The sequence below is a fragment of the Pseudoduganella sp. R-32 genome, assembly GCF_049913245.1.
Lineage (GTDB): Bacteria > Pseudomonadota > Gammaproteobacteria > Burkholderiales > Burkholderiaceae_D > Rugamonas.
On sequence record NZ_CP183987.1, the window covers coordinates 5,321,261 to 5,378,493 of the forward strand.

At 63.2% G+C, this 57,233-nt stretch carries 52 protein-coding genes (2 of these 52 running past the window's edge); 12 read left to right on the forward strand and 40 right to left on the reverse strand.

Translation table 11 applies throughout. The features are described 5' to 3' along the window. From ACN9MU_RS24290 to ACN9MU_RS24310, 5 genes are all read right to left on the reverse strand, one after another. Positions 1-1,187 carry the 5' portion of a filamentous hemagglutinin N-terminal domain-containing protein gene (locus ACN9MU_RS24290; protein WP_426336227.1) on the reverse strand. The gene continues 3,535 nt to the left of window position 1, outside the view, so the window shows 1,187 of its 4,722 coding nt (coding positions 1-1,187); its start codon is at positions 1,185-1,187; its stop codon lies off the left edge, out of view. A gap of 10 nt (positions 1,188-1,197) precedes the next feature. Continuing rightward, entirely contained in the window at positions 1,198-2,778 is a 1,581-nt protein-coding gene (locus tag ACN9MU_RS24295; RefSeq protein WP_426318813.1) for a ShlB/FhaC/HecB family hemolysin secretion/activation protein, read from the reverse strand. A gap of 135 nt (positions 2,779-2,913) precedes the next feature. After that, positions 2,914-3,531: a hypothetical protein gene (locus tag ACN9MU_RS24300; protein WP_426163356.1), complete on the reverse strand. Its 618-nt coding sequence runs from the start codon at positions 3,529-3,531 to the stop codon at positions 2,914-2,916. A 127-nt stretch (positions 3,532-3,658) separates the two neighbouring features. Further along, positions 3,659-5,914 (reverse strand): CHASE2 domain-containing protein, encoded by a 2,256-nt coding sequence (locus ACN9MU_RS24305; protein ID WP_426337660.1) that lies wholly within the window; start codon positions 5,912-5,914, stop codon positions 3,659-3,661. Continuing rightward, complete coding sequence (locus tag ACN9MU_RS24310; RefSeq protein WP_426318814.1) at positions 5,914-7,518, reverse strand: GAF and HD-GYP domain-containing protein; 1,605 nt, start codon at positions 7,516-7,518, stop codon at positions 5,914-5,916. The genes ACN9MU_RS24305 and ACN9MU_RS24310 overlap by 1 nt, the downstream gene beginning before the upstream one ends. A gap of 101 nt (positions 7,519-7,619) precedes the next feature. On the opposite strand from ACN9MU_RS24310, the gene ACN9MU_RS24315 reads away from it, so the two are divergent. Genes ACN9MU_RS24315 through ACN9MU_RS24325 form a run of 3 tightly spaced genes read left to right on the forward strand, consistent with a single transcriptional unit; the run spans position 7,620 to position 11,228 of the window. After that, positions 7,620-8,465 (forward strand): MBL fold metallo-hydrolase, encoded by an 846-nt coding sequence (locus tag ACN9MU_RS24315; RefSeq protein WP_426163360.1) that lies wholly within the window; start codon positions 7,620-7,622, stop codon positions 8,463-8,465. 10 nt (positions 8,466-8,475) lie between these two features. Continuing rightward, positions 8,476-10,839 carry a GspE/PulE family protein gene (locus ACN9MU_RS24320; protein WP_426318815.1) on the forward strand — a complete coding sequence of 788 codons (2,364 nt, stop codon included), beginning with the start codon at positions 8,476-8,478 and terminating at the stop codon, positions 10,837-10,839. Next, on the forward strand, positions 10,836-11,228 hold the full coding sequence (locus ACN9MU_RS24325) for a VOC family protein (RefSeq protein ID WP_426318816.1): 393 nt from the start codon (positions 10,836-10,838) through the stop codon (positions 11,226-11,228). The genes ACN9MU_RS24320 and ACN9MU_RS24325 overlap by 4 nt, the downstream gene beginning before the upstream one ends. On the opposite strand, the gene ACN9MU_RS24330 is transcribed toward ACN9MU_RS24325, so the two are convergent. The 10 genes from ACN9MU_RS24330 to ACN9MU_RS24375 all read right to left on the reverse strand — a co-directional run bounded on the left by ACN9MU_RS24330 (position 11,225) and on the right by ACN9MU_RS24375 (position 17,858). Further along, positions 11,225-11,827, reverse strand: coding sequence for a GNAT family N-acetyltransferase (locus ACN9MU_RS24330; RefSeq protein WP_426318817.1), 603 nt, complete (start codon positions 11,825-11,827; stop codon positions 11,225-11,227). The two genes, ACN9MU_RS24325 and ACN9MU_RS24330, sit on opposite strands and share 4 nt — an antisense overlap. Then, positions 11,815-12,375 carry a helix-turn-helix domain-containing protein gene (locus ACN9MU_RS24335; protein ID WP_426163369.1) on the reverse strand — a complete coding sequence of 187 codons (561 nt, stop codon included), beginning with the start codon at positions 12,373-12,375 and terminating at the stop codon, positions 11,815-11,817. The genes ACN9MU_RS24330 and ACN9MU_RS24335 overlap by 13 nt, the downstream gene beginning before the upstream one ends. Positions 12,376-12,446: 71 nt before the next feature. Further along, entirely contained in the window at positions 12,447-13,457 is a 1,011-nt protein-coding gene (locus tag ACN9MU_RS24340; RefSeq protein WP_426163371.1) for an anion permease, read from the reverse strand. A gap of 16 nt (positions 13,458-13,473) precedes the next feature. Next, positions 13,474-14,100, reverse strand: coding sequence for a DUF47 domain-containing protein (locus ACN9MU_RS24345; RefSeq protein ID WP_426163373.1), 627 nt, complete (start codon positions 14,098-14,100; stop codon positions 13,474-13,476). Positions 14,101-14,166: 66 nt separating this feature from the next. Beyond that, complete coding sequence (locus tag ACN9MU_RS24350; protein WP_130312785.1) at positions 14,167-15,558, reverse strand: replicative DNA helicase; 1,392 nt, start codon at positions 15,556-15,558, stop codon at positions 14,167-14,169. Between the two features lie 96 nt (positions 15,559-15,654). Beyond that, positions 15,655-16,107: a 50S ribosomal protein L9 gene (gene rplI / locus ACN9MU_RS24355; protein WP_055931250.1), complete on the reverse strand. Its 453-nt coding sequence runs from the start codon at positions 16,105-16,107 to the stop codon at positions 15,655-15,657. Between the two features lie 34 nt (positions 16,108-16,141). Continuing rightward, positions 16,142-16,432, reverse strand: coding sequence for a 30S ribosomal protein S18 (gene rpsR, locus ACN9MU_RS24360; RefSeq protein WP_057259638.1), 291 nt, complete (start codon positions 16,430-16,432; stop codon positions 16,142-16,144). Between the two features lie 31 nt (positions 16,433-16,463). After that, the gene (priB, locus tag ACN9MU_RS24365; RefSeq protein WP_028104934.1) at positions 16,464-16,757 is read right to left on the reverse strand and encodes a primosomal replication protein N; all 294 of its coding nucleotides are present in this window, start codon (positions 16,755-16,757) and stop codon (positions 16,464-16,466) included. 18 nt (positions 16,758-16,775) lie between these two features. Next, entirely contained in the window at positions 16,776-17,156 is a 381-nt protein-coding gene (gene rpsF / locus ACN9MU_RS24370; protein WP_090438998.1) for a 30S ribosomal protein S6, read from the reverse strand. A 240-nt stretch (positions 17,157-17,396) separates the two neighbouring features. Beyond that, on the reverse strand, positions 17,397-17,858 hold the full coding sequence (locus ACN9MU_RS24375) for a hypothetical protein (protein WP_426163379.1): 462 nt from the start codon (positions 17,856-17,858) through the stop codon (positions 17,397-17,399). Between the two features lie 130 nt (positions 17,859-17,988). Between ACN9MU_RS24375 and lexA the strand changes: the two genes are divergently transcribed. The 3 genes from lexA (at position 17,989) to ACN9MU_RS24390 (ending at position 21,480) form a co-directional block, all read left to right on the forward strand. Beyond that, on the forward strand, positions 17,989-18,678 hold the full coding sequence (gene lexA / locus ACN9MU_RS24380; RefSeq protein WP_426163381.1) for a transcriptional repressor LexA: 690 nt from the start codon (positions 17,989-17,991) through the stop codon (positions 18,676-18,678). 204 nt (positions 18,679-18,882) lie between these two features. After that, positions 18,883-19,911, forward strand: a complete 1,029-nt coding sequence (locus ACN9MU_RS24385) for an alpha/beta fold hydrolase (RefSeq protein ID WP_426163383.1) — start codon at positions 18,883-18,885, stop codon at positions 19,909-19,911. Between the two features lie 105 nt (positions 19,912-20,016). Further along, positions 20,017-21,480, forward strand: coding sequence for a hypothetical protein (locus tag ACN9MU_RS24390; protein ID WP_426343575.1), 1,464 nt, complete (start codon positions 20,017-20,019; stop codon positions 21,478-21,480). A gap of 104 nt (positions 21,481-21,584) precedes the next feature. Here ACN9MU_RS24390 and ACN9MU_RS24395 read toward each other — a convergent pair whose 3' ends face one another. The 18 genes from ACN9MU_RS24395 to ACN9MU_RS24480 form a co-directional block, all read right to left on the reverse strand. Further along, positions 21,585-22,814 carry a cystathionine gamma-synthase family protein gene (locus ACN9MU_RS24395; protein WP_426343576.1) on the reverse strand — a complete coding sequence of 410 codons (1,230 nt, stop codon included), beginning with the start codon at positions 22,812-22,814 and terminating at the stop codon, positions 21,585-21,587. Then, the gene (purF, locus tag ACN9MU_RS24400) at positions 22,814-24,340 is read right to left on the reverse strand and encodes an amidophosphoribosyltransferase (RefSeq protein WP_426163389.1); all 1,527 of its coding nucleotides are present in this window, start codon (positions 24,338-24,340) and stop codon (positions 22,814-22,816) included. Before purF ends, ACN9MU_RS24395 begins: the two co-directional genes overlap by 1 nt. A 39-nt stretch (positions 24,341-24,379) precedes the next feature. Further along, positions 24,380-24,868 (reverse strand): CvpA family protein, encoded by a 489-nt coding sequence (locus ACN9MU_RS24405; RefSeq protein WP_426336230.1) that lies wholly within the window; start codon positions 24,866-24,868, stop codon positions 24,380-24,382. Positions 24,869-24,892: 24 nt separating this feature from the next. After that, positions 24,893-25,837: an SPOR domain-containing protein gene (locus ACN9MU_RS24410; protein WP_426163393.1), complete on the reverse strand. Its 945-nt coding sequence runs from the start codon at positions 25,835-25,837 to the stop codon at positions 24,893-24,895. Positions 25,838-25,848: 11 nt separating this feature from the next. Beyond that, a complete protein-coding gene (gene folC, locus ACN9MU_RS24415; RefSeq protein WP_426318823.1) occupies positions 25,849-27,138 on the reverse strand; it encodes a bifunctional tetrahydrofolate synthase/dihydrofolate synthase in 1,290 nt (429 codons plus the stop codon). A gap of 78 nt (positions 27,139-27,216) precedes the next feature. Beyond that, on the reverse strand, positions 27,217-28,089 hold the full coding sequence (gene accD / locus ACN9MU_RS24420) for an acetyl-CoA carboxylase, carboxyltransferase subunit beta (RefSeq protein WP_090439030.1): 873 nt from the start codon (positions 28,087-28,089) through the stop codon (positions 27,217-27,219). A gap of 89 nt (positions 28,090-28,178) precedes the next feature. After that, positions 28,179-28,982: a tryptophan synthase subunit alpha gene (gene trpA, locus ACN9MU_RS24425; protein ID WP_426163398.1), complete on the reverse strand. Its 804-nt coding sequence runs from the start codon at positions 28,980-28,982 to the stop codon at positions 28,179-28,181. A 114-nt stretch (positions 28,983-29,096) separates the two neighbouring features. Beyond that, complete coding sequence (gene trpB / locus ACN9MU_RS24430; RefSeq protein WP_426163401.1) at positions 29,097-30,338, reverse strand: tryptophan synthase subunit beta; 1,242 nt, start codon at positions 30,336-30,338, stop codon at positions 29,097-29,099. After that, on the reverse strand, positions 30,322-31,014 hold the full coding sequence (locus tag ACN9MU_RS24435; protein WP_426318824.1) for a phosphoribosylanthranilate isomerase: 693 nt from the start codon (positions 31,012-31,014) through the stop codon (positions 30,322-30,324). Before ACN9MU_RS24435 ends, trpB begins: the two co-directional genes overlap by 17 nt. Positions 31,015-31,026: 12 nt before the next feature. Continuing rightward, entirely contained in the window at positions 31,027-31,830 is an 804-nt protein-coding gene (truA, locus tag ACN9MU_RS24440) for a tRNA pseudouridine(38-40) synthase TruA (RefSeq protein WP_426163405.1), read from the reverse strand. 58 nt (positions 31,831-31,888) lie between these two features. Further along, positions 31,889-34,816, reverse strand: a complete 2,928-nt coding sequence (locus ACN9MU_RS24445; protein ID WP_426343577.1) for a FimV/HubP family polar landmark protein — start codon at positions 34,814-34,816, stop codon at positions 31,889-31,891. A gap of 249 nt (positions 34,817-35,065) precedes the next feature. Further along, positions 35,066-36,193 carry an aspartate-semialdehyde dehydrogenase gene (gene asd / locus ACN9MU_RS24450; protein WP_426163411.1) on the reverse strand — a complete coding sequence of 376 codons (1,128 nt, stop codon included), beginning with the start codon at positions 36,191-36,193 and terminating at the stop codon, positions 35,066-35,068. 86 nt (positions 36,194-36,279) lie between these two features. Further along, the gene (leuB, locus tag ACN9MU_RS24455; RefSeq protein ID WP_426318826.1) at positions 36,280-37,347 is read right to left on the reverse strand and encodes a 3-isopropylmalate dehydrogenase; all 1,068 of its coding nucleotides are present in this window, start codon (positions 37,345-37,347) and stop codon (positions 36,280-36,282) included. A 14-nt stretch (positions 37,348-37,361) separates the two neighbouring features. After that, positions 37,362-38,009 (reverse strand): 3-isopropylmalate dehydratase small subunit, encoded by a 648-nt coding sequence (gene leuD / locus ACN9MU_RS24460; protein WP_426163415.1) that lies wholly within the window; start codon positions 38,007-38,009, stop codon positions 37,362-37,364. A gap of 60 nt (positions 38,010-38,069) precedes the next feature. After that, the gene (locus ACN9MU_RS24465; RefSeq protein WP_057259662.1) at positions 38,070-38,198 is read right to left on the reverse strand and encodes an entericidin A/B family lipoprotein; all 129 of its coding nucleotides are present in this window, start codon (positions 38,196-38,198) and stop codon (positions 38,070-38,072) included. Between the two features lie 23 nt (positions 38,199-38,221). After that, positions 38,222-39,625: a 3-isopropylmalate dehydratase large subunit gene (gene leuC / locus ACN9MU_RS24470; RefSeq protein ID WP_426172286.1), complete on the reverse strand. Its 1,404-nt coding sequence runs from the start codon at positions 39,623-39,625 to the stop codon at positions 38,222-38,224. Positions 39,626-39,805: 180 nt separating this feature from the next. Continuing rightward, positions 39,806-41,680, reverse strand: coding sequence for a chemotaxis protein CheA (locus ACN9MU_RS24475; RefSeq protein ID WP_426163418.1), 1,875 nt, complete (start codon positions 41,678-41,680; stop codon positions 39,806-39,808). Continuing rightward, entirely contained in the window at positions 41,680-42,519 is an 840-nt protein-coding gene (locus tag ACN9MU_RS24480) for a protein phosphatase CheZ (RefSeq protein ID WP_426343578.1), read from the reverse strand. Before ACN9MU_RS24480 ends, ACN9MU_RS24475 begins: the two co-directional genes overlap by 1 nt. A 336-nt stretch (positions 42,520-42,855) precedes the next feature. On the opposite strand from ACN9MU_RS24480, the gene ACN9MU_RS24485 reads away from it, so the two are divergent. The 6 genes from ACN9MU_RS24485 to ACN9MU_RS24510 all read left to right on the forward strand — a co-directional run bounded on the left by ACN9MU_RS24485 (position 42,856) and on the right by ACN9MU_RS24510 (position 46,963). Further along, positions 42,856-43,323 carry a universal stress protein gene (locus ACN9MU_RS24485; RefSeq protein WP_426163423.1) on the forward strand — a complete coding sequence of 156 codons (468 nt, stop codon included), beginning with the start codon at positions 42,856-42,858 and terminating at the stop codon, positions 43,321-43,323. A gap of 75 nt (positions 43,324-43,398) precedes the next feature. Further along, positions 43,399-44,043 (forward strand): response regulator transcription factor, encoded by a 645-nt coding sequence (locus ACN9MU_RS24490; protein WP_130310986.1) that lies wholly within the window; start codon positions 43,399-43,401, stop codon positions 44,041-44,043. A 136-nt stretch (positions 44,044-44,179) separates the two neighbouring features. Next, positions 44,180-44,992, forward strand: a complete 813-nt coding sequence (locus ACN9MU_RS24495) for a Crp/Fnr family transcriptional regulator (RefSeq protein ID WP_426163427.1) — start codon at positions 44,180-44,182, stop codon at positions 44,990-44,992. A 129-nt stretch (positions 44,993-45,121) separates the two neighbouring features. Further along, entirely contained in the window at positions 45,122-45,316 is a 195-nt protein-coding gene (gene hemP, locus ACN9MU_RS24500) for a hemin uptake protein HemP (RefSeq protein WP_426163429.1), read from the forward strand. A gap of 73 nt (positions 45,317-45,389) precedes the next feature. Further along, the gene (locus ACN9MU_RS24505) at positions 45,390-45,719 is read left to right on the forward strand and encodes a hypothetical protein (protein WP_426336235.1); all 330 of its coding nucleotides are present in this window, start codon (positions 45,390-45,392) and stop codon (positions 45,717-45,719) included. An 8-nt stretch (positions 45,720-45,727) separates the two neighbouring features. Next, positions 45,728-46,963, forward strand: a complete 1,236-nt coding sequence (locus ACN9MU_RS24510) for a DUF2325 domain-containing protein (protein ID WP_426343579.1) — start codon at positions 45,728-45,730, stop codon at positions 46,961-46,963. Positions 46,964-47,102: 139 nt separating this feature from the next. On the opposite strand, the gene ACN9MU_RS24515 is transcribed toward ACN9MU_RS24510, so the two are convergent. From ACN9MU_RS24515 to ACN9MU_RS24545, 7 genes are all read right to left on the reverse strand, one after another. Then, on the reverse strand, positions 47,103-49,871 hold the full coding sequence (locus ACN9MU_RS24515; RefSeq protein WP_426163438.1) for a TonB-dependent receptor: 2,769 nt from the start codon (positions 49,869-49,871) through the stop codon (positions 47,103-47,105). Between the two features lie 391 nt (positions 49,872-50,262). Next, positions 50,263-53,010 (reverse strand): TonB-dependent receptor domain-containing protein, encoded by a 2,748-nt coding sequence (locus ACN9MU_RS24520; RefSeq protein ID WP_426163440.1) that lies wholly within the window; start codon positions 53,008-53,010, stop codon positions 50,263-50,265. Between the two features lie 208 nt (positions 53,011-53,218). Next, positions 53,219-54,586 carry a sulfite reductase subunit alpha gene (locus ACN9MU_RS24525; protein WP_426343580.1) on the reverse strand — a complete coding sequence of 456 codons (1,368 nt, stop codon included), beginning with the start codon at positions 54,584-54,586 and terminating at the stop codon, positions 53,219-53,221. Then, the gene (locus ACN9MU_RS24530; RefSeq protein WP_426343581.1) at positions 54,583-55,623 is read right to left on the reverse strand and encodes an FAD:protein FMN transferase; all 1,041 of its coding nucleotides are present in this window, start codon (positions 55,621-55,623) and stop codon (positions 54,583-54,585) included. The genes ACN9MU_RS24525 and ACN9MU_RS24530 overlap by 4 nt, the downstream gene beginning before the upstream one ends. A gap of 4 nt (positions 55,624-55,627) precedes the next feature. Beyond that, positions 55,628-56,455: a DUF4198 domain-containing protein gene (locus ACN9MU_RS24535; protein WP_426343582.1), complete on the reverse strand. Its 828-nt coding sequence runs from the start codon at positions 56,453-56,455 to the stop codon at positions 55,628-55,630. Positions 56,456-56,464: 9 nt separating this feature from the next. After that, positions 56,465-56,980 (reverse strand): DUF2271 domain-containing protein, encoded by a 516-nt coding sequence (locus tag ACN9MU_RS24540; protein WP_426318832.1) that lies wholly within the window; start codon positions 56,978-56,980, stop codon positions 56,465-56,467. Positions 56,981-56,990: 10 nt separating this feature from the next. After that, positions 56,991-57,233, reverse strand: the end of a protein-coding gene (locus ACN9MU_RS24545) for a PepSY-associated TM helix domain-containing protein (RefSeq protein ID WP_426318833.1). Its footprint extends 393 nt past the window's final position; only the last 243 of its 636 coding nucleotides appear in the window; its start codon lies off the right edge, out of view; it ends in the stop codon at positions 56,991-56,993.

Sequence of the window (57,233 nt, forward strand, 5' to 3'; positions counted from 1 at the left end):
CCAAGCCGCCCCTGCACGGCGCCGGCGTCGACACGCAGGCCGCCCAGCTCCAGCTGGCGCGCCGATGTTTCCACCAGCCCGCCGTCGCCGCCTTGCCTGCCGCCGCGGGCGGAAATGCTGCCATGCACGCGCGCGGTCTCGTCGGCCCAGACCACCACCTTGCCGCCCCTTCCGCTGCTGCCGGCGTCGGCCGCCAGCACCGCATCCCTGCCCACGTAGACCTGGCGTGCATTCGGCACCTGCGGGTTGGCGCCACGGTAATCACCGCCGACCAGCACGCTGCCGCCGCCTTCCTCGCCGCTGGCATCGACCCGCGCATCGCCCGTCAGGCCGACTTGCTGCCCCAGTATGGCAATTTCGCCGCCGCGCGCCGTGGTGCGGCTGCCGCCTTCCAGCATCGTGCTGCCGCTGGCGCGCAGCAGCACCTGGCCCTGCGCGCCACGCACGGCGCTGTCGGCGCTGACGGTGCCGCGCTGCTTGACCAGCGCGCCGAAGATGCCGACACGGCCACCTTGCGCCACCAACTGGCCCAGGTTCAGCGCCTGGTCGGCAGGCGCCGATACCACCACCTGCAGCGCCGGGTTGGCGCTATCCACCAGTTGCACGCTATGGCCAGCGGCCAGCATGACCGCCCCTCCCGGCGACTGGATGATGCCGCTGTTCTCCACCTGCGGCGCCACCAGGTAGACCTGCCCACCATGCGGCGTGGCGATCTGGCCCTGGTTCTCCACCTTGCCGGCGCCCGCAGCACCCGTGAAACGCATGCGCCCGGCAAGGAAATCAGCATCGGACAAGGCCAGGCTCGACGCCACCAGCCCTTGCACGTCGATGCGCGCGCCCTGCCCGAACAACACGCCGTTCGGGTTGAGCAGGTAGACCTGGCCGTTCGACTGCAGACTGCCCAGGATGCGGCTGGGATCCTGTCCGCTGATCCGGTTCAGCACCTTGCTATCGGCGCCCTGCTGCAGGAAACGCGTCACCTCGTCGGCGCCGATCGAGAAGCTTTGCCAGTTGATGATGGTGTTCGGCGCATTGGCCACGGTGAAGACATTGCCCTGCTGGCTGAAGCTGGCTTGGCCCGCCACCACCCTGGGCGCCACTGGATTGGCTTGCGCGCTGCCGAAACAGGCGGCAATCGCCAGGCCCAGCAGCTTGCGCTGCAACGTGCTGTGCTTGCTGTGCTTCATGATGATGTCCTCAATAAGCAAGACCGATGCGCAGGTGCAGCCTGCTGCTGCCGTCGCGCCCGGTGGGGCCGCCTTGTACCACATGGCCATAATCGAGTTGCAGGTTGGCCTGGCTGCCCAGCAGCAGGCGCAGGCCGAGCCCCGTGCTGGCCACGCTGGCTGACGTCAGCTCGCCCGGCAACGCATCGTTGCGCCGCACGTGGGCACGGTCGTGGAAGGCCAGCAACCGGCATTGCCAGCGCTCGCCGCACAAGTTGGGTGTGTACAGTTCCAGGTTGACGCCTGCCCCCTTGTCGTTGGCAATTTCGCGCTCGGGCAGGCCGCGCACCGAAGCCGCGCCCCCGGCGCCGAATTGTTCGCCCGGCACCAGGGCGTCAGCGCTGTACTGGCCATTGAAGATGGCACGCCATTGCCAGTCCTGCGGCAGCAGGCGGCTGACGCTGGCGCCCAGCCGCACGATGGTGTAATCGTCGGGCGCCCCGGCGCGTGCCCGGTTGAAGTCGTCCTGGCCGCCGCGCTTGCCGCCTGGCACATTGCGCAGCAGGGTCAGCGACAGGCCGCTGTCGCCCTGCGCTGAACTCCAGTTGCCCAGGTAGCCAACGCTGAGCGGGCGCACAGTCACGTCGTTGCCCAGCTCCTGTCCCAGCAGCACCACGCTGTTGCGGAAGGCCTTCGACTCGGCACCGAACAATAGCCGCCCTTCGTAACCGGGCCTGCGCGCCAGGTAGCGGCTGTAGCGCAGGCCGAACACCGTGCCCTGCCCGCTTACCGCCACATTGAAGGCGCCCACGCCCACGGTGCCCGAGTCGACATTCGAATAGCTGGCGTACAGGTCCAGCGTATCGCCCAGCTGATACAGCGGAATGTGGTAGCCCAGGCCATAGACCTTGACCCGCCCCGGCTCTTCCGCCGAAGTGGTGTACTGCAGGCTGGCCACATGGTCGAGCCCGAATAGGTTGGCATGCTGCAGCCCCACGCCGATGCGCGCGCGGCCGGTCTGCTCCGTACCGCTATTGTCGGCATTCAGCAAAACCTTCCATGGCCGCTCGTCGGCGACTTCCAGCATGGCGTCCACTTCGTCATCGCGCCCCCCGCTTTGCAGCTTCATGGTGACCTGGCGCGCCGGATGCTCGTTGGCCAGCTTCAATGCCGCCGAGATCGCCTCCATATCCGGTACCTGGCCTTCGCGCAACGGCGGCAGCGCACGCCGCACATTGGCCTCGTCGACATAACGCTGGCCGTGCACCCGGACCTGGCCGATGCGCGTCTGAACCACGTCCAGCCGCACCACGCCGCGCGCCAGTTCCTGCTCGGGCAGCGTAACCGCGACCAGCGCGTAACCGGCAGCATGGTAGGCGGCAGTCAGGGCTTCCAGCGCCTGTTGCACATCGCCGAAATCGCGCCCGCGGCCGGTGAATGGCGCCAGCACGCGCGCCACCTGCTCCGGCGGCAGCAGTGTATTGCCGCGCACATCGTACCGCTCGATATCGAATCGAACGATGCCGGGGTCGGGGACAGGATCAGGCGCGGGAGCAGAAGAAGCCGCAGTGCAAAGGGTGACAGCAAACAGGAACGCGAGGCGTCGTTTCATATTTTCTGTTCAGGGTAAAGGTGGGCAGCAGCCATTGTCGCGCGTTGCGGCGCGAAAATCGCTGCTTGCAAATGGCGAGGAAGTCGGAACGCGGGGGACTGATGTTTTTTCGCAAATGGACAGGCTGGCGCCAGCTCACCATGCATAGCCGTAGCGCAGCGTCACGCGGCTGCGCGCATCGTCAGGCATGATGTCGGAACGCACCACCCGCCCCAGGTCCAGCTGCATGCTGGAATGCCTGTCCAGTTTCATGCGTACGCCGATGCCGGCGCTGCCCACGTTGCGGCTGCGCAGCTGGCCGTTCGACGCCCGGTTGTAGCGCAGCGCATTGCGGTCGTAATACAGCAGTGCGCGGCAATGGCGTCCGGCGCCCAGGCACAGGTCCGGGGAATACAGTTCGACATTGCTGCCCAGGCCGCCATCGCGGATGGTGTCCCGGTTTGCCATCAGGCGCAGCGCGGTCATCGGCGCCGGCGCCAGGCTGTCCAGCAGCGCGACGTCGCCGGGGCTGTACTGGGTGTTGACGCTGGCTCGCACCAGGAAGTCGCGCGGCAGCGCCTGGGTCAGCGAAGCAGCCAGGCGCATGGTCGGCATGCTGCCAGGCAGGCCGGGCAAATTCGACTGCGGATAGCTGGTGGCGGAGAAATCAAAGGCAGGCGCGTTGCGGTCGCGGTCGCGTTCGGTGCTGGGCGGTGCGGCCAGCGCACCGGTGCAGGCGGCCAGGGCCAGGATCGACACAAGGCAAGGCTTCATGATGGTTCTCCCGGCATGCAATTGCCTGGCAAACGAGCAACTCTTGTTACCTTCAGTTTAGGACATAAAGGCCTTAACCACAGCCTCATTGTACGCCTGGCGGTGCGCACGCACAGTTGAGTGTTGCTTATTTGCTGTCGAAATTTGTGACGCCATCCCAGCCTGGTCCGGGCGGCTGCAAGCGGTAGTGCGCGATGCGTTCAAGGTAGAGGGAATACAAGGTGGCATGCGGGGCTGCCGCAGCCAGCGGCGCCAGCGCGTCGTGGGCCGCCTGCCACTGCTGGGCGCGCACCAGGGCCAGCACTTCATGCCAACGTTCCAGTTCGGCGCGCACCGCGGCGCCCTGCCCGCCTTCCAGCCCGAGCGGCTCGAAGATGGCCACAGGCTCCAGCTTGCCCTTCACCCGCACCAGGTCCAGTTCGCGCCAGGCGAATCCGGGCGCCGCCGCACGCGTTGCGGCGCCGACGACAATTCCCGCCCCGTACACCTTGGTGATGCCCTCCAGCCGCGATGCCAGGTTGACCGCATCGCCCATCACCGTATAGGCGCGGCGGATGCGCGACCCCATGTCGCCCACGTGCATCGGCCCGGTATTGATGCCGATGCCGATGCGCAACGCCGGCCAGCCGCGCTGCTCGAATTCCACGCTCAGGCGCCGGGCGCTGGCCTGCATCTCGAGGGCCGTTGCCACCGCCCGCGCGGCGTGGTCGGCGCAAGCCAGCGGCGCCCCCCAGAACGCCATCACCGCATCGCCAATATATTTGTCGAGGGTGCCGCGGTGGCGGTCGCGGATCTCTTCCGACATGGCCGTCAGGTAGCGGTTGATGTATTCGCGCAGTTCCTGCGGCGACAGGCTCTCGGCAATAGTGGTGAAGCCGCGCACGTCGACGAACATCACGCTCAGTTCGCGGCTGGCCCCTTCCATGCTGTAGGCCGCCGGGTTTTCCGCCATTTCCGCCACCAGTTCCGGCGCGACATATTCGCCAAAGCGCGACACCAGGGCACGCCCGCGGCGCACCTCGAAGAAATAGCCCCAAGCCAGGTTCAGCACGAACAGCCCGATCCCCAGCAGCAGCAAGGTGGCCATATTGAGCACGGCGTCGTAGCGGCGGTACAGCAGGAAGTTCAGCGCCACCGTCCCGGCCAGCGCCGCCAGCGACAGCAGGATGCCCCAGGCCGGCGCCAGCACCGGCAAGGCCAGCGCCAGCAGCCCGCCCAGCACCAGGGCTTGCAGGACTTCGATCTGGGTGGCCACGTCGGGCCGCTGCTTGAAACTGTCATCCAGGATCGACTTGACCAGGTTGGCATGGATTTCCACCCCCGGGTACTCGGCATTCACCGGCGTTGCGCGCAAGTCGTTCAAGCCCGGTGCGCTGGTCCCGACCAGCACGATGGCCCCGGCCAGCAGGTCCGGCCTGGCGCGCCCGGCCAGCACGTCGGCTGCCGGCACATAGCGGAAGGCGCCGCCGGCCGGCCCGCCGCGCCCGCGGAATTGCACGGTGTTGGCCAGGGCCTCCCCGACCGGGATGCGCAATTGTCCTTCGCGGTGGAACAGGGCGATGGCATCCAGGCCGCCGGCCTGGCGCTCGGCGGCACTGAGCGTATCGACCGTGCCCTGCCACAGCGGCGCAATGGCGCGCCCGCCCAGTGCGGCCGACACCGTGGCCAGCGCCAAGGTCGGGTAATAGCCGTCGCCGATGCGCTGCAGCAGCGCCGAGGAGCGCACCAGGCCGTCGCTGTCGACCAGAGCGGTGAAGATGCCGGCGCCCTGCGCCGCCTCCTGCAGCCGCGCGATATTGGCTTCGTAGCCCTGGGCCGTGTAAGCATCCAGCGTACGCCCGTTCAGGCTCTCGACCGTGAAAGCCGGCGCCGGCAGCACGCCCTTGCGCTGGCTGCCCGACAGGCTGTAGCCCAGCACCACCGGCTGGCCGCGCATGGCTGCCGCCAGCCGGCCGTCGTAATCGAGCTGCGGCTGCAAGCCCGCCAGTGCGCGCGCCAGCCCCGGCACCGCGTGCAATTCACCTTGCGCCAGCTGCTCCAGCACGCCATAGCCGGAACTGGTATCGGGCTCAGGGAAGGAAATATCAAAGCCCACCGCTGCCGCCTGATAAGGACCGGTCAATTGTTCGACCAGGCGCGCGATCTTGTCGCGGCTCCAGGGAAAGCGCCCCACTTCGGCCAGGCTGCGCTCGTCGATATCGACGATCACGATGCGCGGGTCCAGTTCAGGCTTTTCCAGCCGCATGCGCAGCCCGGCAAAGAAGCTGTCCATGCGCGCCAGCGATTCCGACGGCAGCACCTGCACCAGTTGCAGCACCGCCAGCGCCGTGAGCAGTAGCCCCAGCAGCCAGCGCGCGCCGTAGCGCTGCAACAGCTTGCGCATCACGGGCGGTACCCTGGGATGCGCGTTTCATCGACCGCGTCAACCTGGCGCGGGTCCATGTATTGCCTTGCAAATTCCAGGTAAACCTTGCGGCGGATGAAGATGTCGAACAGGTCGGGATCGATATGCCCGTTCAGGCTGAACTTGCCGAGGATCTCCAGCGATTCGGACAGCATCTTGCCTTTCTTGTAGGGCCGGTCGCGCGCGGTCAGCGCCTCGAAAATATCGGCGATCGCCATCACCCGCGCCGGCACCGACATCTGCTCGCGCACCAGCCCGCGCGGATAGCCCTTGCCGTCCATCCGTTCGTGGTGGCCGCCCGCATATTCCGGCACCTGCTGCAGGTGGTGCGGCCAGGGCAGCGATTCCAGCATGCGCACCGTGACCACGATGTGGTTGTTGATCACCTTGCGCTCGGCTTCGGTCAGGGTGCCGAAGCGGATGGTCAGGTTTTCCACCTCGTCTTCGCTGAGCAGGGCATGCTCCTGTCCGTCCGGCCCCATCCAGCGCCGCTGCGCGATCTCACGCACGCGCTGCTGCTCCTGCGGCGCCATGCCCTCTCCGCCGATATTGGCAAGGCGCAGGAAGTCCCGTTCGGCGCGCAAGCCGGCCTGCTCCGCCGCCAGCGCCGCCTGCAACGCAGAGCGCTCGCCGCCGGCCAGCTCGGCGCGCAGCGCACGCAGTTCTGCGTCGCGCAGCAGCACCTCAAAGCGGGTGTCGAGCAGGCCGATGCGGTCGTAAATGGTTTGCAGCTTGGTGGCCTTGTCCACCACGTGCACCGGGGTCGTGATCTTGCCGCAATCGTGCAGCAGGCCGGCCAGCCAAAGCTGCTTGCGCTCGCCCTCGGACAGGCGGAAGCCGGCCAGCGGGCCGCTATCGGCGGCGTGCGCGGCGTCGGCCAGCATCATGGTCAATACCGGCACCAGCTGGCAATGGCGCCCGGTGTACGGCGACTTTTCGTCGATGCCGATGTTGATCAGGTTGACCAGTGCTTCCAGCAGTTGCTCCAGCTGGGCCACCAATTGTTGCTTGGTCAGCGCTACGGCCGCCTGCGCCGCCAGCGCCTCGATGAAGCGCTGGTCGGTGGCGCTGAACACGCCGTCGGCGTTGCGCGCGTTGACCAGTTGCAGCACGCCCAGCAACTGGCCTTCATGATTGCGCATCGGCACCGTCAGGATCGAGCGGGTGCGGTAGGCAAAGCGCTGGTCGAACTGGCGCATGCCGGAAAAATTGAATTCGCTGGCCTGGTAGACATCGTCGATATTCACCGCGCAACCCTGGTTGGCGGCGTAGGCCGCCACCGAATCGAGCTTGGGCGCTCCCTGCGCATCGACCAACGGCACTGGCGCGATATCGATGGCAGCGCCGCTGCTGCCGCCCAGGTGCAGGCCCAGCGTGTCGTTGACGGTGATATGGAAATGCAGCTTGCTGCGGCTGGCGTCGGGACGGTACAGGGTGCCGCCGTCGGCATGGGTCAGGTGCTTGGCCGCCAGCAGGATGCGCTCGAGCAGCACGCCGGTATCCTGCCCGTCGCCAAGGGCGACGCTCAGTTCGGTCAGCTGCTCCAGCCGAGCCGCTATCTGGGTCGGGGTCAAGTCTTCCATGAGGCAAGTGTATCCCTGCCGCGCCGGCGCACACAAGAAACTGCCGATGCCGGGCAAAAAAACGCTATCATCCCCTTGTCAATTCGACCATGGGACCCGTGATGAAATTCAAGTTCTGGGGCGTGCGCGGCTCCATCCCGGCGCCCGGGCCTCGTACGGTGCGCTACGGCGGCAACACCACTTGCATTGAAGTACGCAGCGACGACGGCACCCTGATCGTGCTGGACGCCGGCACCGGCCTGTTTCCGCTGGCGCAATCCCTGCTGGCCGATGCCAGGCGCCCGATCGAAGCCAACCTGTTCATCAGCCATAGCCACTGGGACCACATCCACGGACTGCCCTTCTTCTCTCCCTTGTTCCTGAAAGACAGCCGGGTGCGCCTGCACGGCGCCGGCGACCCGGCCAGCGGCAAGGGCATCGAGCACGTGATGGGGGTCCAGCTGCAGTACAGCTACTTCCCGGTCGGCGAAGCGCAGATGGGCGCAACCATCGAGTACCGCACGCTGGAGCCGGGCGATGCGGTCGAGGTAGGCGATGCCCGCGTGCGCCACGCGCTGATGAACCACCCGGTGACGGACCTTGGCTACCGCATCGAGTGCAACGGCAAGTCGCTGTTCTTCACCGGCGACCACGAGCCGCCCGGCAGCGCCGAACACGTAGCCGCCATCGATGCCATGGTGCAGGGCGTCGATGCGCTGATTGCCGACTGCTCCTACACGCGCGAGGAATATCCGTCCAAAGTAGGCTGGGGCCACGGCACTTTCGACAGCGCCCTGGCGCTGGCCCTGCGCTGCGGCGTGCGCCGCCTGTACTGCACCCACCACGAACCGACCCGCAGCGACGACGAGTTGGAAGCCGTTTTCGCCGACGCCATGGCGCGCCACGCCGGGCAACTGGACGGCCTGCAAGTGTTCCTCGCCTACGAGGGACTGGAAGTCAACCTTTGAGCCCGCAAGCATGAGCGAAACCGACCAACTGCCTGATACCAGTTCCAGCGCCGAAACCGAACGCCGCCTGGCCTTCTTCCGCAAGCTGCAAGCCGTCACCACCAAGATCCACGCCACCAGCAACCTGGACGAAATCATGCTCGACCTGGGCATGGAGTTCTGCGACCTGTTCGAATGCGACCGCTTCACCCTGTATGCGATGAACGACGAGAAGAACTATATCGTCTCCAAGGTGAAGACCGGCATGACCAGCTTCCGCGACCTCAAGCTGGCCATCAACGCTTCCAGCATTGCCGGCTACGTCGCCATGACGCGCCAGACGCTGAACATCCGCGACGTCTATGACGCCGACGAATTGCGCCGCATTTCGCCCGAATTGCACTTCCAGCAGGGCGTCGACCAGCGCACCGGCTACCGCACGCGCCAGATGCTGGTGGCGCCGCTGGTGGCGATGGCCCATGACCGCCTGCTGGGCGTGGTCCAGTTCATCAATACGCGCAACGGCCAGCCCTTCTCCTCCATCGCGCTGGAAGGCGTGCGCCAATTGGGCGACACCCTGGCCGTGGCCTTCAGCCAGCGCCTGAAACCGGCCCCGCTGCCGCGCACCCGCTACGATGCGCTGGTGGCCGACAGCGTGCTGTCGGCGCAGGAACTGGAGCAAGCCCTGCGCACCGCGCGCGAGAAGGAAGCCGATGTGGAAGCGGTGCTGGTGCAGGACTTCCACGTCAAGCCCGCAGTCCTCGGCGCGGCACTGTCCAAGTACTACACCATCCCGTACGAGCCGGCGCGGCCCGACCGCGTGCGGCCGGTCGACTTGCTGAAAAAGCTTCCGCTGCAATACCTCGAGGAGTCGGGCTGGCTGCCACTGGAGGAGAACCGCGACGGCCTGCTGGTGCTGACCATCGACCCAGACCGCGTGATGCAGTCGCACATCGTCAACCAGGTGTTCCCGCGCGTGCACGTCAACTACCGCGTCACCACGCGCGCCGAATTCGCCCAGACCCTGGGGCAGTTCTTCGGCACCGGCGATGCCACCAGCGTGGGCGAACTGCTGTCCGGCATGGGCGAGGATGGCGACAGCGACGTCGAGGCGCCGCAGGAGGTATCGGAAGCGGTCGAGAACGAGCTGGTCAAGCTGCTCAACAAGATCATCGTCGACGCGCACCGCCAGGGCGTGTCGGACATCCATATCGAACCGCTGCCGGGCAAGGGCAAGACCGGCATCCGCTTCCGCAAGGACGGGGTGCTGGTGCCCTACATCGAAATCCCAGCCTCCTACCGGGCCGCCATGGTGGCGCGCATCAAGATCATGTGCGACCTCGATATTTCCGAGCGCCGCAAGCCGCAGGATGGCAAGATCAAATTCAAGAAATACGGCCCGCTCGACATCGAATTGCGGGTGGCCACCATCCCTTCGGCCGGCGGCGTCGAAGACGTGGTGATGCGTATCTTGGCGGCGGGCGAGCCGATCCCGCTCGACAAGCTGGGCGTGCTGCCGGCCAACCTGGACCGCCTGCGCGCCACGGTGGAAAAGCCCTACGGCCTGTTCTTCGTATGCGGCCCGACCGGTTCCGGCAAGACCACCACCCTGCACTCGGTGCTGAACTACCTGAACACGCCCGAAACCAAGATCTGGACCGCGGAAGACCCGGTGGAGATCACGCAGAAAGGCTTGCGCCAGGTGCAGGTCAACCGCAAGGCCGGCCTGGAATTTTCCACCGTGATGCGCGCCTTCCTGCGCGCCGACCCGGACATCATTATGGTCGGCGAGATGCGCGACAAGGAAACCGTCAGCATGGGCATCGAAGCTTCGCTGACCGGCCACCTGGTGTTCTCCACCCTGCACACCAACAGCGCGCCGGAATCGGTGGTGCGCCTGCTCGACATGGGCATGGACCCGTTCAATTTCGCCGATGCGCTGCTCGGCATCCTGGCGCAGCGCCTGGCCAAGCGCTTGTGCGGCAATTGCAAGGAGGCTTACCAGCCGGGCGAAGCGGAACTCGACCTGCTGCTGTCTGAATACTGCGAAGAACTGCAGAACACTTCCGCGTTCCAGCGTGACGCGCTGGCCGCGCGCCAGCAGGTAGTGGCAGGCTGGCGCGAGCGCTATGCCGACGCCGAAGGCCGCTTCACGCTATACCGGCCGGTCGGCTGCGAACAGTGCAACAAGGGCTACCGCGGCCGCGTCGGCCTGCACGAATTGATGATCGGCACCGACCGCGTGAAAAAGCTGCTGCAGGAGCATGCGCGCGTCGCGCAGTTGCTGGCGGCCGCGCTGGAAGACGGCATGCTGACTTTGAAAATGGACGGGATCGAAAAGGTCCTGCTGGGTATTACCGATATCAAGGCCGTGCGCCAGGTGTGCATCAAATGATCTCCCACATCTTCCTGGGTGCCGCCGATTTCGAGGCAGCCTTCCGCTTCCATGGCGCCGTGATGGCGGCCTTGGGCCACAAGCTGCGCTTCCGCGACGATACGCGGCCCTGGGCCGGCTGGCAGCCGGCAGAAGGCGGCCGTCCGCTATTCCTGGTCGGCCGCCCGTTCGACGGCCAAGCGGCAGGCGCCGGCAACGGCCAGATGGTGGCCCTGGCGGCGCCATCGCGAGCGGTCGTCGACGCCGCCTACGCCGCGGCGCTGGCCCATGGCGGCAGCTGCGAAGGGCCGCCCGGCCTGCGACCGCACTACCATCCCGACTATTACGGCGCCTACTTCCGCGACCCGCACGGCAACAAGCTGTGCGTGGTCTGCCACGACCCGGCCTAAAGCGTGCGGCCGCGGTCGCCGGTGATCGCCTGCAGCGTGCCATCCAGTTTCGCTGTCAACACCAGCGCATCCGCCTCGCCCGGCAGCAGCTTGTACATGAAAGTCGTCGCGCCAAGGCGCCCGTCCGGCATGGTAGCGAATTGCGGGATCTCGCCGCAGCGCTCATAGCCAAGCTTCAGGTACATGCCTTCCGCCGGTTCACCGCTGCAGGTGTCGAGCACGATCAGCGTGCGGCCCAGGGCACGCGCTGTCGCCTCCGCGTGACGCACCAACGCCTGCGCCACGCCTTGGCGGCGGGCGCGCGGGTGCACCAGCATCTTGGACAGTTCTGCGCGGTGGCGGCTGTTCGGCATGGCGGCCAGCACCAGTTGCAGCGTACCGTCGATCCGCCCGTCCGCGCCGCGCACGATGAACAGCCGGCGCTCGCCGCGCCCCACGGCGTCATGCAGGCCAAGCCAGAACGCCCGCGCCTCCTCGCGCGGGCATGGCAGTTCGAATCCTACGCTGGCGCCGGCCAGCACGCAGGCACGCAGCACTTCCGCCAATTGATCGGCGTGCGCCAGCACTCCGGCGCCATCCAGTTGTTCTATGGTTCGCATATCGCAATCAGGTAATGGGCCTGGTCCGGCCCGGGACAGGAAAAACGCGTCGCACCATGCAGGTGGAAGCGCAGGCAATCGCCCGGCTGCAGCCGGTGCAGGCTGCCGTCGATGGTGTAGTCCAGCACCCCCGACAGCATCCACATATGCTGCTCCAGGCCATTCACCGGCGGCTGCGCGTATTCGATCACGGCGCCGGGCGGCAGCCGTCCTTCGATCATCTCCGCCCGGAAGCCGCGCGCCGGCGGCGACACCATGCGGCGCACGAATCCGGTGGCCGGATCGTGCCACTCGGCCTGCTCGGCGCGGCGGATCAACTGCACCGGCGCCTGCTCCACTTCCGCGATCAGGCGCGACATCGGCATGCCGTAAACAGCGCACAGCTTGCCCAGCATTTCCGCCGTCGGGCTGGTTTCGCCGCGCTCCAGGCGCGACAAGGTAGCGCGGCTGATGCCGCTCTGCGCAGCCAGTTCCTCCAGCGACAGCATGCGCTCTTCGCGCAAGCCGGCCAGGCGCCGCACCAGGCGGTCTTCGAATGAATTTCCCATAATTGAGAATATATCCCAATTTTGAGAATTTGTGAGCAAAATAAAAGGGCGCCGCAGCGCCCCTTCGGGAATTACATGATGTGCTTGCCGACCCACCATGCCACCGCCGCCACGAAGGCGGAAGCAGGAATGGTAAAGATCCAGGCCCACACGATATTTCCTGCCACGCCCCAGCGCACGGCCGACATCTTCTGCGCCGAACCCACGCCGACGATCGCGCCGGTGATGGTGTGGGTGGTGGAGACGGGAACGCCCCAGAAGGACGCCATCAGCAGGGTGATCGCACCGCCGGTTTCGGCGCAGAAGCCGCCCACCGGTTTCAGCTTGGTGATCTTCTGGCCCATGGTCTTGACGATACGCCAGCCGCCGAACAGCGTGCCGAACGAGATCGCGCCGTAGCAGGCCACGATGACCCACACCGGCGGCGCCGCGTCGCCGGCAGCCACATGGCCGGAAGCGATCAGCAGCATCCAGATGATGCCCATGGTCTTCTGCGCGTCGTTGCCGCCGTGGCCCAGCGAGTAGCCGGCCGCGGACAGCAGCTGCAGCCGGCGGAACCAGCCGTCAACTTTGCGCGGGGTCGATTTCACAAAGACCCACGACACGATCAGCATGATCAGCGAACCAAGCACGAAGCCCAGCAGCGGCGCCACGACGATGAACACCACGGTCTTGATCAAGCCGCCGGAGATCAGCGCGCCGGTACCGGACTTGGCCACCGCTGCGCCCACCAGGCCGCCGATCAGGGCGTGCGAGGACGAGGATGGAATGCCGTAGTACCAGGTGATCACGTTCCAGACGATCGCCCCTATCAGCGCGCCGAAGATGACGTAATGGTCGATCACCGAGGGTTCGATGGTTCCCTTGCCGATGGTGGTCGCCACTTTCAGGCCGACCACGAATATCGCGATGAAGTTGAAAAAGGCAGCCATCATCACGGCGGTCTGCGGTTTCAGCACGCCGGTGGACACCACCGTGGCGATCGCATTCGCGGCGTCGTGGAAGCCGTTCATGAAGTCGAACACCAGTGCGAGGAAGACCAGTGCCCCCAGCGCCCAGATGCTAATTTCGAGGTTGCTCATGAAATGATCTTTTTAATTATGCGTTTTCGACGATGATGCCTTCGATGATGTTGGCAACATCTTCGCAGCGGTCGGTGACGGTTTCCAGGATCTCGTAGATAGCCTTCATCTTGATCAGGTTGCGCACGTCCGGTTCGTCGCGGAACAGCTTGGACATGGCAGCGCGCATCACGTGGTCGGCGTCCGATTCCAGGCGGTCGATCTCTTCGCAGATGCCGACGATCCGGGACGCATTGTCCATGTTCGACAGCAGGGCCACGGCATCCTTCACCTTTTCGGTGCAGGCCAGGACCAGTTCGGCCAGGCGCTTGGCTTCCGGGGTGACGGAGTGCAGGTCGTACAGCGACACGGTCTGGGCGGCGTCTTCCATCAGGTCCAGGATGTCGTCCATCTTGGTGATCAGCTTGTGGATGTCGTCGCGGTCCAGCGGGGTGATGAAAGTTTTGTGCAGCAGGTCCACCGCCTGGTAGGTGATCTTGTCAGCCTGCTTTTCGATGCTTTCGATGGCGTGGACACGGTTTTCCAGGTCGTCGAAATTGGCCATCAGGCCCAGCATCTCTTTGGCGCCCTTCACGCAAAGTTCGGCATGCTGGTTAAACATGTCAAAGAATTTGCCCTCCGAGGGCATCAAGCGTCCAAACATTTTTGTTCTCCGTTGGTTGATTCGTAGATACTGCAGCATGGCCACCCAGCGTGGCCCGCCTGGTAATCAGTCGCCTTGGTAGATCGACAGGTTACCGGTGTAATTGCCAAACTTGGTGTACGCACCGATCCAGGTCAGGCGCACCGCACCGATTGGACCGTTACGCTGCTTGCCGATAATGATCTCGGCGGTACCTTTATCCGGCGAGTCCGGGTTATAGACTTCGTCGCGATACAGGAAAATGATCACGTCCGCGTCCTGCTCGATAGCGCCGGATTCGCGCAGGTCGGACATAACGGGACGTTTATTGGGACGTTGTTCCAGCGAGCGGTTCAGCTGGGATAGCGCAATGACGGGGCAATGCAGCTCTTTGGCCAGTCCCTTCAGGGAACGCGAGATCTCGGAGATCTCGGCCGAGCGGTTGTCGCCCGGCTGGCTGCCCTGCATCAGTTGCAGGTAGTCGACCACGATCAGGCCCAGCTTGCCGCATTGGCGGGCCAGGCGACGCGCACGGGCGCGCATCTCGATCGGGTTCAGTGCCGGGGTCTCGTCGATGTAGACCTGGGCTTCATTCATTTTCTGGATGGCGTGCGTCAGGCGCGGCCAATCCTCGTCGATCAGTTTGCCGGTACGCAGGCGGTGCTGGTCCAGCAGGCCGACCGAGCCAAGCATACGCATGGCCAGCTGCACGCCGCCCATCTCCATCGAGAACACGGCGACCGGCAGGCCCGCCTCCACCGCCACGTTTTCGGCGATGTTCATGGAAAATGCGGTCTTGCCCATTGATGGCCTGCCAGCAACAACCACCATGTCGCCAGGCTGCAGGCCGGAAGTCATTTTATCCAGGTCGGTCCAGCCGGTCGGCACGCCGGTGATTTCGGAGCTGGAGTCGCGCGAATACAGTTCGTCGATACGCTCCACCACCTGGGTCAGCAGCGGCTGCACCGGCAGCCAACCGGCGGCGCCGCGCGAACCGGCTTCGGCGATGGCGAAAATCTTTGCTTCCGCCTCGTCCAGGATCTGCTTCACGTCCTTGCCCTGCGGGCTGAAGGCGTTGCCCGACACTTCGTCGGCCACGGTAATCAGCTTGCGCAGCACGCCGCGGTCACGCACGATTTCCGCATAGCGGCGGATATTGGCGGCCGAAGGGGTGTTCTGCGCCATGGCGTTCAGGTAGGCCATGCCGCCCACCTCTTCCGCCTTGCCCAGCATGCTGAGGGCCTCGAACACGGTCACCACGTCGGCCGGCTTGCCCGAGTTAATCAGGCGAATCATCTGCTCGAAGATGATGCGGTGGTCGTAGCGGTAGAAGTCTTCCGCATTCATGAAGTCCGCAATACGGTCCCACGCCGCGTTGTCACGCAACAAACCACCGATGACAGATTGCTCTGCCTCGATCGAGTGCGGCGGGATGCGGAGGGAATCGACTTGTGGGTCGGACTGGGGTGCGGCGTTCATGGCGCGCATTATACCTGCTTCGGCAACGCCGTAATAATCCCTGAAAATAAAAAAAGCCGGGCGAACCCGGCTTTCTTGCTGTATTTACGACGCTGATTAAGCAGCTTCGCCAACAACAGCCACGGTCACTTCTGCGACCACGTCGGTGTGCAGGGCAACAGCCACTGGGAACTCGCCGGTGGTTTTCAGAGGACCGGTTGGCAGGCGCACAGCGGACTTTTCCACTGCGAAGCCAGCTTTGGTCAGGGCTTCAGCGATGTCGAAGTTGGTCACGGAACCGAACAGGCGGCCGTCAACGCCGGCTTTCTGCGACACGGTCACGGTCATGCCGTTCAGCTTCTCGCCTTGGGCTTGGGCAGCAGCCAGCTTGGCGGCAGCAGCTTTTTCCAGTTCGGCGCGCTTGGCTTCGAATTCAGCAACAGCAGCAGCGGTAGCGCGGCGTGCCAGTTTCTGAGGGATCAGGAAGTTACGGGCGTAGCCGTCTTTCACTTTCACCACGTCGCCCAGGTTGCCGACGTTAACAACTTTTTCCAGCAGGATGATTTGCATATTAATTCTCCAGGATCTCTGATCTGATCGCTAATTAAGCGTGGTGCAGATCGGTGTATGGCAGCAGGGCCAGGTAGCGGGCGCGCTTGATCGCGGTGTCAACTTGGCGCTGGTAGTGCGCCTTGGTGCCGGTCAGGCGTGCTGGCATGATCTTGCCGTTTTCCTGGATGAAATCTTTCAGGGTGTCTACGTCTTTGTAGTCCACTTGCTCAACGCCAGCGGCGGTGAAGCGGCAGAACTTCTTGCGCTTGAACAGTGGGTTTTGTTGCTTGCGCTTTTCTTTCAGCTTGAGCTTGTTTTTGTCGAACTTTTTACCGAATGCCATTTTAGGCTCCTGTATTTAAAAATTGCGCTGTTTAGACAGCACGAAAATCAATGATGTGAAACACCAGGGTTCTGCTATTGCGGTTCTTCTTGGCCAGGAAACCGGTGAACTCGTACAAGCCTCCAAGGGGCGCCTGACTGAATCGTTTTGACAACTCACCTGCCGCAACGGCAGGGACTTCAAACTCGGTCAGTCGGGCAATGCCTGCCTCTGTCTGCTGCGAACTGTGCTGCAAGCTTGCATTCACAATCGGCAGGCCGGCCGGGGTGTATCGAATCTCATCCCGTTCGGCGATCAGGGCGGTAACCCGGAGCTGGTTGTACAGACCGTCTCCTGTCAGGAATTAGGCCGCTGCAGGAGCTGCTGGGGCTTCGGCGCGATGGCTCTTGGCCGCGTCTTCACGCTGGACCGACTTCATCATCGGGGAAGGAGCGGTTTCCGCTTTCTTCATCTTGACGGTCAGGTGACGCAGCACGGCATCATTGAATTTGAATGCGGTTTCCAGCTCAACCAGGGTCTCGTTGTCGCATTCGATGTTCAGGCAGATGTAGTGTGCCTTGGCCAGTTTCTGGATCGAGTACGCCATTTGACGGCGGCCCCAATCTTCAACACGGTGCACGTTACCGCCGCGCGAGGTCACGCTGGTCTTGTAACGTTCGATCATCGCGGGCACTTGCTCGCTTTGGTCCGGGTGGACGATAAATACGATTTCGTAGTGACGCATTAATAACTCCCTTAAGGACTGTGAATATAGCCCACCCCGGCGTCAAGACGGGTGTGGGAAGAGGTAAGCCCGCAAGCATAGCAGACTTTGCCGGCCGGCTCAAGGTTTACTGATGGCGCGCAAAGCCCCCTGCCCGCTGGGCTGGCATGCCGGGGCATGGACCAGTCGACGCCGCCTGGAAGCTGCGCCCTTGCATTGCTCCGGGTAAGAACCCTGGATGACGCGCTGCTTGCCTGCGGCTTAATCGCCTGAGGCTTCGCCCCTCGCCGCCATGGCAGGCTGCGTCGCCTCAGACGATTGCAAGATCCCGGCGAGGAACCCGAGCCCGGCCGCCAGCCAGACCAGGGAGGCGACCACATCAAACGTCCACACACGATCGGGGAATTTGTACAAGTAAGGCACCACCAGCAGCCCGCGCAGCAGGCAAATCGCAGCAATCGTGCCCTGCGCCATTTGCGCAAATGGCAACCAGCGCAAGCGCCCTGCGCCAGCCAGCGCATACAAGGAGCAGATCAACATCAAGGCCCCTATGACTACCGCGCCAGCCGGCGCGAACCACGTCCCGGCGCGGGCTGATGCAACGACCTTGGGCGGCGCCTGCAGGAAGGCATACCACTCCGGCCCCAGCCAAGGCGCCGCGAAATGAATCACGGCACCGAACAAGGAAATCCCCGCCGCCAGCAAGAAAGCAAACCGTCCCATCCTGCCCTCCAATGGTTGTCGAAACATTATTAAGCCGAATATTTTCTGTCATTGCAACAAATTTGCTTGCAATTCCTTTCATACTGTACAAAAATACAGACTGTCTATATCCACAGTTCACCATAGCGCCATGATCAAGCTCACAGCACGACAAGAACAGATCCTCAACCTGATCAAGGATGCGATCGACAGCACCGGCTTCCCGCCTACCCGCGCCGAAATCGCGGCGGAGCTTGGCTTCAAGTCCGCCAATGCTGCAGAAGAACACTTGAAAGCCCTGCAACGCAAGGGCGCCATCGAAATTACCGCCGGCACCTCGCGCGGCATTCGCCTGACCGGCAACTTCGGCGGCCCGGCGACCGGTGCAGCAGCGCCGCGCCCGGCCGCTCGTGCCAATGTCGAATTCGACGACATGCCAGCCGTCCCGGCCGGCATGCTGGTTTCCCTGCCGCTGATCGGCCGCGTCGCCGCCGGCTCGCCCATCCTGGCCCAGGAAAACCTGGAGACCACCTACAGCGTCGACCCCAAGCTGTTCTCGGCCAAGCCGGACTTCCTGCTGAAGGTGCGCGGTGAATCGATGCGCGACATCGGCATCATGGACGGCGACCTGCTGGCCGTGAAAAAGACCGACAGCGCCCGCAATGGCCAGGTCGTGGTGGCTCGCATCGGCAACGATGTCACCGTCAAGACCTACCGCAAAACCGGCAGCAAGATCGAACTGCTGCCGGAAAATCCGGACTTCAAGGTGATCACAGTGACCGAAGAAGACGACTTCGCCCTGGAAGGCCTGGCCGTTGGCCTGATGCGAACCTGGCACTAAGACCGTCCTGCGCTCGGGGTGCGACGTGCGCCCTGGGCCTTTCTCCCGCGCTGGCCCGGCTGGCGCAATCCCTGCCCCTCCGCTGGCCCGCGCGCCGTTTTAAGCCAGCCTGCGCCCCCATTTCTGCATTCTGTCGCACTCGGGTTCCAAGACAAGGGCCGCTCGAGTTATCCTTCTTGCATCGAAAAAAGGAGAGGAGATCACATGCACGTCCGCCGTATCAGCTCGATCCTGTGCGCCTTGGCGCTGTCCATTTCCACCGCATACGCCGCCGCCCCGCAACAGCAGTTCGCCAACATGGGCGACCTGCAGCTTGAAAACAAAGCCACCATCAACGATTGCTCGATCGGCTACCGTACTTTCGGCACCCTCAACGCTGACAAATCAAACGTCATCCTGTTCACGACCTGGCACACCGGCACCAGCCGCGATGCGGCAGGGATGCTGCAAAGCGGCGCCCTGTTCGATCCGGCGCCATGGTACGTGATCGTGGTCGATGCACTGGGCAATGGCGTATCCTGCTCCCCTTCAAACAGCAAGACCCAACCCGGCCCCTCCTTTCCGCAGTTCTCGGTACGCGACATGGTCGCCAGCCAGCACAAGCTCCTGACCGAAAAACTGGGCATCAAGCACCTTCACGCCGTCATGGGCTACTCGATGGGCGGCATGCAGGCCTTCCAATGGGCCGCCAGCTACCCGGGCTTCATGGACGTAGCCATTCCCATCGCGGGCACACCGCGACTGACATCGTCCGACATGCTGTTCCTGCGCATCGTTGAAAAGTCGGTACTTGACGAGCCAGCCTACGCAGGCGGCCGCTATGCCCAGAACCCGGCGCTGCCAATGTATAACCTGCTGTTCGCAATGAACTTCGACAGCCCGGCGCATCGCAGCGCACGCACCGCGCCGAAGGACTTTGAAAAATTCTTCCGCGAGAGCCAGGCCTCCGATCCTGACGGCACTGACGCCAACAATTCCCTCTGGCAGATCCGCGCTGTACTGGGCCACGATATCGCCCAGGGCGGCAAGCTGGAAGACGCGGCGCCGCGCATCAAGGCGCGACTGGTCCCGATCAATGCAGCCCAAGACCACTTGGTCAACCCTGGGCCGGCAATCGCCTTCTCCAAGCTGCGCAAGGAAGAAGCCACCGTGCTTGACACCGACTGTGGCCACGCAGCGCTGCGCTGCGCCATGCCTGCCATGAAGGCCGTTGTGGAAAAAGCGCTACGCTAAACCTGCAGCCTGTCTAGCCAATCCTGCATTTCGTCGCAGCCACGCTCCCCGGGTGGCTGCGCTCACTTACAGTCACAAAAAGCACACCACAACCGGGGAGATTTGATGTTCAAGCCTTTCTGCATCGCAGCTGCGATGCTGGCGGCGCAATCCGCGTTCGCCTTCGACAACCAGGCCAACCACTACCGCCTCAGCATCGACAAGGATGCCAAACGCGCCCACGTCGAAGCCGACGTCTGGGTCGAGGGCCGCGACCTCGCGCTGTTCAACTGCATGCCGATACCGCAGCTCAAAAACGGCCAAGCCGACCTGATCGAAAAACTGCAAGTGCACGACATGGCCGGCAATGCCGTCGTCCTGAAAGACAAGGGCGAAGGCGAATACGACGTGGACGGCGACCGCCGCCTGCGCCTGTCTTACGACATCCGGCTGGAGCACGACAAATACCAATGGCCGGGCGGGAACGAAGAAGTGTCCTATCACACCGACGAAGGCTTGATGTCGGTCGGCTATCCATTGTTCATCGTCCCCGGCGAGAAAATGCTCGGGCAAACCGAAGTCACATTCGACCTGCCGATAGGATGGAAAGCCAATACGCCTTGGCGCAGCACCGGCAAGCCGGGCACCTTTTTGGTCGAGTCGCGGCGTGAACTGGTGAACAACGCCTTCTTCTTCGGCACGGCTCACGCGGAAACCTTCAAGGCGGGCGGTGTTGAAATGACGCTGGTGATGGGCAAGCAGTACTGGAAGCGTCGCGACGCCTTCATCTCCATGATCGACAAGCAGATGAACAGCTACCAGAAGCTGTATGGCCGCGGACCGGTCGCCGACCGCTTCCTGATCGTGATCAACCAGGGCGATAGCGGCGACGGCGGTGCGTTTGCCGGCTCCTTCAGCCAATACCTGAAAGACGACGGCAGCGAAGTCGCCCGTCCGATCTGGGGCAAGGTAATGGCGCACGAACTGGCCCATTTCTGGGATGGCCACTCGCTGGTGCCGAAGAACGAAAGCGAAGAGTGGTTCAAGGAAGGGGTGAACGACTACGTCACCGTGATCACCATGGCGCGCAACAAGCTGATGGACCGCAGCATGCTGATCCAGCAGCTGGAAAATCTCGCACGCGGCCAGAACGTCGCGCGCAACGTGCAAGGCTTGACCGTCACCGTACGCGAAGCGGTGAAGGACAAGCACCGCAACTGGCTGCTGGTCTACGGCGGCGGCACGATCGCCGGCCTGGCGATGGACGTCGAACTGCGCAAGGCCAGCAAGGGCAAGGTCAGCCTCGACACGCTGCTGAACGAGATGTACAAGGAGTTCGGGCACAAGGGCAAGCAATACGACCAGGCCGATATTGTCCGCATCGGCAAGGCGATCAGCGGCGTCGACCTCGACCCGCTGCTGAACAACATCGTCGCCACCAGCAAGGCGCCGGATCTGAGCCCGCTATTCAAGGAGATCGGCCTGCGCCTTGAGCAGTTCGGCATGCTGGAAACCTACCTGCTGCGCGACCCGGCCGCGACCGCCGAACAAAAGGCCCGCTTTAGCGCCATCTTCGGCGTCCCGTACTAAATAAAAGTCGGGGTCAGGTCTGGCAATCCGCCACGTTTTTCGCCATGCGAAAAACGTGGCGGATTGCCAGACCTGACCCCGACTTTGACCCCGACTTTCGTTTCTTAATCCAATGCGTTCTTGAAGTCGGCGATCAGGTCGGCGGTATCTTCGATGCCGACGGAGACGCGAATCAGGCTCTCGGCGATACCCATCGAAGCGCGGCGTTCGGGGCCCATCTCGTAGAAGATGGTGTGCGAGACCGGGATCACCAGCGTACGCGTGTCGCCGAGGTTGGAAGTCGGGATCGCGAGCTTCAGCTTGTTGAGGTAGTCGAAGCAGTCGATGCCCTCCTTCAGCTCGAAGCTCAGCAACGAGCCGAAGTCCTTGAACAGCTCCGCTGCGATGCCATGCTGCGGGTGCGATTTGAGGCCCGGGTAGTACACGGCTGCCACGCGCTCTTCGGCTTCCAGCATTTCGGCCAAGGCGCGCGCGTTGGCCGACGTGCGGTCCATGCGCAGTGCCAGCGTTTCGGCGCCGACGGCGATATGGTGTGCAGCTTCCGGCGCCAGCGATGCGCCGAAATCGCGCAGCGCCTTGGCGCGGATTTGCACCAGGCCCCACTGCACCGCTGGATTTTTCTTGTAGTTCTCGAAGATATTCGGGAACCTGGTCCAGTCGTAAGCGCCGGTGTCGGTCAGCGCGCCGCCCAGAGCGTTGCCATGGCCGCCGATGGATTTGGTCAGCGCATTCACCACCAGGCCCGCGCCCACGTCCTTCGGCCGGAACAGGTAGGGCGACGTCATCGTGTTGTCGACGATGTACAGGATACCGCGCGCGGCACACAGTTCACCGATGCGTTTGAGGTCGGCGATCTGGGTGCGCGGGTTGGCGATGGTCTCCACGAACACCATGCGGGTTTCGGGTTTCAGCGCGGCTGTCACATTGGCCACGTCGGTGGCGTCGACAAAGTCCACGCCCACGCCCTGCCCCGCCACGGTCTGCCACAGCGAGTTGGTATTCCCGAACAGGAACGACGACGACACGACATGGTCCCCGGCACGCAGCAGCGCCTGGAACACGGCGCCGATGGCGCCCATGCCCGTGGCGAAGCAGATCGTGCCCACGCCCTGCTCCATCTTGCTGACCTTGTCCTCCAGCGCGGCAACCGTCGGGTTGCCCTGGCGGCCGTAGCGGAATCCCGGCTCCTTGCCCTGGAATACCGACGCCAGCTGGCGCGCGTCGGCATAGCCGAACGTCACCGAGGTATGGATCGGCTTATGCAGGGAGCCGTGTTCGATGCCTTTCTGGCGGTCGTTGTGCAGGATGGTCGTCGTGAAGCCGTAGTTCTTCATCAGGATTCCGTCGTAGCAGTGTTCAGGTTCAGTTGCGTGCGTGCCGCGTCTTCGGCAACCTTGGCCTTGGTCGGGTTGTGGCGCGCCTGTTCGATGCGGTCCAGGTACTCGGCCGACACGTCGCCGGTGATGTACTTGCCGTCGAAGCAGGAGGCCTCGAACTCGGTCAACGCCGGGTTCACGTCGGCGATCGATTTCTTCAGGTCTTCCAGGTCCTGATAGACCAGCGCGTCGGCGGTGATTTCCTTGCAGATTTCGTCCAGCGTGCGGCCGTGGGCGATCAGTTCGTCGCGGGTCGGCATGTCGATGCCGTACACGTTCGGGTACAGCACTGGCGGTGCGGCGGAGGCGAAGATCACTTTCTTGGCGCCGGCTTCGCGCGCCATTTGCACGATCTCGCGCGAGGTGGTGCCACGCACGATCGAATCGTCCACCAGCAGCACGACCTTGTCCTTGAATTCGTCGCCGATGGCGTTCAGCTTCTGGCGCACGGATTTCTTGCGCATTGCCTGGCCCGGCATGATGAAGGTGCGGCCGATGTAGCGGTTCTTGATGAAGCCTTCGCGGTAATCCACACCCAGGCGCATCGCCAGCTGGATCGCGGCAGGACGCGAAGAGTCAGGGATAGGCATCACGACGTCCACGCCTTCGGCCAGGCCTTCGCGCTTGATCTTGTCGGCCAGGTATTCGCCCATCTTCAGGCGGGTGTTGTAGACCGAGGCGCCGTCAATCACCGAGTCGGGACGCGCCAGGTAGACATATTCGAACACGCATGGATTCAGTTTTGGCGCAGCGGCGCAGATCTGCGCATGCAGCTGGTTGTCGTTGTCGATGAAGATCGCTTCACCCGGCAACACGTCGCGCACGAAGCGGAAGCCCATGCCTTCCAGCGCGACGGATTCGGATGCGATCATGTATTCGGTGCCGTCGGCGGTTTCGTTCGCCCCCAGGCACAGCGGGCGGATGCCGTTCGGGTCGCGGAAGGCCAGCATGCCGCTGCCTGCGATCTGCGCCACCGCGGCATAGCCGCCGCGCACGCGCTTGATCAGCACCGTCACCGCCTGGAAGATGTTGGCCGGGGTCAGGGTGACGTCCGTGGAGGCTTTCTGGATCTCGTGCGCCAGCACGTTCAACAGCACTTCCGAATCGGAATCGGTGTTGATGTGGCGGCGGTCGTTCTTGAACATCTCGTCCTTGAGCTGTTCCCAGTTGGTCAGGTTGCCGTTGTGCGCCAGCGTGATGCCGAACGGCGCGTTGACGTAGAACGGCTGCGCTTCTTCTTCGCTGGAGGAACCGGCGGTCGGGTAGCGGCAGTGGCCGATACCGGAATTGCCGTTCAGCGAACGCATATTACGGGTACGGAACACGTCGCGCACCAGGCCATTGGCCTTGTGCATCGAGAACGTGTTGCTTTGGTTGGTTGCGATGCCTGCCGCATCCTGGCCGCGGTGCTGCAACAGCAGCAGCGCGTCATACAGCATCTGGTTGACTGGTTGGTGGGATACGACGCCGACGATGCCACACATGGTGTGCTCCTAAACTTGGTGCTGCGGATTTAAAGAATTCTAAAAATGGACATGCTCCGCCATCGCGGCGGGCAGGAATGGTTTCACGGTACGCACGCCGGATTCCGCCACGGGACTCAACAGCGCGCCTTTCCAGAATTCCTGCTTGGGCATGGAGGTCATCCCACACAATATGACGCCGGCCAGCACAATCACAATGCCCCGGCCGAGCCCGAACAGGGCTCCCAGGCCGCGGTCGGCGAACGACAGGCCGCCGGCTTCGATCAGCGCATTGATTGCCATGGTCAACAAGGCCATGAGGATGAGCACTCCGATAAACAGCGCAATGAAGGCAACGATCAGGCGCACCACCTCGCCCGGCAGGGCTTCCGGCAGCATGGGCGCGAGCCATGGACCGTAAGCGTTGGCGATGACGAAGGCAACGATCCAGCCAGCCAGCGACAATACTTCCTTGACCAGGCCGCGCATGGTACTGATGACGATGGATGCGATCAGCACGAAAATAACCAGGTAATCGAAAATCGTCACGTCAGCGCAGCCTCAAATCATCAGTCAGGCCGGGGTCACGTTGCCGCTAAGGCCCAGTTTGCCCAGCTTGGCTTTGACCTTTTCGGCCTCTTCCTTGTTCGGGAATGGACCGACTCGCACGCTGGTCAATTCGCCGTTGGCGGTGTTGACTTTCTGCGCATAGGACTTGATGCCGGCTTCGCCAAGCTTGCGCTGCAGCTCGTCCACTTTGTCTTTGGTCGCGAAGGCGGCGACCTTGACCACGTATTTGGTCGAAGGCGCTGCTTCGGCTGGCTTGCCTTCCAGGATAGCCATGGCGCGCGCATCGTCAGTGTGGGCAGGCTTGGCTTCCTGTTTAGGTTCCGGTTTCTTTGGTTCAGGCTTCGGTTCGGGATGCTTCACCTCGGCCTTGGCGACTTTCTGCTCGGTCGCTTTCGGTTCGGCCGCTTTTGGCGGCTTCGGAGTTTCGGTCACGGCCGGCTTGGTCGGCACGTGGACAATCTCTTCGCCTTTATCCAGCGACGCGCCCGCTGCGGCAACAGGAGCCACGGTACGCGTCGATGGCGACGCGGAGACTGGCTTGTTGGCCGCCGGAGCTGGCGCCGGGGCAGGCTGCTCGAGCGCAGGCGCCACGGCAGGGCCGCCATTCAGCGGTTCGCCCGGCTTGTCCTTCGACGGCATGCTGATGGCGATATCGGACACCGATGATTTCGGCTCCGAGTCGAGCAGCATCGGCAGGCCGATGGCAACGGCCAGCGCCAGCGCGATCGCGCCTACCAGGCGACGGCGGGCGCGTTTCTTCTCCGGCAGGACCGGATCGGGGGAATTTTTGCTGGAATTGCGGCGCGGCGCCGCGTCGGCGCCAGCGCTGGATGCGCGCTTGGAACGGGCCTTTTCGTCCAGGGCCCTGTCGTCCTGCGCGCGGTAGTAGCCGCTGTCTTCACCAGCAGCATCTTGCTTGTTTTTGCCAAATTTCGATAACAAGCCCATGCGGAATGTTCTCAGTGGAGTGAGGATTTTTTCGCCGCCATGACGCCGGCGACAGTCAGAAATGATCCAAAGACCACAATTCTATCATTCTCGCCTGCCCTGCTCATCGCATTTGCGAATGCCTGGCCTGGATCATCGAAAATATTGACGGTTTTTTCGTCCATTTTCGGCTCAATTAGCTGCACCTTGGCAGCCAGCTCGGAAGCGGTGGCTGCGCGCGGCGATGGCAAATTGGTAAGGCACCAATGGTCCACGCATGGCGCCATGGCCTTGATGACGCCATCGATATCCTTGTCGTGCATGGAACCGAACACCGCGAAGGTAAATGGGCTGAAGCCCATATTGCCTACGTTCTGCGCCAGCGCCGCCGCCGCGTGCGGGTTGTGCGCCACGTCGTAGATCACCGTCGGACGGCCTGGCAGCACCTGGAAGCGGCCCGGCAGCTCTACCATCACTAGCCCGGTACGCACCTCCTGCGCGCCAACCGGCAGCTCCATCTTCAGCGCCTCCAGGGCCGCCAGCGCCGCGCAGGCGTTCAGCAACTGGTTGGCGCCGCGCAGGCCGGGATAGGCCAGCGAATTGCGGCGCTGCGACCGGCCGCCGTAGTTCCACTGCTGCTTGTCGCCCGCATAATTGAAATCGCGGCCCATCAGCCAGAGGTCAGCGCCGATTTCCATGGCGTGGTCGATCAGGGACTGCGGCGGCACCGGGTCGCTGCAGATCGCTGCCTTGCCGGTGCGGAAGATGCCGGCCTTTTCAAAGCCGATCTGTTCACGCGTACCGCCCAGGTAATCGACGTGGTCGATATCGACGCTGGTCACGATCGACACGTCGGCATCGATCACATTGACCGCATCCAGGCGGCCGCCCAGGCCAACTTCCAGGATGACCACGTCCAGCGTCGCCTGCGACATCAGGTGCATGATGGCCAGCGTGGTGAACTCGAAATAGGTCAGCGAAATATCGCCGCGCGCCCGTTCCACGAAATTGAAGCTCTCCACCAGCTGTTCGTCGCTGGCCATGTTGCCGTTCAGGCGCGCACGCTCATTGAAGTGCAGGAAGTGCGGCTTGATGTACAGGCCGACACGGTAGCCGCCTTGCAGCAGGATCGATTCCAGCATGGCGCAGGTCGAGCCCTTGCCGTTGGTGCCGGCCACCATGATGACCGGGCACTTGAAGGCAAGCGCCATGCGTTCCTTGACGGCGCGCACGCGGTCCAGGCCCATATTGATGACGGTTTCGGCATGGCGCGACTCGATCAGCGCAAGCCATTCAGGGAGGGTATTCGGGAGATTGGACATTGTCGCCAGGGAGGGATTTTTGGGCGCGCAGCGCAGGAGGCTGCGCGCGCCGGTGATACTTAAAACTCGACGTAAAGCTTAGGCCAGCACTTCCGCGGCCTGGTTCTGCATCAGCGCCAGCAGGCGTGCGATTTCTTCGCGCATCTGGCGGCGGTCCACGATCATGTCGATCGCGCCCTTGGTCAGCAGGAACTCGGAACGCTGGAAGCCTTCCGGCAGCTTTTCACGCACGGTATTCTCGATCACGCGCGGGCCGGCAAAGCCGATCAGCGCCTTCGGCTCGGCCATCACCACGTCGCCCATGAAGGCGAACGATGCCGACACGCCGCCCATGGTCGGGTCGGTCAGCACGGAGATGAACGGCAGCTTCTTCTCGGCCAGCTTGGTCAGCATGGCAGTGGTTTTTGCCATCTGCATCAGCGACAGCAGGCCTTCCTGCATACGTGCGCCGCCGGTGGCGGTCACGCAGATGAACGGCACCTTCTGCTCCAGCGCCACCTGGGCCGCGCGGGCAAAGCGTTCGCCCACCACGGAACCCATGGAGCCGCCCATGAATTCGAATTCGAAGCAAGCCACCACAACCGGCAGGCTCATGATCGAGCCGCCCATCGCGATCAGGGCGTCGGTTTCACCGGTGGCTTCCATCGCCTGCTTCAGGCGATCAGGGTATTTCTTGCTGTCCTTGAACTTCAGCGTATCGACCGGCAGGGTCTCCTGGCCGATTTCATAACGGCCGCCGGCGTCCAGCAGTGCATCCAGGCGCTCGCGGGCGCGGATACGCATGTGGTGGTCGCACTTGGGGCAGACGTGCAGGTTCGACTCGAGGTCGGTACGGTACAGCACTGCCTCGCAGGATGGGCATTTCACCCACAGGCCTTCAGGCATTGTCTTGCGAGCGGCAGCTTCCGAGCGCTGGATGCGCGGTGGCAGCAATTTTTCCAACCAGCTCATAAATTTCTCCTCTTGCACTAACTTAGGCCGGAAGTGTAGCCGGTTCTGCCTGTCCTGTCGAACAAAACAGGCAGAACATTGCTCTCAAATCAACGGTTTTCGTCGAGTGCCTGGCGAATGCCGGAAACGAACGATCGTACTGATTTTGCAGCATTTTCCGGGCCGGCCGCTTCGATTTCCTGGATGATGCGGCTGCCGATCACCACCGCATCGGCCACCGAAGCCACAGCCTTGGCCGTGGCGCCGTCGCGGATGCCGAAACCGACGCCCAACGGCAGCTGGACGTGCTTGCGGATCATGTCCAGCCGGCGCGCCACGTCTTCGGTATCGATATGGCCGGCGCCGGTGACGCCCTTCAGCGACACATAGTACGTGAAACCGCTGCCGACGCGCGCCACTTGCTGCACGCGCTGCTCGGTCGACGTCGGGGCCAGCAGGAAGATCAGGTCCTGCCCGGCCGCGCGCATCTTGGCGGCGAATTCCTCGCACTCTTCCGGGGGGTAGTCGACCACGATCGCGCCATCGGCACCGGCGGCGCGGCTGGCGTCGATGTAGGCGTCGGCGCCGAGGCGCTCGATCGGGTTGGCGTAGCCCATCAGGACGACTGGGGTGGTCGTGTTGGTTTTGCGGAATTCGCGCACGAAGTCGAAGCAGTCGCGGATGCCGACGCCGTTGGCCAGCGCACGCTCGCAGGCGCGCTGGATCACGGGACCTTCGGCCATCGGGTCGGAGAATGGGATGCCGAGTTCGAGAATGTCGGCGCCGCCCTCGACCAGGGCGTGCATCAGTTCCACGGTTTTGCCGGGCTGCGGGTCGCCTGCGGTGATGAAGGTGACCAGGGCTTTCTTGTTTTGCGCTTTCAGGGCGGCGAAGGTTTGTGCGATACGAGTCATGTTTTTTCCTTTCAAACCGGTAAGGCAGTGTCTGACCCACGGGGTCAGACACTGGTACGCGGCGGTCGCTGGCCAGGTGCCTGACCCTGCGGGTCAGGCACCGGTTTACCGGTTTTAGAACTGCAGGCCGGCGCGCTGGGCGACGGTGTGCATATCCTTGTCCCCCCGGCCCGACAGGTTGGCCAGGATGATCTTGTCCTTCGTCAGTGTCGCCGCCAGCTTGGCCGCATAGGCCAGCGCATGCGAAGACTCCAGCGCAGGAATGATCCCCTCGATATGGCAGCAATCATGGAAAGCCTGCAGCGCCTCATCATCGGTGATCGACACATACTGCGCACGTCCCGAATCCTTCAGGTAGGAGTGCTCAGGGCCCACGCCCGGATAATCCAGGCCCGCCGACACCGAGTGCGTCTCGATAATCTGCCCGCCCTCGTCCTGCAGCAGGTAAGTGCGGTTGCCGTGCAAAACGCCCGGATAGCCGGCCGTCAGCGAAGCAGCGTGCTTGCCGGTGTCCAGCCCCTCGCCTGCCGCCTCCACGCCCACCAGCGCCGTCGCAGCCTGGTCGATATAAGGATAGAAAATACCCATCGCATTCGAACCGCCGCCGATGCAGGCCACCACATAGTCCGGCTGGCGCCCGGTCATCTCGGGCATCTGCTGCAGGCATTCCTCGCCGATCACGGACTGGAAATCGCGCACCATCATCGGATACGGATGCGGACCCGCCACCGTGCCGATGATGTAGAAAGTGTTTTCAATATTGGTGACCCAGTCGCGCATCGCCTCGTTTAGCGCATCTTTCAGGGTCTTGGAGCCGGATTCCACCGGCACCACGGTCGCGCCCAGGAGCTTCATGCGATACACGTTCTGCGCCTGGCGTTTCACGTCCTCGCTGCCCATGTACACCACGCATTCCAGGCCGAAGCGCGCGCAGATGGTGGCAGTGGCAACGCCGTGCTGGCCGGCGCCGGTTTCGGCGATGATGCGCGGCTTGCCCATGCGCTTGGCCAACAAGGCCTGGCCGATCACGTTGTTGATCTTGTGCGCGCCGGTGTGGTTCAGGTCTTCGCGCTTGAAGAAGATTTGCGCGCCGCCCAGTTGCTCGGACCAGCGCTTGGCGTGATACACAGGCGATGGACGGCCGACGAAGTGCTTCAGCTCATAGCGGAACTCTTCAAGGAACAGTTCGTCCTTGCTGTAGCGGTCATAGGCTTCGCGCAGCTCGGCCAGCGCGTAGCTCAGGGTTTCGGCAACGAAGGAGCCGCCGTAAGGGCCGAAATGGCCGGTGGCATCAGGCAGGTGGTAAGACGAGGCGTGGAACAGGTGCGCAGGAGGCGCATCAACCGGGGTTTTCATGGTGCGGATCTTTCTCAATAGTGGCATCTGCTGCCCGCACGCCGCGGATGAAGTCCGCGATCAGGCGAGCATCTTTGATACCCTTGGCGCGCTCGACGCCACTTGAGACGTCAACCGCGTAAGGGCGAACGCTGGCCACTGCGCCAGTCACATTTTGCACGCTCAAGCCACCACTCAAAACGGCCCGATGCGCGAGATCTTTTGGGATTAGGGACCAATCGAAAACCTTTCCTGCGCCGCCATATGCATCCACGAAGGTGTCGAGCAGGAGGCCCGAGAACAAGCCACTGGATGCGCGGCAAAGTCGCTCATATTCTAGCAGCTCAGCGCCGCTTGTGTCGGGTTTGACGCGGAAGACACGCACAAATGCCCTGCCCGCCGCACGCGCCGCTTGCGCGCATTGCTCCGCGGTTTCGTCGCCATGGAATTGCAAAAGTGACACTGGCGCGACTGCCACCGTGTCGGCCACCTGCTGCGCCGTGTGATTGACGAACAGGCCGACCGGCGTCACGAAGGGCGGCAGCAGCGTAATCAACTCGGCCGCGCGGGCCGGCGCCACGTAGCGCGGGCTCTTCTCGTAAAACACAAAACCCACCGCATCGGCGCCTGCAGCGACGGCTGCCTGGACGTCTTCTTCGCGGGTCAGGCCGCAGATCTTGATGCGCGTGCGTGGCATGGATGAATTTCCTCAGAAAGCAGGCAGGATGCTGGGCTCCTCGTACGGCAAGCCCCATTTTGCGTCGTATTCGATCCGGGACAGGTACAGGCCGTCCGGCATGAAGGTCGGCGCCGCCTTGGTGCGGTCCTTCCCTTCCAGCAGTTCTCCCATCCAGTCGGTATTTTCCCGTCCCTGGCCAACGTAGACCAGCGAGCCGACCAGGTTGCGCACCATATGGTGCAGGAAGGCGTTGGCGCGCAGCGTGAACAGGATCATGTCGCCGTGGCGCTCGATCTCGATCATCTGCATTTCCTTGACCGGCGTTTTGGCCTGGCACATGGAGGCGCGGAAGGCCGTGAAGTCGTGGGTGCCGATCAGCGGCTTGACGGCTTCGCGCATGCGCTCCACGTCCAGCTTCCAGTGGGTGAAGCCGGCGCGGCCTGCCAGCAGCGGCGAACGCACCTGGTGGTTGTACAGCAGGTAATGATAAGTACGGGACCGGGCGCTGAAGCGCGAATGGAATTCCTGCTCCGGCGTCGGCGCTTCCGGCAGGTAGCGCGCCCAGCGCACGCCGATCGATTCGGGCAGGAAGGCATTGATGCCGCGCACCCAGGCGTGTTCGGCGCGATCGAGTTCGGTGTCGAAATGCACCACCTGGTTCAAGGCGTGCACGCCGGCGTCGGTGCGGCCGGCGCAGGTTGTGCCCAGCCTGACGCAGGCGAAACGCTCGATGGCTTCCTCCAGCTTGTTCTGCACGGTCTGGCCGTGCGGCTGGATCTGGTAGCCAAGCCAGTCGGCGCCGTTGTACTGAACCCCTAATGCAATGCGTTTCAAAATAAAAAATGCCCGGTCAGATTGATCTGTGACCGGGCATTATACGGCGAATCAGGGATTAGCCGAGCTGGGCGCGCATTGCCGAAGCACGGGAGACCTGGTCGTCGCTGCCGCCGCGGATCACTTCATCCAGCAGCTCGCGGGCGCCTTCCTTGTCGCCGATTTCCTGGTAAGCCACAGCCAGGTCCAGCTTGGTGTCCATTTCCATGTGGAGGGCGGACATTTCTTCCTCGTTCTTCGGTGCCTCGGCCACTTGGGCCGCGCCGCCGAGATCAAGGTCGATGCCGGACAGGTCGAAGTCCGCTGCTGCCGGCGCCGGTGCCGCGGCAGGTGCGGCTTCCATTGGCAGGTCCAGCGCAAAGTCGGCCACCGACAGCGGTGCTTCTTCCACCGGCGCTGCTGCTGGCGCGCTTGCCGCAGGCAGCGAAAAGTCCATGCTGCTCAGGTCTGCCAGCGGATCGGCTGCCGGTGCCGCCGGCTTGGACTCGCTTGGCAGGTCCAGGTTGAAGTCCATGCCGATATCGGCCATCGCATCAGGCACTGGGGCTGCTTCCACCGTTTCCACCTTGGCAGCCGGGGTATCCAGGCCCAGGTCGAAAGACAGGTCCTGTACTTCTTCCGCAGCCGGGACAGGCGCCGGCGCAGCTTCAGCCACGACTGGCGCCGCAGGTGCAGGCTCGTCGAAGCTCAGGCCACCGAGGTCGAAGTCCAGGGTGTTGCTGTCGGCAGCTTTCGGGCTTGGTTTGGATTCTTCAGCCAGGGACGGCAGCGCACCTGCGTCGCGGTCCAGGTCAAAGTCCATCACGCTGGCAGCAGCCGGTGCGGCGTCCTGGCTCAGGTCCAGGTCCAGGCCATCGGCAGCAGTTTTGGCTGGTGCAGCGGGCTCAGCAAACATCGCAGCGAAGTCGTTGAGCTCATTCGACTCGCTGGCTACGAAAGGGGCTGCACCGGCGGCAGCGGCGGCGCCGCCCATGCCGGCAGCGGCCTTGGCTTGCGCTGCACTGACGTACAGTGGATTGTCAGGATCGATGCTGACACCCAGCGCAGCAGCTTGCGCCCACTCATCGCCCACGCCCTTGGTCATCGAGTACAGCTCGCTGGCCTGGGTTTCGAAGGAACGTGCATCCTTGCGGCCGGCATAGATTTCCAGCAGCTTCAGGCGCACTGGGTGGCGTTCCGGATGGACGCGCAGCGCCTCCTTCAGGATTTCCTCTGCCTGGGCATCGCGGCCGTAAGCGATGTACACATCGGCTTCCGCCACCGGATCGACTTCATTGGTATCGAGCTGGCTGGCCGAAGGTGCGAAGTTGGAGTTGAACACGCTGTTGCTGGTGTCCACGCTCTGGCCGCCGGTTTCGGCGAACAGCGAGTGCGCGGTGGTGCCAGGATCGCCCAGCACGCTGGCTGCTTCCGTATTCGGCAGCGCCAGTTCTTCGGCAGCTTTGCGGCGGCGGACCACCATCAGCGCTGCGATGCCCAGCAGCGCAGCAACGCCGGCGCCGATCACCTTAATGTTCTCCATGATCATGTCGACCAGGCCCGGCTCGACCTTCGCAGGAGGAGGCGCAGCTACGGAACGCTTCGGCTTGGCTGGCTTCTCTGGTGCGGCTTCCGCCGGCGCCGAGGCTTCCGGAGCCGGTGCCGTAGCTGCTGGAACTGGAGCCGGGGCTGGAGCGGATGCAGCAGGCGCAGGCGTCGGTTCGGACAGCTTGACAGCCGGGCTGGCAGCCGGTGCCGCGGCCGCCGGCGCAGGGGCTGGAGCGGGTGCCGGCGCGCTGGCCTTCGCTTGCGCGCTGGCGGCTGCCTTGCTCTTCACCTCCATCAGCTTCTCGAGATTGTTGACGTTCTTTTCCAGCTCCTTCACGCGGGCGCTGGCGTCCGCCATCTGGCGGTCCTTGGCGATCTTGTCTTCCACCGCGCCGGTCTTGCCTGGCTTGCTGGAAGTTTCGCCTGCCTTGGACAGTTTCAGCTGGTCTTTCGACTCGGTGACGGCAGTCGGGCGTTCCTTGACCTGGGCGGTGATCTTGCCGGTCTGGCTTTGCTGGGATTCCGCTTCCTTGGACGGAGTCGCCGCAGCCACCTGGCCTGCCAGCTTGGAGCGGTAGGCGTTGAAGTCGGCAGCATGCGCCACCACCACGCCGTGGGCTTCGCCCTGGCTGGTGCCCTTGACGGTGCCGGCATCCGGCACGGACAGGATGGTGCCGGACTTCAGGCGGTTCATGTTGGAGCCGTTGAACGCATCCGGATTGGCGCGGTACAGCGCAACCAGCATCATGTCCAGCGACACGTCGGCCGGTTTCAGGCGGCCGGCGATCTTGCCCAGCGTATCGCCCTTCTTGACTTGATAGCTGTCAGCGGCACCGTCCTGGGCGGCAGCGGCGCGCGGCGCAGCGGCCGGCTCCGGTGCACGCGACGGGGCGGCCGCTGCCGACGGCGCGGCGCTTGGCGCAGCTGCTTGGGCCTGTGCTGCAGCAGCAGGCGCGGCCGCAGGGGCTGCTGCCGGCTTGGCGGCAGGACGCGAACGCTGCGCCGCCACTTGCGCCGAATTGGTCGTGCGCAGGTCGGCCGGGTCCAGCAGGAAGGTGTACTCGCGTACCAGGCGACCGTTAGTCCAGGTCAATTCCAGCAGCATGTCAACGAAAGGCTCGTTGATCGGCTGGGACGAAGTAATGCGGATAAATTGGCGCGAGCCACGGGCTTCGACCTCGAAGCGCAGGCTGAGCAATGCCGAATTGAAGTCGATATTGGCGGCACGGAAGGCATCCACCGAGGCCAGCTTGGCCACCAGTTCGGATGCTTCTTCAGGGGTAACGGCAGTCAATTCGATTTCGGCGCGCAGCGGCTGCCCCAGCGAGGAGAGCACAGTGAGCTTGCCAAGGCCTGCTGCGTTGACGGAAATAGGTGCGAGCACTGCACCGCTGAGCATGGCAGCGGTCAGTGTTTTCAACGCGAACGAAGCGACCTTGGAAGGTTTTTGAACAGGCATAGTGAGCGACGAAAAATGGTTAACGTGGAAACAAAGTTACTTTTCCAGAGGTCTCAACATAACATCATGCTTTGGAGCATGCAAGCATTGTCCCACTATTCTTCCTTTAAAGGAACTATTCTGTTTCGTTCATGCCGAAAATATTCCTTCGCCCAAAGAAAAAGCCGGAATTTCCTTTGAAATCCGGCTTTTAGAAAATACTGTTTAACTTGTTTATTATTCAGTAGTTATTAGCTGATTAATAACAGTTTATTTATCCAATACGATGCGCAGCATGCGGCGCAGCGGCTCGGCCGCGCCCCACAGCAGCTGGTCGCCCACCGTGAAGGCCGACAGGTAGTCGCCGCCCATCGACATCTTGCGCACGCGGCCGACCGGGATCGTCAGGCTGCCGGTGACGGCGGCCGGGGTCAGTTCCTTGACCGACGCCTCGCGGGTGTTCGGCACGAACTTCACCCACTGGTTGTCCTTGGCGATGATGTCGTTGATCTCGTCCAGCGGCACATCCTTGCGCAGCTTGATGGTCAGCGCCTGGCTGTGGCAGCGCATGGCGCCGATGCGCACGCACAGGCCGTCGACCGGGATCGCGGAGGCGGAGAAGCCTTCGCCGCGACCCAGGATCTTGTTGGTCTCGGCGCCGCCCTTCCACTCTTCCTTCGACTGGCCGTTGCCCAGGTCCTTGTCGATCCATGGGATCAGGTTGCCGCCCAGCGGCACGCCGAACTGCTTGGTTTCTTCCGGCGACAGGCCGTGCTGGGTGGCCAGCACCTGCTTGTCGATTTCCAGGATGGCGGAAGCCGGGTTGTCCAGCAGGTGCTTGACGGAGGCGTTGATGGTGCCGTACTGGGTCAGCAGCTCGCGCATATGCTGGGCGCCGCCACCCGATGCCGCCTGGTAGGTCATGGAGGTCATCCACTCCACCAGGTCCTGCTTGAACAGGCCGCCCAGGCCCATCAGCATGCAGGACACGGTGCAGTTGCCGCCGATGAAGTTCTTCACGCCCTTGGCCATCGCGTCCTTGATCACGTTCAGGTTGACCGGATCGAGCACGATCACAGCGTCCTTGTCCATGCGCAGGGTCGACGCGGCGTCGATCCAGTAGCCGTTCCAGCCCGCTGCGCGCAGCTTCGGGAATACCTCGGTGGTGTAGTCGCCGCCCTGGCAGGAGATGATGATCTCGCAGCGTTTCAGTTCGTCGATGTTGGTGGCGTCCTTCAGGGTAGTCTCGTTCTTCGCCATCTTCGGCGCAGCGCCGCCGGTGTTCGAAGTGGAGAAGAATACCGGCTCGATATGGGCAAAGTCGCCCTCTTCCTGCATGCGCTGCATCAGGACCGAACCGACCATGCCGCGCCAACCAACCAGACCTACGAGTTTCATTTTGCTTTCCTTTGGGGTTAATTCGTTTCAATTCTAAACCGGAACCCGGTGTCTGACCCTGCGGGTCGGACACTGGTTTACCGGTTCTAGAGCGCCGCCACCACCGCATCGCCCATCTGCCCGGTGCCCACCTTGTTGGTGCCCTCTTCGTAGATGTCAGGCGTGCGCAGGCCCTGGGCCAGCACCTTCTTGACTGCGTTTTCGATGCGGTCGGCCTGCTCCGCGCGATTCAGGGAGTAGCGCAGCATCATGGCAGCCGACAGGATCGTGGCCAGCGGGTTGGCAACGTCCTTGCCCGCGATATCGGGAGCCGAGCCGTGCGATGGTTCGTACAGGCCCTTGTTGTTGGCGTCCAGCGAAGCCGATGGCAGCATGCCGATCGAGCCGGTCAGCATGGCCGCGGCGTCTGAGAGGATGTCGCCGAACATATTGCCGGTGACGATGACGTCGAATTTCTTCGGCGCGCGCACCAGCTGCATGGCGGCGTTGTCGACGTACATATGGTCCAGCGCCACGTCCGGGTATTCCTTGTGCACGTCGGTGACGATGTCCTTCCAGAACTGGAAGGTCTCCAGCACGTTGGCCTTGTCGACCGAAGTCAGGCGCTTGGCGCGCTTTTGCGCCGCCTGGAACGCCACGTGGGCGATGCGGCGGATCTCGCCTTCCGCATAGCGCATGGTGTCGAAGCCTTCGCGCTGGCCCTTGAACGGGCCGTCCGGGCATTCGCGCACGCCGCGCGGCTGGCCGAAGTAGATGTCGCCGGTCAGTTCGCGCACGATCAGGATATCCAGGCCCGACACCACTTCTGGCTTGAGCGTCGAAGCGCCGGCCAGTTCAGGGTACAGGATGGCAGGACGCAGGTTGCCGAACAGGCCGAGGTTCTTGCGCAGGCCGAGGATTGCCTGCTCCGGGCGCAGCGGACGCTCCAGCGTGTCGTACTTCCAGTCGCCGACGGCGCCGAACAGCACGGCGTCGGCCGCCTTGGCCAGCGCCAGGGTGTCTTCCGGCAGCGGGTGGCCCTTGGCTTCATAGCCGGCGCCGCCGACCGGCGCGGTTTCCATCTCAAACTTTTCGTCGAGCGCGTTCAGGACCTTGACGGCCTGGCTGACGATTTCCGGGCCGATGCCATCGCCCGGCAGGATTGCGATTTTCATTATTCGATCTTCTGTTAGATAACGTTGGCCAGCCAGGGCTGGCTGGCAAGACGGCGCTCCTCGAACGCGCGGATCTCGTCGGCGTGGCGCAGGGTCAGGCCGATATCGTCGAGACCATTCATCAGGCAGTACTTGCGGAAGGCGTCGATCTCGAAGGGATAGGAGACGGAGCCGTTGCTGGTGCCGACACGCTGCTGTTCAAGGTCCACTACCAGGCGGTAACCCGGGAAGGCCTTGACTTCGTTGAACAGATGATCGATCTGCGCTTCAGTGAGGACGACCGGCAGCAGGCCGTTCTTGAAGCAGTTGTTGAAGAAGATGTCCGCAAAGCTTGGCGCGAGGATGGCGCGGAAACCGTACTGGTCGAGCGCCCACGGCGCGTGTTCGCGCGAGGAGCCGCAGCCGAAGTTCTTGCGGGTCAAAAGAATCGAGGCGCCCTGGTAGCGCGGCTGGTTCAGCACGAAGTCCGGGTTGAGCGGGCGTTTGCTGTTGTCCATGCCCGGTTCGCCGTGGTCCAGGTAGCGCCACTCGTCAAACAGGTTGGGGCCGAAGCCGGTGCGATGGATCGACTTCAGGAATTGTTTCGGGATGATCGCGTCGGTATCGACGTTGGCGCGGTCAAGGGGTGCAACTAGACCTTCGTAGACGGTAAATTTTTCCATGATTCTCAACGAGGTGGCGACAGCGGGCCGGCATGCTCGGCGCAGCCCGCAGTGCGGCGGTTATTTACTGCCCGCGCCTTCCATTTTCTGGCCGACTTTCTGGACATCCTTGCCGAAGCCTGCAACGGTATTGCAACCGGTCAGGGCGAAGGCGGTGATAGCAATGGCGATGGCGAATAGTTTCTTCATGATGTGTCTCTGGCAGATTATGGTTAGCGGATGGATCGAACATCCACAAAATGGCCGGCGATACCGGCAGCCGCCGCCATGGCGGGAGACACCAGGTGGGTGCGTCCGCCCTGGCCTTGACGGCCTTCAAAGTTACGATTGGAAGTGGACGCGCAGCGCTCGCCCGGATCGAGGCGGTCGGCGTTCATGGCCAGGCACATTGAGCAACCCGGCTCGCGCCACTCAAAGCCGGCGGCCTTGAAGATCGCATCCAGGCCTTCACGTTCGGCCTGCTCTTTCACCAGGCCGGAACCCGGCACCACCATCGCCAGCTTCACGTTGGAGGCGCGCTGCTTGCCGCGCACGACAGCAGCGGCGGCACGCAGGTCTTCGATGCGCGAGTTGGTGCAGGAGCCGATGAACACCTTGTCGATGCGGATGTCTTCGATGCGGGTGTTAGGCGTCAGGTTCATGTACACCAGGGCCTTTTCCATGGCGTCGCGCTTGACCGGGTCTTTTTCCTGGTCAGGATCGGGTACGCGGCCGTCGATTGAAGTCACCTGCTCCGGCGAAGTGCCCCAGGTCACCTGCGGCAGGATCTGGGCCGCATCCAGCGTCACCACGAAGTCGAACTTGGCGCCCGGGTCGGAATGCAGGGTGCGCCAATAGGCCACCGCCTGTTCCCATTGCGGACCTACCGGCGAATAAGGACGGCCCTTGACGTAGTTGATGGTGGTCTCGTCGACAGCGACCATGCCGGCGCGCGCGCCCGCCTCGATTGCCATGTTGCAGACCGTCATGCGGCCTTCCATCGAGAGCGAGCGGATCGCCGAGCCGGCGAATTCGATCGCATAGCCGGTGCCGCCAGCAGTGCCGATCTTGCCGATCACGGCCAGCACGATGTCCTTGGCGGTCACGCCGGCCGGCAGCACGCCGTCGACCTGCACCAGCATGGACTTGGACTTCTTGGCCAGCAGGGTCTGGGTCGCCAGCACGTGCTCCACTTCCGAGGTGCCGATGCCGTGCGCCAGCGCGCCGAACGCGCCGTGGGTCGACGTGTGCGAGTCGCCGCACACCACGGTCATGCCCGGCAGGGTCGCGCCCTGCTCCGGGCCGATCACGTGCACGATGCCCTGGCGCTTGTCGTTCATGTTGAAATAGGTCATGCCGACCGACCTGGTGTTCTTGTCCAGGGTTTCCACCTGCAGGCGCGAGACCGGGTCTTCGATGCCGTGCGAACGGTCCGTGGTCGGAACGTTATGGTCGGCCACGGCCAGGTTGGCCGACAGGCGCCATGGCTGGCGGCCGGCGTCGCGCAAGCCGTCGAATGCCTGCGGGCTGGTCACTTCGTGGACCAGGTGGCGGTCGATGTACAGGAGGGCGGTGCCGTCTTCCTCAGTGCGTACTACGTGGGATTCCCAGAGTTTGTCGTAAAGCGTTTTCATGATGCTGCCGTAATAGGTGATCCGTTTGATTATGCCATATTTTGTGCAATGCAAAACCCGGCTGTTTTCCGCCTTGTGAGCAATCCAACGTAGATTTCGAGCGATGGCGCCAAATAAAAAAAGCCCGCAGCCCCTTTTTGGGAGGCTGCAGGCTTGTGTTTTCTTTATTTTTCGAAGGAGGCTTTAGGCCGCCATTCGTACACTTCCCCTGCAACCGTCCATCAGGAACGATAGGCCAACCACTAGGACCAGGTCGCCCTCCGCGGAACGCGCGGTACCGGTAATGCCGTCCACCGACAGCGCGGTCATCGGTTTGATGACCAGGTCGGCAGTGCCGTCCACGGCCGCTACGGCCAGGATGTATGGCTGCGGCGAGTTGATGACGATGCCCACGCGCTCCGAGCACGGCTCGTAGCCCAGCGCACCGGCCAGCGAACGCACCGGCAGCGGACGGCCCTGGTCCTTGAGGACTGGCGCGCCGCCCACTTCCATGAATACTTCCGGCAGTTCGACCACGCGCTCGACCACCGCCATCGGCAGCGCCAGCAGCGCGCCCGAGGTGGAGACCAGCATGGTCGGCACGATCGACAGCTCGATCGGCAGGCGGATGGCGAACTTGGTGCCCTTGCCCAGTTGCGATTCGATGTGGATGGCGCCGCGGTTCTTTTCCACGGCGGTCTTGACCACGTCCATGCCGACGCCGCGGCCGGACACTGAGGACGCCACTTCCTTGGTCGAAAAGCCCGGCAGGAACACCAGCTGGTAGGACTCGTCGTCCGACAGGTTGGCGCTTGGCGAGATCAGCCCCTTTTCCGCTGCCTTGCGGCGCAGCGCCACCGGGTCCATGCCCTTGCCGTCGTCCTGCAGCACGATCATGACGGAGTTGGCCTCCTGCCACGCCTTCAGGGAGATGTAGGCTTTCGGCGGCTTGCCGATGGCCATGCGGGCGTCAGGCGCTTCCACGCCGTGGTCCAGCGCGTTGCGCAGCATGTGCACCAGCGGGTCGTACAGGCTGTCCACCACTACGCGGTCCACCTCGGTTTCCGCGCCTTCGATGGTCAGCTCGACTTCCTTGCCCAGGTCCTTCGCCAGTTCGCGCACCAGGCGCGGGAATTTCTGGAACAAGCGGCCGACCGGCTGCATGCGGGTCGCCAGGGTGGCGCGCTGCAGTTCGGTGGAATAGCGCGAAGCGCGTTCCAGCGTCTCGGTCAGGGCCGACATCAGGGTCGCAGCCTGGCCTTCGAATTTGAATTGCTGCAGGCGCTCCAGCAACACGGCTGCCTGGTTGGCGGCCTGCACCGACTCGCCGGCCACTTCGAGCAGCGCGTCGAGCTTGACGGCGTCGATACGGATCGATTCTTCCTTGGCCGGCGCGCTGGTCGGCTTGGCTTCGCCGGCCGGACGTTCGCGCACTTCCGGCGCCGCAGCGGGCGTGGCGGCCGGCGCACCGGCTGCGGCGTGGGCCGCAGCCACGCCTTCGGCACGCGCATCGACAGCAGGCCGCACGTAAGTACCGGGTGGCACCACGGCTTCGTACATGCCTTCCCAGTCAAGGCCATCGGCCGACGGCGCGGCAGCTGGCGCAGCGCCCGGTGCGGCGGCGGCAGGGGCAGCCGCGGGAGCGGCGGCAACCGGCGCGGCGGCCGGCTTGGCCTTGCCCGCAGCGGAGCTGGCCTTGCCCTCGATCGCATCTTTCAGGATCGCTTCCAGGTCGGCCGGCATCGGCGCCAGCTGGTCCGGCGCGGTGCCGTTATTCAGGTCGGTCAGCTGGTCGGCCACGAAGCCGGAAGCCTGCAGCGCCGCTTCGATCGACAGCGGCGTGACCGGCGCAGCGCCGGTGCGCAGCGCATCGAACAGGTTCTCGGTCAGGTGGCAGGCCGACACCAGCGCCCCCAGGTTCATGAAGCCCGCGCCGCCCTTGATGGTGTGGAACGAGCGGAAAACTGCGTTCAGCGTTTCCTTGTTGTCGGGGTCACGTTCGAGGCGCAGCAAGTGCTCTTCGACGTTGACGGCCAGGTCCATGGCCTCGACAACGAACTCCTTGAGCATATCGTCCATTAGAACCCCAGGTCGGCAAGCAGGTCATCGACGCTGTCCTGATTCAGGGCTTCCGATGGGACGGATGGACCCGACATCAGCGACACCTCTTTCTGCGCAATCTTCTCGCGCACATCGGCCGGCGCATTGTCCTTCAACAGTTGCGCCAGTTCGGATTCGACCTTCTTGGTGATGGCGACGACCTTCTTGATCAACTGGCCGGTGATGTCCTGGAAGTCCTGGGCCATCATGATTTCCAGCAGGCGGGCTTTCTCCGCCTCCGTTGCTTGCGCTACCTTGCTGGCAAAAGCGCGCGAATCGCCCGCCAGGGCCTTGAAGTCCTCAATGCTCAGCTTGCCTGCGAACAGGTCGGCCCAGCGGTCTTCCATTTCCTTGGCCTGCTTGGACAGTACTTCCTGCGCCGGCATGCCGTCGTCCAGGGTATTCAAGACCTTGTTGGCAGCCTGCTCGGTCAGCGAGGCGACATATTCCAGGCGGTCCTGCGCGTCCACGATCTGGGTCGACGCTTCAGTCAGGGCCTTGTCGTAGCCCAGTTCACGCAGCGAGTCGTGCAGCAGGCGCACAATGCCGCCCAGGCGCTCGAACATGCCCTCGGCGTGCTCGCCGCCTTCCGCGGGCGCCTCGCCCGCCGGGGCCGGGGCCGCTGCCGGCGCTGCGGCAGGGGCTGCCGTTTTGCTGGAAGCTGCTACGGAATCAAACAGGCTTTCCAGGTCATCAGAATCGCCCGACTCGGGTGCCGCAGCGGCCGGAGCCGGCGCTGGAGCAGGTGCAGGCGCATTCGCCCGTTGCGCGGATACTTCCTCAAATAATGCATCGAAATCATCAGCGGCGTCGGTCATAATTCCTGCTTCTCCATTACGTTTCAAATTGCCAAAACATTGTCAAATTTAACGCTCGGCAATAAATTGGGTTCTCTCGCGAGTGTAACAGGGGCAGCCCCCACAGTTCAATCTCTTAGGTGAAGCCGGATGGCCCTCCAAGTGTACTGTTGTATTTGCGGATCGTGTGAAATACACGCTGCAAGCCCCTGAAATAGCGGGAATTTGCGCCATCTGCGATGTCCTCGTGACAGTTTCTTGATAATTATCAACTCTTTACAGCAGAACAATACTGGCAAACGGGGCTACAATGAAGGCAGGAACTGACTCTTTTAAATAGTTAAAGGAGGCTGAGATATGTATCGGAAAATCCTGATTACGACGGACGGCTCGGCCGTTTCCAGCAAGACCGCTTGCGCCGGGGTCGAATTTGCCCAGCAGCTCGGGGCGGAAGTGCTGGCCCTGTTCGTGGCACCGGAATACCAGTACCCGATTTACGTGGAGATCATTCCGCCCAGCTACCCGAGCGAAGAAGAGTATCGGGCGGCAATGCAGCGCGCCGGCAACGAGCACGTTCAGTCTATCCTTGAGTCTTGCGCGAAAAAAGGCGTGCGGGCCGAAGGCATGACCGCCTTTGCCGAAAGCGCGGCACTGAAGATCGTGGACGTCGCCAACCAGTGCGGCTGCGACCTGATCTTCATCGGTTCGCACGGGCGCAGCGGCTGGGGACACTTGCTGCTGGGCAGCGTGACCAATAAAGTGCTGTCGCATACCAAGATCCCGGTGCTGGTGCACCGGCTGATCAAAGACCCGCGCCCGGCCTGAACGGCCAGCGTTACGACGCGCTCCGGCCTGCCGGGCTGGGGCGTGAAGACCAGTATTGCTAACTATTGAGGAACCATGATTCGAATTGTCATTGCCGACGACCACACCATCATGCGCGAAGGGCTCAAGCGCATTCTTGACGGGGCACCCGACATCGACATCGTAGGCGAAGCCATCGACGGCTTCGAAGTCCTCACCCACATCCGCCAGGGCGGCTTCGACCTGCTGCTGCTCGACCTGTCCATGCCAGGGCGCAGCGGCGTTGACCTGATCCGCCAGATCCGCAGCGAATCGCCCAAGCTTGCCATCCTCATCCTCACCATGCACGAGGAAGAGCAGTACGCGGTGCGCGCCATCCGCGCCGGCGCCCAGGGCTACCTGACCAAGGAAAGCGCCGGCACCCAGCTGGTGGGCGCCATCCGCAAGGTTGCCTCCGGCCGGCCCTATATCTCCACCGAAGTGGCCGAGCAACTGGCGCTGAATATCATGCAGCCAGCCGAAACCCTGCTGCACAAACAGCTTTCCGACCGCGAGTTCGAGGTGTTTTCGCTACTGGTGTCGGGAAAATCCATCACTGAAATCGCCAACGGCCTGCATTTGAGCGTCAAGACCGTGAGCACCCACAAGACCCGCATCATGCAGAAGATGGGCATGGCTTCGCTCTCAGAAATGGTTCAGTACGCAGTGGCGCACAAGCTGCTGACCCCGTTCAAGGCATGATTGACAAGGTTGATTTTAGGATAATTCCTACATCGCCCCACTACCCTCCTACGGGTATATTCAGCAACGACTGATATTTTTCCCACATTCACGTTGGCATACTGAAACCATTCCGTTTGGGAACCAGGAGATCAGCATGCTCTCAACGCAACCCGTGTCCCATGAGGCCGGCCGTCAGCGGCAAGGCCGTTTGTGGTCCAACCTGAAAGAAGTGTGCGAACTGCTGCACTTGCCGCCGGTATCGCTCAATTCTGAAGAGCTGCTGTTCCAGCATGTGCAGTTCAAGACCGGCCAGCGCGTGCATACGATTGGCCAGCCGTTCGACATGCTGTACGTGGTGAATTCCGGCTTCATGAAAACGGTGCTGATTGACGAGTTCGGCAACGAGCAGGTGCTGGCCTTCCCGATGAAGGGCGACCTGATGGGCGTAGACGGCATCCACAGCAAGACTTACGCCTCGGAGGCGGTGGCGCTGTCGGACTGCGACCTGATCCTGCTGCCGTTCAAGAAGCTGACCACGCTGGGCCGCACCCACGTGGAGTTGGAGAATTTGATGTACGGCGTGATGAGCCGCGAACTGGTGCGCGAGCAAGCCATGATCGGCATGCTGGGCGCCCTGAGCGCGGAGGCGCGGGTGGCGCGCTTCCTGGTCACGCTATCGGAAAAGTTTTCGCAGATGGGTTATTCGAGCAAGCTGTTCAACCTGCGCATGACGCGCCATGAGATTGGCAGCTACCTCGGATTGACGCTGGAAACGGTCAGCCGCACCCTGTCAGCCTTCAACGAGATCGGGCTGATCAGCGTGGACCAGCGCACCATCGGCATCAAGGATGTCGACGCCCTGAAATCGCTGCGTCGCCTGCCGCCATCGCGCACGCGCAGCAAGCTGCCGTCGCGCGCCAAAGCCGCCGCCAGCGAAGCTGCCGTGCCGCTGCTGGCGACTTTGTAAAGAGTACTACTCACCCAGCTTTGGCCCGCTTCGGCGGGCCTCTTTTTTTCTTCAATAATTTATTTGACAAGCTTTGCCGACCTGAGCATAATGCAAATGCGAATCATTCTTATCTGAGGAAAAATAACAATGTCTACTGCCACTATCGACGCCCCCAAACCCAAGGCTGCTGTCGCCCCTGCCGCGCAGCAGCCGACCCAGCCCCTGCGCCGCTACACCACCGCCGGCCTGATGGAAGATCAGCGCGAAATCGAAATTGAACATGCCGGCCGCATCTACCGTCTTCGCATCACGCAGTTGAACAAGCTGATCCTGACTGCCTGAAGCTTACCCTCCCCAATCGCCAGCCAGCCGTCACACGCGGCAGCCAGCCACCCCTGAAACTTTGGAGTGAATCATGGCTATCGACCGCAACGACCCGATCTTCACGCACAGCGCCGCTGCCCGGCAGCCGGAACTGATGCTGTCCGCCGTGCTGCACCTGATGTCCCACTATACGGCCAACGCCGCCGACAATGGCGGCTGCGTCAAGCTGGCATCGGTCATCGAGCGCCACCTGAAAGCGCTGGCGGCGCTGCCGGACCTCTCGCCCGTGCTGCGCGCCACCTGCCAGCAACTGTGCGAACAGTGGGGCGCCGTGGTCGAACATGCCCGTCCTCCGCAGGAACGCGCCAATTTCCTGGCGCGCCTGATGGGCCGTCCCCGCCCTGCCCCGCTGGCGGCCTGAGGGCCATCATGTGCGACAAGCACGACACTCCAGCCGCCAAGGCCGCGGCGGCCGAACCGGCGCGCCGCCGCCGCATCTGGGACCTGCCCCACACCTGCCACTGCCCCCTGGTCGGCGTCGGCCTGCCGCTTGGCGTGCTGCGCAAGATCGTCACCAAGGCAGTCGGCGGCAAGGTGCTGGCCGACGACTATGAAGTCCACGTTGGCGCCGTCAGCGAATGCGGCAACCGCAACCGCCTGTCCGAAGCCGTGCAGAAGGAACTGGAACGCCGCTATGCAGTGGTGATCCAGCGCTTCCGCCACGCCCGCGACACAGCGGCCCTGGAAGCGTTGTGGGAAGCTGCGGTCGCCAGCGGCGACGTGCCGGGCCCGTTCTGGGCCGGCCTGAGCCACCCGCACTGCACGCTCGAACTGCAGGAACGCATGTGCCGCGACCTGCACATGATCCAGCACCAGGCCGGCGCCGCCACGCGCGCCGACATCAGCCGCCTGCAGGCGCTTGAACAATCGAATGCCGCGCTGGAGCGCGAACTGGCACGCCAGCAGCAGCGCAGCGCCACCTGGCAAGCCGAGCGCCACTCCGAACAGGAAGCCCATGCAGCCGCCATGATGCAGCTGCGCGCGCAACTGGTAGGCCGCGACAGCGTGCTCGCCTCGCTGCGCCAGCAACTGGAAGAGCTGCACGCCACCGTTCCCGGCCTCGCCACGCGCGAACGCCTGGCGCGCCAACTGGCCGACACCGAGCAACGCGTGCATGACTTGCGCGCCGAAGCCGCCGCCGCCCGCGCCGAAGCCAGCGCCCTGGAACGCCAGCTCAGCGAAGCACGCGCCGCCTTGGCCGCAGCCGCGGCGCAATCATCGCCCGCCATGCCGGCAGCCGCCACCGCCGCAACGGGCGGGCCGGCTGTCCGTGCGGGCACCACCTCGCAACGCATCACGCTGCACGGACTGCTGGCCGAGCGCGTGCTGTGCGTCGGCGGCCGCGCCGGCAGTGTGGCCGGCTACCGCAGCGTGATCGAAGAAGCCGGCGCCGAATTCCTGCACCACGACGGCGGCCTCGAAGACAACGTCGCCCGCCTCGAGACCAGCATGGCCGCCGCCGACCTGGTGATCTGCCAGACCGCCTGCATCAGCCACAGCGCCTACTGGCGCGTGAAAGACTTCTGCAAGCGGCACCAGAAGCGCTGCATCTTCGTCGACAACCCCAGCGTCACTACCCTCCAGCGCGCGCTAGAACCACAATAAAAGTCGGGGTCAGGTCTGGCAATCCGCCATTCCGCTGCGCGGAATGGCGGATTGCCAGACCTGACCCCGACTTTCAAAAAGAAACGCCCCGGCGCTTGCGCGCACGGGGCGTTTTGCTACTTGCTACTGAGGGCGGCGATTAGAAGGTGTAATTGCCGGTCAGGTAGAAGGTGCGGCCCATTGGGTCGGCGTAGCGTGGGTCGAAGCCAACCTGGTGGCCCGAGGAGTTACGCAGGGACAGCGGTGGGTTGCGGTCGGCCAGGTTCTTGATGCCGGCGCGCAGCGCCAGTTGCTTGTTGACAGCCCACTTGCCTTGCCAGTCGAAGGTCAGGTGCGATGGCACGTGGATGCGCACATCTTCGGAGGCGTTGGTACCCAGGTTCCACACAGTGGTCTTGGCATCGGTGTAGCCGTTGCGGTAGTTGGCGATGATCGAGTTGCTGAACGCGCCGGTTTCCAGGGTGTTGGTCCAACGTACAACGTGGCGGAACGACACGGCATTGTTGATGCCGAAGAAGTTCATGCTGTTGGTCCACTGATCGTCAGTGCCTGGCTTGGTGTAGTCAGACTTGATCAGGTAGGTGCCTGCCAGGGTCGACGAGAAGCGACCGAAACCGAAGTTGTGGCGGCCGGTCATGTCCCAGTCGATACCCTGGTTGTGGGTCTTGCCGATGTTGATCGACAGGCGCTGGAAGGCGTAGGACGTCTTGCCGCTTGCCACTTCGGTGAAGGTGGTGAACAGCTGCGGGTAGTCCGCGCCACCGTTGGCAAATGCCAGTTGCTCGGATACCGACGATACGGCGTCGCGAATCTTCACGTCCCACAGGTCGGCGCCGGCGGAGAACCAGTTTGCCGGCTCGACGCGGAAACCAACGGTGAACTGCTTCGACTTCTCAGGCTTCAGATTCACGTTGCCACCCGACATAACCGGGTATTGCTCCAGGGCGCCAGATTTGCACAGGCTGCTGTTGCCTTGCACGTTCGGGCAAGCATACTTGGACGCGGTCACGCCTGCCGGCACCAGCGGCTGGCCGATGTTCAGCATGTCAGGTGCCTTGAAGCCGGTACCGTAGGAAGCGCGCACCACGGTGATGGAGTTTGGCTGCCAACGGGTGCTCAGCTTGTAGGTAACAGCCGATTCCTTCTTGCCCATCTCGGTGCCGGTTACGCCATTGTCGATCGCGGTGTAGGCGTCGTAACGCACGGCGCCGGTCACTTCAAAGGACTTCACCACTGGCACCAGCAACTCGGTGAACAGACCGTAGGTCTTGCGGGTCATGTCGTAAGTCGCAGGGCTGCTCAGGTTGTAGATCAGGCCATTCTTGGCAGCATCGCTCGGGGTTTGCTCGTAGTGGTAGCGACGCAGGTCACCGCCCAGTGCGATCGAGCTGGAGCCGCCGCCCAGGCCCAGGTCGAACAGCTCGCGCGATGCGCGGCCATCGATGCCGGTCATGGTGGTCGATGCATTGCGGATCGCGCCGCGGTAGGTCGAACCATCGATCAGCGCGCGGGTAGCGTCGCTTACCGGGCCCAGCGGTGCGAACGGATCGAGGGAACCGTTGGCCATCATGCTGCGGAACTCTTTGTTCAGCTGGTAGCCGCCAACATAGCGCTCTTCGTACTTGTTGCGCGACCAGGTCAGGCCACTGCTGAAGTTCCAGGCGCCGATGTCGCCTTCCAGGCCGGTCACAAAGTGCTGGGTGTCGGTCACGGTCTGGCTATCGCGGGTGCCCCAGTCGAAGCTGCGGTAGGTCGCGTTCACTGGCGAGACGCCCGGCTTGGTCACCGCCAGGTTGGCTTGCTGGGCCGGGGTCAGGAAAGGCTGTACGTAGTTGGTATAGAACGCCGAACTGACTGGCACCGAAATCGGCATGGCGTTAGGCGCGATACGTGCGGTCAGGTCGAAGCGGCCAATGACGGTTTCAGCGAACAGGTTGACGTTGTCGGTCAGCTTGAAGGTGGCGTTACCGAAGAAGGTGTCGCGCTTGCTTTGCGGGACGATTTCAACGGTCGAACCGGAGTCGAAGCCGCAAGTCTGCTGGTTGGTCGGCACCACCACGTTCATTGGTGCGCACTTGCCGTTCTTCAGCAGGTATGGGTTGAAGGTGGTACTGGTCTTGTCGTTGAAGTCGACGGTGACGTTGCCCGGCACAGCGGAGCTGCTGGTGCGGTCCATGACGTAGCTGTTGCCGTTGTAGTTGAACGGAACGAACGAGGTCTTGGCGAATTCACGCTCGGTTGCGCGCAGCTGGGTGCGCTCGTCGTGGCGGTAGGTACCCATCAGGGCCAGGCGGCCACCCAGCAGGTCGTTGCTGCCGAAAGTGATCGCGGCATCAGTCTGGCGACCGGAGCTGCTTTCGAACGGCTGGGAGAAGTTGGCTTCCAGGTTCACGCCATTGAAGTTCTTCTTCATGATGAAGTTGATCACGCCGGCGATCGCGTCGGAACCGTACAGTGCGGAGGCGCCGTCGGTCAGGATCTCAACGCGCTCGATCGCGCTCATCGGGATGGCGTTCAGGTTGACGGTCGAGCCATCATTTTGCGGAGCAATGCGGCGACCGTTCAGCAGCACCAAGGTGTAGCTCTCGCCGATATCGTGGATGGACGCGGAGACGCGGCCACCGGAATTGGAGCCGGCAGCAGTTGCTTCAATGGAGAAGCCCTGCATCGCTGGCAGGGCCTGGATCAGTTCGGCGACGGTGTTGGCGCCGGTCTTCTTGATCGTTTCGGCGGACAGGCGCTGCACTGGCAGTGCGCCTTCGACGGCGATACGCTTGATCGCGGAACCGGTGATTTCAACGCGCTGCATTGGCGCTTCTTGCGCGGCGGCGTGGCCGGCAGCAATCAGGGCCAGGGCGGACATTGCCAGGCGCACGGAACGCACACCGACTTTTTCTTGGAAAGCCATTCTCTACTCCTTCGGGTTTCTAAAAACGTTCGAATGAGCAAAGTTTCTTTTTTGCATTTTGCTCACCGACCGCGGATTATGGGGGGAGCAAACAAGCAATTTCATGCCGGAGTATTACATTTCTAAAAGTTAAAGGGAAAATTCGCAAGATGGCGAAAGAATCGGAATTAAATTTGCCAAAAAACTGTGCAAATGTAGTTTTAACGCAACAACACTAGAATCTTATTCAATTCAAATGGATTTCTATCAACCAGAACTTGCAACATCCGAGAAAGGTGTGCTTGTAATGAATTGTACTGATACTTAATTGAAATGTATTTATACTTGACTGAAAGAAAAAAACGCCCCGACGCTGACGCGCGCGGGGCGTTTTTGCAACTGCCTGGCTGACTTAGAAGGTATAGCCGCCGGTCAGGTAGAAAGTACGGCCCAGCGGATCGGCGTAGCGTGGGTCGAAGCCAACCTGGTGGCCGGACGAAGCGCGCAGCGAGAACGGTGGGTTGCGGTCGGCGATGTTCTTGATGCCGGCGCGCAGCAGCACGTTGCTGTTGACCTTCCACTTGCCCTGCCAGTCGAAGGTCAGGTGCGACGGTACGTGCACGCGGAAAGTTTCCAGCTGGTTGGTGGCAACGTTGCGGCTGGTCGCTTCGGCGTCAGTGTAGCCGTTGCGGTAGTTGGCCACCAGCGAGTTGGAGAACGCGCCGGTATCGAGGGTGGTCGACAGGCGGACGATGTGGCGGAACGACACGGCATCGTTGACGCCAAAGTAGTTCATGCTGTTCACCCAGTCGTTGTCCGTACCTGGCTTGGTGTAGTCGGACTTGATCAGGTAGGTGCCGTTCAGGGTGGTGGTCAGCTTGCCGAACGAGAAGTTGTGGCGATAAGTGGTGTCCCAGTCGATACCCTGGTTGTGGGTCTTGCCGATGTTGATCGACAGGGTCTTCTTGGCCCAGTAGGTCTGGCCGTTGCCCGGATCGACGAAAGTGGTGAACAGTTCGCGGTACTTGACCGGATCGCCGAAGATCAGCGCTTCCGACACGCTCGACACGGCGTCGCGGATCTTCACATCCCACAGGTCAGCCTGCACCGAGAAGTTGCTGGTCGGTTCGAAACGGAAGCCGATGGTGAACTGCTTGGACTTCTCTGGCTTCAGGTTTTCGTTACCGCCGGACAGCACGTTGTACTGGCGCTTGCCCACCTGGCAGTAGTCCGCATTCTCGGCCTTCAGATTGGCAGGGCAGTCCCACGAGTTGGAGGTGAAGCCGGCCGACACCAGCGGCTGGCCGATATCGAGCATGGAAGGAGCCTTGAAGCCGGTGCCATAGGAACCGCGCATCAGGAACGATGGCGTAGGCTGCCAGCGCGCCGACACCTTGTAAGTGGTGGACGATTCCTTTTTGCCCATGTCGCGGTTAGCCAGGTTGTTCTTGACTGCTTCGAAGGTATCGTAGCGTGCGGCGCCGTTCACCTCGAGGCCCTTGATCACTGGCACGTTAACTTCGCCGAATACGCCGTAGTTGTTACGCTCCATGTCGTAGGCTGGCGATGCGCTGAAGCCGAAGATGTCCGAGCTGGTGGCGTGCGGGGTCTGCTGGTAGTGGTAGTTGCGGTAGTCGCCGCCCAGTGCAATCTGCGCGGCGCCCGCTGGCAACTGGAACAGTTCGTGCGAAGCTTTCGCATCGATGCCCTTCAGGGTGGTCGAGGCATCGCGGATCGAACCGTTGAACACCGAGTTGGAGATCAGCTGCTTGGTCGCATCGGATTGGCCGCCAATGCCCAGGAACGGGTCGAACTGGTTCTTGGCCAGCATGTCGCGGAATTCGGTGTTCTTGACGTAGCCGCCAACATAGCGCTCATCGATAGCGTTCCGGGACCAGGTCAGGCCGGTGCCGAAGCCCCAGGAACCGATTTCGCCTTCAGCGCCGAGCACTAGGTTCTTGGACGTGGTGATGGTTTCGCTGTCGCGGGTGCCCCAGTCGTAGGTACGGTAGCTGGCGGTCACGCTCTTGATATCGGTATCTTGCGCAGCGGTGATATATGGACGTACGTAGGTGTTGTACAGCGGCGAGCCCTTGGCGATCGAGACCGAAGCGGTGTTCGGCGCGATGCGCGCGGTGAGGTCCAGGCGCGAGTATGCCGCTTCCACGAATACATTGATCTTGTCGGTGGCTTTCACGGTAGCCTTGCCGAAGAAGCTGTCGCGGCTGTTTTCAGGCACGATCTCGATGGTTTGCACGAAATCGAAGCCGCAGTTCTGCACCAGGGCGGTATTGCTCAACGAGAGCTGGTTCATGGCGGCGCACTGGCCGTTTTTCTTCTGGTACGGGTTAAAGCCGATTGGCGCGGCGCCGGACTTGAAGGTGGCCGACACGTTGGCAGGGATGGCTGCCGGGCTGGTGCGGTCGTAGATATAGCTGTTGCCATTCCAGTTGAACGGCACGTAGGCGGTGTCGGCGAAATCGCGGTCCAGCGCGCGCACCTGCTTGGTTTCGTCCTTGCGGTAGGTCAGCAGCACATTGTAGCGGTCCGAATCCAGGTCGCCCATGCCGTAGGTCAGGTTGAAATTGCTGGTGCGGCCTGCGCTCGATTGGGTGGGCTGGCTGTGGGTGGCTTCGATATTGAAGCCCTGGTAGTTCTTCTTCAGGTTGAAGTTGATGACGCCGGCAATCGCGTCGGAGCCGTACAGGGCGGACGCGCCGTCAGTCAGGATGTCGACGCTCTCAACCGCGCTCATTGGGATGGCGTTCAGGTTGATGGTCGAGCCGGAACCTTGCGGGGCAATACGGCGGCCGTTCAGCAGTACCAGGGTGTAGCTGGCGCCAATATCGTGGATCGAAGCGGTCACGTTGCCGCCGGAATTGGTGCCTGCTGCGATGGCGGCAACCTGGAAGCCCTGCATGGCAGGCAGTGCCTGGATCAGGTCGGCGACGTTGGCCGCGCCGGATTTGGCGATCTGCTCGGCGTTCAGGCGCTGTACTGGCAGCGAGCCTTCCGCATTGATACGCTTGATGGCGGAACCGGTGATCTCAACGCGCTGGATTGGCGTTTCCTGCGCAATGGCAGCGCCAGCGGCAAACACGGCCAGGGCCGACAAGGCCAGGCGTACCGAGCGCACGCCAATTTTCTCCTGGAAAAACATTCCCTACTCCCCTTTTGTTTATGGATGAACAGACTTCACTTTGAAAGTCAGCTCGGGAATTATGAGAGCTAAGCTGTTACCAAGAATTCATACTTGTTACAAGTTTGAAATATTGAGAGAAAATTTGAAGCACCGATCGATCGTCCGAATTTAATTCGACAACATCAAAGCCCTTCGTTGTTTGGACGCGACAGTAAAAAATTATTAATTAATAGACATCACGCCGATAGCGGCCGGAACTTGCCATTTGAACCACAACTGTTTCCGTTAACATCTCGCGCAGGGCACGATCCACGCCAGCCGCCATGCCTTCCAGGCTACCGCACACGTAGATTGCCGCGCCCTCTTCCACCCAGGCGCGCACGGTGGCGGCGTGCCTCAGCAGCAGGTCCTGCACGTACTCCTTGCCAAGCGGGCCGCGCGACCAGGCCAGGTCCAGGCGCGGCAGCATGCCTTCACGTTGCCAGGCGTCCAGTTCATCGTGGTAGAAGGCGTCATGCGCCGGGTCGCGTTCACCAAACAGCAGCCAGTTGCGCGACTGGCCGGCCGCGGCACGCGCCTTCAGGTGGCCCCGCAGTCCGGCGATGCCGCTGCCATTGCCGATCAGGATCAGCGGGCGCGCGGCATTTGCCTCGAGCCGGAAACGGCGGTGCTCGCGCAGGCGCAGGCGCACCATGGCGCCCGCCTCGGCCTGCTGCGTCAGCCAGCCCGAGGCCAGGCCGTGGCTGCCGTCGCCATGGCGGTGCAGGCGCACCAGCAGGTGCACCCTGCCATCGGGCGGGATAGAGGCGATCGAATATTCGCGCGGGCGATCGGGATCGGCTGGCGCCGCGACCTGCACCAGGTCGCCCGATTGCCAGGCCGGCAGCGGCTGGCCTGGCATCGGCTCCAGTTCAAGGTGGTAGATCGGCGCACCGGCGCTGCCAGGATTGAGCTGGCGCCGCTCGGCCAGGCGCCATTCCGCGAAATCGGGCGCATCCCAGTCCGGCGCATCGCTGGTGCCTGCCAGGTGGCTCAATTGCTGGCGCCAGGCCGCGATGGCGGGCGCGGCGCTGCGGTCGACTTCGATGCGCGGGAACAGCGCTTGCGCGCCGCGTTCCGCCAGCCAGGCGTCGAGCGCGCGGCCGAAGCCGCAAAAGCTGCCATAGGCGCTGTCGCCCAGCGCCAGCACGGCGTAATGCATGCGCCCCAGCTGGAGGTCGCTGCGCGCCATCAGGCGCTGTGCAAAGCGCGCTGCGGCGTCGGGCGGATCGCCTTCGCCGTAGGTCGACGCCAGGAACAGCACGCGTTCGGCCGCCTGCAGCGTCGCCGCGTCGAGTTCGTCGAAGTCGCACAACCGGTTCGCAATGCCGGCCACGCGCAGGGTTTCGCTGGTCTGGCGCGCCAGCAGCTCGGCATTGCCGGTCTGGCTGGCGTAGGCCACCAGCCAGGGCGAGTCGCCCGCCGCCGCGCGCGCAGCCTGCGTAGCAGCGCGGGCGCGCCGCGCGCGCACCCAGGGCAGCAGGCATACCAGGCCATAGCCGGCAATCATGGCGGCTGTCAGGCCGAGGCGGGTCGGGTCGTTCGTCAGGATCATTCTTCTTCAAGCATTTTCTGGAAGCGGCTGCTGAGGATTTCGCGCAGCCCCTTCCCTTCGCGCAGCAGGAAGCGCGCGGCCAGGCCCTTGCGTTCTGCCAGTGCCAGCCCTTGTTCAGGGCCAAGCACCGTCAGCGCGGTGGACCAGGCATCGGCGGCCATCGCGCTTTCGTGCACCACCGTGACCGAAGCCAGCGCATTGGAGATCGGCATGCCGTTGCGCGGATCGATGGTATGCGGTCGCCGCTCGGCATCCTGCATGAAGTACTTGCGGTAGTCGCCGGAGGTGGCGACGGCCAGCCCATGCAGCGCGACGGCGATTTCACCCGCGCGGCCGGCGCCTGGCGCCGGCGGTTCTTCCAGCGCTACCCACCAGGGCTGGCCATCGGGCTTGAAGCCGGCGCCGCGCAGCTCGCCGCCGACTTCAACCAGATAGTGGCGGCAGCCCTGGGCTTCGAGGTATTGCGCCAGCCTGTCCACGCCGAAGCCCTTGGCCACTGCCGACAAATCAAGCTGAACCCCGCCGGGCTGGAAGGCGCGCTTGCGCGCGGCATCCAGTTCCACCGTGCGACCCGCCATGCCGGCGCGCACGGTCGCCACATCGCGTGCAGTGGGCGGCACGAAACCGGCTTCGTCATGGCGGCCGGTCGGGCCGAAGCCCCACAGGTTCACCAGCAGGCCGGCGCAGGGATCGCAGGCGCCCCCGGTCGCGCGCGCGACCTCGAGCGCGTATTTCAGGACTTCGAGAAAGCCGGCTGGCAGCACATGCCAGGTACAGGCGCCGGCGCGGTTGAAGCGGCCCAGGTCGGAGGCCGGCTCCCAATGGCTCATCTCGCGCACCACCTGGTCCAACTGCTCCTGCAAGCCAGCCTGCAGGCCGGCGGCGCGCAGCGGCACGCCGGCGGCCATGGCGCCAGGCGCCAGCGCTACCCGCGCCGACCAGGTGGTGCCCATGCTGGCGCCGCCGAAATCGACGATGCCCGCCCCCGCCGGCGCTGGCTCGGCGGAGATAGTGGGCGGCAGCAATACCCGGCGCACCTGCTTACTGCGGCAGTACTTCCACCGTCGCCGCGTAAGTCACGCGGCGCGGCGGCATCTGGCGCGGGCCCGGCTGCTGGCCGGCTTGCGGCGCGGCGGCTGCAGGCCAGCTGCTGGACACCAGGTACATGCCCGCTTCCGGAATCTTGAAGCTGATCTCGCCCTTGGCATCGGTCGCCATGCGGATCTCGCCCAGCGTGCCGCGATAGCGCACGCCACCCGGAATCAGGCTGAAGGCCTGGTTGGCCGCCGGCTTGCCGTCCAGCAGGAAGCGCCAGGTGGCCTGCTCGCCCGCGCGCATATCGTTCGGGTGCGTCACCGGCACCAGCTCCAGGCCAACGCCGCTCGGCTTGAACACCGCTTCATCGGTCTTGTTGGCGCTGACGAAGGTCTCCAGCCGGCTGGCTGTGCGCGACACATTGAGTTCTTCCGCATTGGCCGGCACGTTGGCCGCCAATTCCGCCTCGGAACCGCGCCAGCGCTTCATTTCGCCATTGACCTTCCAGCTCGCCATGACCGACTGGCTCACCAGCGCGATCTTGTAAGTGCCCGGCTTGGCCATCTTCACATCGAAGGTGGAACGCAGGCGGCCGGTCAGCGCGTTCAGCATCTCGACCTTGGCGCCATCAGGACCGGTAATCGAAATGCCATCGAGCTTCAGCGGCTGGTGGTCGATGTCGAACAGGCCTTCGGAAATCGCGGCATCCACGGTCACCCAAGGCTCCTTGGAATCAACCAGGGAAGACGAAGGCAGCAGCCACGGCTTGTGCGCCTGTGCACTGAAAGCGGCGCCGGCCAGTGCCAGCGCGATCAGGGTTTTGCTCAGCTTCATGGCGGCTCCTTATGGTTTGACTTGCACGGTCACGTCGCCCAGTTCTTCCTTGCCCTTGGCGGAGAAGGACTGCGCCGACTTGGGCGGCCATGCCACCGGTACTTTCACCAGCTCGCGGCCGCCCGCTTCGCGCGCAGCCTCCACCACCAGCTGGTAATTGCCAGCCGGGAGCTTGTTCAACGCATCTTTCGCGACCGGGAAGCTCAGCGAAACTTCGCCCGGTGCGCGGGTGGCGCCGCTCACGCCATCCATCGGCATTTCGATGTCGCGGCCCGCCTTGCGCCACCACTGGCGCATATCCTTCAGCCACTTGGTACCGGCATTGTCCTTCTTCTTCACGTCGTACAGCACGGCCAGGTTGGCCACGACCTTCTGGTCCGCGTTCTCCAGCCAGGCCGCCACATATGGGCGGTGGTATTCAGCGACGTTCAGTTGCGGGAGTTCGAATTTCAGCGTCAGGTCGGCCGCCATCGCGGACGCGCTCACCAGCGGCAAGCCGACGGCGATGGAATAGCGAAGTTTCATACAGAGGTCCTTAATGAATGTAGAGCAAAGCGATAACACAGGGAATAACGACACCCAGGCCCACCATCGGCCAGGTGAACGGCCGCTTGGCCGCGTGGAATTTCAGGATCAGCAAACCGGTAATGCAGAACACCAGGCAGGCCGCCGCAAAGATGTCGATGAACCAGTTCCAGGCCGCACCCGTGTTGCGGCCCTTGTGGACGTCGTTCAACCACGAAATCCAGCCGCGGTCCGTGTTCTCGAATTCCGCAGC

Coding starts and splice junctions, on each gene's coding strand:
- leuD (WP_426163415.1), bottom strand. CDS start 38,009: ATGGAAAAATTTACCGTCTACGAAGGTCTAGTTGCACCCCTTGACCGC.
- ACN9MU_RS24395 (WP_426343576.1), bottom strand. CDS start 22,814: ATGAAGAACTACGGCTTCACGACGACCATCCTGCACAACGACCGCCAG.
- ACN9MU_RS24520 (WP_426163440.1), bottom strand. CDS start 53,010: ATGTTTTTCCAGGAGAAAATTGGCGTGCGCTCGGTACGCCTGGCCTTG.
- ACN9MU_RS24345 (WP_426163373.1), bottom strand. CDS start 14,100: ATGTTTGGACGCTTGATGCCCTCGGAGGGCAAATTCTTTGACATGTTT.
- hemP (WP_426163429.1), top strand. CDS start 45,122: ATGTCTACTGCCACTATCGACGCCCCCAAACCCAAGGCTGCTGTCGCC.
- ACN9MU_RS24525 (WP_426343580.1), bottom strand. CDS start 54,586: ATGATCCTGACGAACGACCCGACCCGCCTCGGCCTGACAGCCGCCATG.
- ACN9MU_RS24505 (WP_426336235.1), top strand. CDS start 45,390: ATGGCTATCGACCGCAACGACCCGATCTTCACGCACAGCGCCGCTGCC.
- ACN9MU_RS24320 (WP_426318815.1), top strand. CDS start 8,476: ATGAGCGAAACCGACCAACTGCCTGATACCAGTTCCAGCGCCGAAACC.
- trpB (WP_426163401.1), bottom strand. CDS start 30,338: ATGAAAACCCCGGTTGATGCGCCTCCTGCGCACCTGTTCCACGCCTCG.
- ACN9MU_RS24375 (WP_426163379.1), bottom strand. CDS start 17,858: ATGGGACGGTTTGCTTTCTTGCTGGCGGCGGGGATTTCCTTGTTCGGT.
- ACN9MU_RS24435 (WP_426318824.1), bottom strand. CDS start 31,014: ATGCCACGCACGCGCATCAAGATCTGCGGCCTGACCCGCGAAGAAGAC.
- ACN9MU_RS24390 (WP_426343575.1), top strand. CDS start 20,017: ATGTTCAAGCCTTTCTGCATCGCAGCTGCGATGCTGGCGGCGCAATCC.
- ACN9MU_RS24295 (WP_426318813.1), bottom strand. CDS start 2,778: ATGAAACGACGCCTCGCGTTCCTGTTTGCTGTCACCCTTTGCACTGCG.
- ACN9MU_RS24340 (WP_426163371.1), bottom strand. CDS start 13,457: ATGAGCAACCTCGAAATTAGCATCTGGGCGCTGGGGGCACTGGTCTTC.
- asd (WP_426163411.1), bottom strand. CDS start 36,193: ATGAAACTCGTAGGTCTGGTTGGTTGGCGCGGCATGGTCGGTTCGGTC.
- ACN9MU_RS24330 (WP_426318817.1), bottom strand. CDS start 11,827: ATGCGAACCATAGAACAACTGGATGGCGCCGGAGTGCTGGCGCACGCC.
- rplI (WP_055931250.1), bottom strand. CDS start 16,107: ATGCAAATCATCCTGCTGGAAAAAGTTGTTAACGTCGGCAACCTGGGC.
- ACN9MU_RS24350 (WP_130312785.1), bottom strand. CDS start 15,558: ATGAACGCCGCACCCCAGTCCGACCCACAAGTCGATTCCCTCCGCATC.
- ACN9MU_RS24485 (WP_426163423.1), top strand. CDS start 42,856: ATGTATCGGAAAATCCTGATTACGACGGACGGCTCGGCCGTTTCCAGC.
- ACN9MU_RS24510 (WP_426343579.1), top strand. CDS start 45,728: ATGTGCGACAAGCACGACACTCCAGCCGCCAAGGCCGCGGCGGCCGAA.
- ACN9MU_RS24305 (WP_426337660.1), bottom strand. CDS start 5,914: ATGCGCAAGCTGTTGCAGCGCTACGGCGCGCGCTGGCTGCTGGGGCTA.
- rpsR (WP_057259638.1), bottom strand. CDS start 16,432: ATGGCATTCGGTAAAAAGTTCGACAAAAACAAGCTCAAGCTGAAAGAA.
- ACN9MU_RS24385 (WP_426163383.1), top strand. CDS start 18,883: ATGCACGTCCGCCGTATCAGCTCGATCCTGTGCGCCTTGGCGCTGTCC.
- ACN9MU_RS24515 (WP_426163438.1), bottom strand. CDS start 49,871: ATGGCTTTCCAAGAAAAAGTCGGTGTGCGTTCCGTGCGCCTGGCAATG.
- ACN9MU_RS24495 (WP_426163427.1), top strand. CDS start 44,180: ATGCTCTCAACGCAACCCGTGTCCCATGAGGCCGGCCGTCAGCGGCAA.
- lexA (WP_426163381.1), top strand. CDS start 17,989: ATGATCAAGCTCACAGCACGACAAGAACAGATCCTCAACCTGATCAAG.
- ACN9MU_RS24490 (WP_130310986.1), top strand. CDS start 43,399: ATGATTCGAATTGTCATTGCCGACGACCACACCATCATGCGCGAAGGG.
- accD (WP_090439030.1), bottom strand. CDS start 28,089: ATGAGCTGGTTGGAAAAATTGCTGCCACCGCGCATCCAGCGCTCGGAA.
- trpA (WP_426163398.1), bottom strand. CDS start 28,982: ATGACTCGTATCGCACAAACCTTCGCCGCCCTGAAAGCGCAAAACAAG.
- folC (WP_426318823.1), bottom strand. CDS start 27,138: ATGTCCAATCTCCCGAATACCCTCCCTGAATGGCTTGCGCTGATCGAG.
- ACN9MU_RS24465 (WP_057259662.1), bottom strand. CDS start 38,198: ATGAAGAAACTATTCGCCATCGCCATTGCTATCACCGCCTTCGCCCTG.
- ACN9MU_RS24480 (WP_426343578.1), bottom strand. CDS start 42,519: ATGACCGACGCCGCTGATGATTTCGATGCATTATTTGAGGAAGTATCC.
- leuB (WP_426318826.1), bottom strand. CDS start 37,347: ATGAAAATCGCAATCCTGCCGGGCGATGGCATCGGCCCGGAAATCGTC.
- ACN9MU_RS24445 (WP_426343577.1), bottom strand. CDS start 34,816: ATGCCTGTTCAAAAACCTTCCAAGGTCGCTTCGTTCGCGTTGAAAACA.
- ACN9MU_RS24540 (WP_426318832.1), bottom strand. CDS start 56,980: ATGAAACTTCGCTATTCCATCGCCGTCGGCTTGCCGCTGGTGAGCGCG.
- purF (WP_426163389.1), bottom strand. CDS start 24,340: ATGTGTGGCATCGTCGGCGTCGTATCCCACCAACCAGTCAACCAGATG.
- ACN9MU_RS24300 (WP_426163356.1), bottom strand. CDS start 3,531: ATGAAGCCTTGCCTTGTGTCGATCCTGGCCCTGGCCGCCTGCACCGGT.
- rpsF (WP_090438998.1), bottom strand. CDS start 17,156: ATGCGTCACTACGAAATCGTATTTATCGTCCACCCGGACCAAAGCGAG.
- ACN9MU_RS24310 (WP_426318814.1), bottom strand. CDS start 7,518: ATGGAAGACTTGACCCCGACCCAGATAGCGGCTCGGCTGGAGCAGCTG.
- ACN9MU_RS24325 (WP_426318816.1), top strand. CDS start 10,836: ATGATCTCCCACATCTTCCTGGGTGCCGCCGATTTCGAGGCAGCCTTC.
- ACN9MU_RS24315 (WP_426163360.1), top strand. CDS start 7,620: ATGAAATTCAAGTTCTGGGGCGTGCGCGGCTCCATCCCGGCGCCCGGG.
- ACN9MU_RS24475 (WP_426163418.1), bottom strand. CDS start 41,680: ATGGACGATATGCTCAAGGAGTTCGTTGTCGAGGCCATGGACCTGGCC.
- ACN9MU_RS24335 (WP_426163369.1), bottom strand. CDS start 12,375: ATGGGAAATTCATTCGAAGACCGCCTGGTGCGGCGCCTGGCCGGCTTG.
- ACN9MU_RS24410 (WP_426163393.1), bottom strand. CDS start 25,837: ATGGGCTTGTTATCGAAATTTGGCAAAAACAAGCAAGATGCTGCTGGT.
- ACN9MU_RS24535 (WP_426343582.1), bottom strand. CDS start 56,455: ATGAAGCTGAGCAAAACCCTGATCGCGCTGGCACTGGCCGGCGCCGCT.